We start from the raw sequence: 57,671 nt of genomic DNA, 5'->3' as shown, positions 1-57,671 counted from the left end.
GGAAACTCTGCGCCAACTTAGCGTCCTTCGCGCACTCTGCGTTTGCAGTTTGATGGCACACCTGGGAATGTTTCTCCAACCCTTACTTAATTGATGGCGCTGGAATAAACCGGGCCTAATATAGTTATGGAAGAAGTGTGGTTCCTACGGAAAAAATCTTCGCCCACTTCACCCCCATCCACGGCTCTACGTCGCCTTGAGGATCTTTGCACAATGCCCGCCTCTAACGGTAGCGCGCGCTTCGAACAACTCGTGCTGCCTCTGCTGCCATCGCTCTACAGCCACGCATTCTGGCTGAGCCGCAGTCATGAAGAGGCGGAGGATGTAGTGCAGGAGACGATCTCCAAAGCGCTTCGGGCCTTCGATTCATTTCAGTCCGGCACCAACTTCAAAGCATGGATCTTCCGTATCCTGCGCAACACCTTCCTTACGTCACGGACCGCCATCGCCGCCTCACGCACAGTCTTTCTGGAGGACCAGGTCGATCTGCTCGACGTCAGCGACCCAAGTCCGACTCCGGAAGATCACCTGCTCCGTCTCGACAACCATGCGGCACTAACAGAAGCCCTGGAGAGTCTGCACCCGCAGCTTCGCGAAGTCCTGCTGCTTTGCGAGGTGGAGGAGCTTAAATACAAAGAGATCGCGATGGTTCTCGACATTCCGATCGGTACCGTGATGTCGCGCATCTCGCGTGCCCGCCGGACCCTTCACGAGCAGTTGCGACAGCAAGTCGGGGGATCGCTATGATTCAAGAGTCTCAACATCTACGTTCCGACCAAGTGAGCGCTTATATCGACGGCGAGCTGTCTTCGAACGAAGCACAAGACCTCAGGCAACACCTGGCCACGTGCCATTCCTGCGCTTTGCGCATCGTGTCCGCGATGCAGCTCAAGGCTGCCACCACACGTGTCTCTGAACGCGTCGTCGTTCCGCCAGAGGCGCTCAGCCGCCTCACAGCGCAGCTTCGCCCGGAGGCACCGAAGAGGCCCGCACGCGTCTATCCGATACGTTCATGGGCGTGGGGCGCACTGGCTGCGAGCCTTATCGTTGTGGTCTCGCTCATAGGGTGGCGAGAGACTCGCCAATCCAATAGCCTTTCCGCGGAACTGCTCGATCAGCACCTGGCTGTGTTATCCAGCGGTTCCTCGCCTGAGGTCGTCTCGAGCGATCGCCACACGGTAAAACCCTGGTTCCAGGGCAAGCTGCCGTTCAGCTTCAACCTTCCCAATGCTTTGCCTGCCGGGACTACCCTCGATGGCGGCGATCTCACCTTTGTTCATGGACGGCCTGCGGCGCTTCTCCTCTTCACCATCGGCAAGCATCGGGCCTCGGTCTTTCTTACCCAGAGATCCGCAAATGAAAGCGCACCGGTATCGCTCGAAACTCAATCCGGATTCACCATCCATTACGCCTACACGCATGACCTGCGTATGATCGCTGTCAGCGACGTCAATCCCGCCGACCTTGATCTGCTCATGACAGCCTTGGTGGAGGCGCAATCGCCTCGCTAGGCCAGGGTGGATATCCTATTGGGGCGAGACAGTCGTACTCTACGCGTTAGGGTTTGAGGACGATTTTCATCGAATCCGGCTGCGGGTTCGACGCCAGGTGAACCGCCGCAGCCGCATCGTCCAGCGAGAACCGGTGCGAGATCAACTGCGTGAGATCGAGCTTGCCTGAGCGGTAGCCCTCAAAGACCAGGTCGATTCCCTCCTGCTGAATCGCCACTGAAGCCGAGTACGACCCCATCAGCGTCTTCTCGTCCATGCAGACCGCCGCCGGATCGAAGGGAGCCGTGCCATGCTGCGTGCTCGCGAAGAGCATCACCCGGCCGCCGGGACGAATCGCCTGCATCGCCGTTGCGATCAGGGCATCCGCGCCTACGGCTACCAAGGCCACATCAGCGCCACGGCCTTCGGTCGCCGTCTTCGCCGCTGCCACAACATCGCCGCGCGCATCCAGCGGATGGTCCAGCCCAAACTTCGCCGCTATGACATGACGCTCCGCATACATATCCGAGGTCAGCACTGTGGCGCCGGTCTGCCTCGCAAGCGCGGCCAGCAGGATGCCGATGCTTCCCTGCCCGATCACCAGCACCGTGTCATCAGGCTCAAGATTCAAAAGCTGAATCGCCTTGAAGCACGTATTGACCGGCTCGATAAACGCGGCCTGCTCAAACGGAATATCGTCGGGGATCCTGATTAGTCCCGCAGGGGTCACACCATCGCCGACGATCCAGTCCATCACGCGAATGTACTGTGCAAAACCGCCGCCCGCCGCCGCCCCCAGGCCTGCTGTCGTTCCCACCAGCTTGTAGCGCTCGCACTGCGCGAAGGTCTGCTTGCGGCAGTAGAAGCACTGTCCGCACGGAATATGATGAAACGCCATCACGCGGTCGCCTACCGCAAACCCATGCACGCCTTCGCCCACAGCCGCAATCGTCCCCGCCATCTCATGACCGAAGACACGCGGTGCGGAGTGAGAGCCTGTATGGATCTTCTTCAGGTCCGTTCCGCAGATACCGCAGGTATCAATGCGAACAAGCACCTCTCCCGAACTTATCTCGGGAATAGCAATAGTTTCTGTACGAACATCATCGGGAGCACGATAAACAGCGGCTTGCATGGTACGAGACATGATCTATCCAGAATACAAGGCCCAACCCCTCATAGCTCAATCCCTCATACCTCTTAGCTGAACAAAACCCAGAACAGGGTTCCGAGACTCACAGGAATACAAAAGCAACGAGCGACGAGCCATCCAGCTACGAAGCCACATTCACGAGCGCTGTTGATATTCACGAGCGCTGTTGATCGCGGACGACGACCATTTATTTAACAAGGCAATCTTCTCATCGATCTCTGTCTTAACGTTCCCGAAAGCCACTCAATCCATTTCTAAGATGTGCTAATAGAAGGTATGGCAGATTTAGTCGACAAAGAGACCCCAAGGCAGAGAAGTCCGAAGTACCTGGAGTGGCTCCGATACATCAGTGCTTATCTCATTCTGACCTACGGAACACGGAAGCTAATCGGGGGAGGACAGTTTGCGTCAGGACAAGCTCTTGGTTCCAGGCCAATCGGATCCCTGAGCGGCTTCGAACTGACCTGGTTTTACTATGCGTACTCGCACGCCTACGGGTCGATTCTTGGGCTCACGCAGATTCTTGGCGGAGTGTTGTTGCTGTTCCGGAAGAGCGCCTTGTTGGGCGCGGCGCTGTTGACGCCGGTGATGGCCAACATCCTATTGATCAATATCTTCTTTCATATTGCTTTGGGAGCGGAGATTGCGGCTTTCTTTCTGCTCATTTCGATGATGATGCTGCTCTGGCAGGAACGGGAAGCACTCATCCTACTGTTTTGGCGGAGCCAGCCTATCGAGACTCAAATGCAAAGTAGAGTCCAGAAGATTGCTGCCGCCATTGTCGTCTTATTGGTGTTGGTTAATGTGGTTGTGTTCGCAAAGTATGCGGTACGTTAGTATTCCCGGACAGATCAATAACGGTTCTTCCCAGCGGGGACGGCTACGCGACATGGGAACTGCTTTAGCGAAACTGAATCCCGAGTAGGGTTGAAGCCACAGGAATACAAAAACAACGAGCTACGAAGCACTTATACCGCCGCTACCACCTCACGTAGCGCCGCGTGCAAACTTGCCAAGGCAAGCGTACTCACCCTTCCAAGCTGCATCGCCTTCGACCAGTGATGCGGCCGCAACGCCGTATGAATCGCAAACGCCCCCGTGCGGAAGTACCCATTCTTCCCGGCGAATCGTGCCAGCGAGGCAAGCTCGAAGTCATGCGCATCGGAGATCGCTTTGATCGCACGAAACGGCAGTTCATGCGCTGCCGCGAGTCTTGCGACCGTCGCGGCTTCCATATCGACCATTGCCGCGGCATACGTCTCGGCTAGACGAGCCTTTTCGCGAACACTCGCAATCGTCTCCGTTGTCGCCAGCACATAAGCTGACGGCGGCGACACCGTGACAAACCGCTCTCCGGTACGCGCCTCGATCACCGCTGACGCTTCGCCCACATTGCCTGCAGCAAGACCTGAGGTGCAGGAACCCGCCAGGCCAGTCGAGATCACCGTTGAAATCGACGCAGCGGCAACGGCCTCCGCAAAGGCCAGCGTCACACGCTGCGAGCCCATGCCCGCGGCAACAACAATGGCATGCGGCAGCCGATGCAGATGAATACCACGATGCAGCAATCCAACATCGGGCTTCGTGCCACGCACGAGACCGGCGATCTCGCGAGGCAATGCAGCAATGATGGCGACGCAGCCGCTCATACGAGTCCTGCCTGTCCGGAGGCCTGCTTGGGAGCATAGCCGTTGGCGATAAACCAGCGGCAGGCTTCACGCAGCGCATCCTCGACCGGACGCACCTGGAATCCAAGCTCGCGTTCCGCCTTCACGGAGCTTGCAAACATCATCTTCCTGCCCATGCGCACCGCTTCCACGGTCGCGCGCGGCTCCTTGCCGCGCAGCTTGCCGGTGAGGTTCTCCTCGAAGAACGCGAACGCCATCGCCACGGCATGCGGCACCTTATGCTTCGGCGAAGGCAGTCCCGTAATCGCAGCCAGCCGGTCCAGGATCTGCTTCAGCGTTAGATTCTCGCCGCCCAGAATATAGCGCTCTCCCGGAGTACCGCGTTCCAGCGCCGCAAGATGCGTGCGCGCAATCTCAGACACATCCACCAGGTTCAACCCCGTATCGACATACGCCGGAAAGTTACGATTGAGGAAGTCGACCACGATGCGTCCCGTAGGCGTGGGTTTGGTGTCGAGCGCACCGATGGGCGTCGTCGGATTGAGAATCATGACGTGCTGCCCGGCCCGGGCGGCTTCTATCGCGACCTGTTCGGCAAGCCACTTCGAACGCTTGTAATGGCCGATCATATCGGCCTCACTCACCGGCGTCTTCTCGTCGACGATCGTCCCGTCGCGCTTGAAGCCCATGGTCGCCACGCTGCTCGTATAGACCACGCGTGGCACGCCGGCCTCGCGCGCGAGGCGGAGCAACTCACGCGTGCCCTCGACGTTGGCCTTATACATATCGGCAGGATCAGGGACCCACAGCCTGTAATCAGCGGCGACATGCAGCACGGCATCGCAACCCCGCAAGGCCGAGGCAAACCCCGCAGGCTCGCGCAGATCGCCGTTTACAAGTTCAGCGGCTTTAGGAAGATGAGTGAGATTCGAAGTCTTGCGTGTCAGGAGGCGAAGCTTTGCGCCCTGCCTTGCAGCGAGCGTCGCGATATGAGAGCCAACGAAACCCGTGGCTCCCGTGATGAAGAGATTCATGCGCTAGAGACTTCCTGCCATTTGCTAACCTACGATCTTCAACACGGAAACAGGCGCTTTGCTTCTATCATTCTCAAAGAAAATCTGCTTCTGGGATTAGACACCAGATCCAGCACTAAAGGCGCGGTTTTATACCAACCGGCCCGCTGGCCTGGAATCAGATCTATAAAGAGGTAAAGGCTGAAAGCCCGACTCATGGGTAACTGCAATGAGTCGGCCTCTCAGCCCCTGTATCTAAACTGCCAATGCACCCAAGCTGCGTCCTGAGCTGAAAGCAAGAAAACTAGTCCAGCTTCTCCGGCTCGATCTGAATATTCTTCTCGCCAGCAGCTTTCTTCTCCCAGTACTTCTTCACCCAGGCCTCGAACGTCTTGCCAGCAGCCGTATCGCGGCCGGTAAACTGCAGTGCGGCTACATCGACATAGCGGACGTTCACCCGCTCCGTCGGATTGCCCGGCTTGGGAGTCGGAATGATACGAATCACCGAGGCTTCCAGCGTCGGCGCATTGAAGCGGTCGTAGAGATACCCTTCGACCTTCGAGCCGTCCTTGCGCGTCACTGTGATGTCGCCGCGATAATCAAACGCCTTCTCCAGCGCGTCGCGAACTTCATCCTCCGACGCCAGCGCAGGAATCCAGCCTTCCAGATTCTCGCGTTCGCGGCCTGCAATCGTCTCGATCTCGTCCGCCGAGACCTGCTGGAGCTGTTCGATCTTCAGACGTTCCTGTTGTGGTGTCGCCATCGTTAGTCTCCCGCCACGCTGGTCATGTTTTCATTGACCGAGGTCGTCACAACCACCGGCGTCTGTCCGGCGATCTGCACCAGCGGACCGCGGCTCTCGGACTTCCACTCATTCAACAGCTTTTGAGCATCCGCATCCTCATATTGAGGACGGAAGATGTACTTCTTAGCCGTTGTCCAGAATCCCTTCAGCGAGCTGAAGTTGTAATCTACCGCGGAAGCCTCGTGCCCGGAGTGGACCATGCAGTTAGCGCACTGCGGGTTTCCACTCTTGGCGCCGTACTTCTCCCATCCGGTCGTCTCCATCAACTCCTGGAAGGTATCGGCGTAACCATCCTGCAGGAGGTAGCAGGGCTTCTGCCATCCGAAGATGGAGTACGTCGGCATACCCCACGGCGTGCACTCGAAGTCCTGCTTACCCATGAGGTACTCCGAGAACAGCGGGTGCGTATTGAACTCCCACGCCTTCTTGCGATTGGAGAGAATGGCACGGAAGAGCTTGCGCGACCTCGCCTTGCCCAGAAAGTGGTTCTGGTCCGGGGCCTTGTCGTAGGTGTAGCCGGGCGAGACCATCATGCTCTCCACGCCCGCTTCCATCATCTGGTCGAAGTGACGGCGCACCGAGTTCGGGTCTGCGCCATCGAAGAGCGTAGTGTTCGTCGTGACACGGAAACCCGCGTCCACAGCCGCGCGCACGCCTTCCATTGCGACGTCGTATCCGCCTTCGCGGCAGACACCGAAGTCGTGATGCTCGCGTTCTCCGTCCACATGCACGGAGAAGCTGAGGTACTTCGACGGCTTGAAGAGATGCAGCTTCTCTTTCAACAGCAGCGCGTTCGTGCACATGTAAACATACTTCTTGCGCGCCACCAGGCCGGCGACGATCTCCGGCATCTGGGGGTGCAGCAAAGGCTCGCCGCCAGGGATGGACACCATCGGCGTACCGCACTCTTCTACCGCCTTGAAGCACTGCTCCGGCGTCAGTTCAGCCTTCAGGATGTGCGCAGGGTACTGGATCTTGCCGCAGCCGGCGCAGGCCAGGTTGCAGCGGAAGAGTGGCTCGAGCATAAGCACCAGCGGATACCGCTTGCGTCCCGAAAGCTTCTGCTTGAGAACGTAGGTTGCTACGGTCCAGGCTTGTGAGATAGGTACGGCCATGCTGAGTACTCCTTCATACTTCGTGTGTAATGTATTCGATGTTGCTGTACGGTCTTAGGCTTCGGCTTGTTCACGCTCGAGCGCCTTGCGATACGTCGTCAGCGCCAAAAGCGGGAAGTACTGCTTGTACAGGTGATACCCCAGGTAGAAGACGCGGGGGAAACCTGTTCCGGTGTAATAGCTCTCGCCATCGCGGCCCGGCATCAGCTCGTCCCACGAACCGTCCTCATGCTGACGCTCGATCAGCCAGCGAATTCCCTTGGCCACCGAGTCCGAACGGGTATCGTTCGCCGCCAGCAACCCGAGGATCGCCCAGGCAGTCTGCGAAGGCGTCGAAGGCCCAACGCCGCGCTGGTTCGGATCGTCATACGTGCCGCAGGTCTCGCCCCATCCGCCGTCGGTATTCTGCACCATGCGGATCCACTCCGCCGCCTGCTGCACTGCCGGCTCCAGGTACGAGTACCCGATCGCCTCCAGCCCGCGCAGGACCAGGAACGTTCCATAGAGATAGTTGACGCCCCAGCGGCCAAACCATGAGCCATCCGGCTCCTGCCCCTTGAGGATAAACTGAACCGCCTTCTCCACCCGCTTGTCGCTGCGCGTGAAGCCGTAGCCGGAGAGCATCTCCAGGATGCGCCCGGTGATGTCGACCGTCGGCGGATCGATCATCGCGTTATGGTCGGCAAACGGGATCGACTCGAAGATCTGCTTCGTATTGTCCTTGTCGAACGAGGCCCAGCCGCCGTTCTTGCACTGCATCGCGAAGATCCAGTTCAATGCCCGCTGCGAGACCTCGTACTGGTAGCGCTCGCGAGGGTTTTGCACGCAGTTCAGGGCCAGCAGCACCTGCGCCGAGTCGTCGACATCGGGATAAAACTCGTTATTGAACTCGAAGTACCAGCCGCCGGGCTCGACGTTCTTGACCTTGACCGCCCAATCGCCCTTGTGACGAACCTCTTTGGACAGCATCCAGTCGGCGGCCTTGAGCAGCCGGGGATCGTCCTTGGGAACACCCGCCTCGCCCAGCGCGAAGACCGCATACGCCGTGTCCCACACCGGCGACATGCAGGGCTGCATGCGGAAACGAGCTGGATGCACACCCGGAACCTCTGGCTCTTCAATACCCAGCTTCTCGAACTCGTCCATCGCGCGGATGAACTGCGGATCGTCTTCCGAGTAACCCAGGTAGCGCAGCGCAATAATGGAGTTCATCATCGCGGGATAGATGGCGCCCAGGCCGTCCGACATCTCAAATCTATCCAGCATCCACTTCTCGGCCTTCTTCAGCGCGATCTTGCGCAGCGGGCGAATGTGGATACGCTCAGCCCAGTGCATCATGCGATCGAGCATCAGGAAGAAGTTGCGCCAGGAGAAGAACTGCTTCTTATTCCAGCGCAGATGCAGATCCGCGTTAGCGCGGCCACCGACGAACAGCTCATCGATGCCCTGCTCAGGCGGCAGCTTCTTGAACGGCTTGGTCGAGTAGATGACCGACAACGGCACCAGAATGCCGCGTGACCACGAGCTGATCTCGTAGATGTTGAAGTAGAACCAGTTCGGAAACAGCAGCATCTCCGGCGGAACCGCCGGAACCGCGTCATAGTCGTACTGACCCAGCGCGCAGAGATAGATCTTGGTGAAGGTGTTGCACTCGACTACACCGCCCAGCGAGAGCACGTTCTCACGCGCCCGCACCAGCACCGGATCGTCCGCGCTCCAGCCCATCAGCTTCAGCGCAAGATAGCACTTCACGCCGTAGTGCACATTCGACGGGCCGCCGGGATACAGGCTCCATCCGCCATCGGCGTTCTGATGGCGCAGAATCTCGTTGATGCACCGCTCCATCTTGCCGCGGTCGCCAGACCCCAGCAGCGTATGCATGAAGATATAGTCCGCCTCGAGCATCGAGTCGGCTTCAAGCTCTCCGCACCAGTAGCCTGGCTCTTCCTGCTCGCCCATCAGCCATTCAACCGACCGGTTGATGCCGCCAATGACAAGGTCCATGGCCATGTCGAGCCGGCCGAACCGTGGCTGCTTTGGAGCCGTACCCCCCGGATTACTCGGATTGATCGGTGTTGTACTCATCCTGAAAATGGTTATCCCTCAACGGCTGCCGTAACAGTCAGCCGCTGGTTATGCCGTGACGTCTCTCGCTATCGGAGGCGCGGAGGCGATCGCCTGCACAATCTCCGGCGGCAGGCCGAAACGTACATTCTCCGGCATCACTTCGACTTCTTCTACCGATCCGTATCCCTTACCCTGCAAATACTGAACGACATCCTGCACCAGAATCTCAGGCGCGGAGGCGCCTGCCGTAATCGCAACAGTCGAAACGTTTTCGATCCACTCCGGCTGGATATCCTCCGCCTTATCGATCAGGTAGGAGTTCGTTCCCAGATTCTGGGAGACTTCCACGAGACGATTGGAGTTCGAACTGTTCCGCGATCCGACTACCAGAACCACGTCCGCTCCGTGAGCGACATTCTTCACCGCTGTCTGGCGGTTCTCTGTCGCGTAGCAGATGTCCTGCGCATGCGGCCCAACGATGTTGGGGAACTTCTTCTTCAAAGCCTCGATCATGTAGCGGGCTTCATCGAGCGACAGCGTCGTCTGCGTCAGGTAGGCCACCTTGTTCGGATCGGGCACCACCAGCACTGCAACCTCTTCGACCGTTGAAACGACCTGAGTTACGGTCGGGGCCTCACCCTGGGTACCCTCGACCTCTTCGTGGTCGCGATGACCGACGAGAACGAGCGAATAGCCCTGTTTGGCGAACTTGATGGCTTCCACGTGAACCTTGGTGACCAGCGGGCAGGTCGCGTCGATGACCTTCAGGCCGCGCTCCTTGGCATGCTCCCGAACCGCCGGGGAGACACCGTGCGCCGAGTAAATGACGCGTGCACCGGCCGGAACCTCGTCCAACTCGTTGACGAAGATAGCGCCTTTGCCGGCGAGATCGTTCACCACATAGCTGTTATGCACGATCTCCTTGCGGACATAGATCGGCGCGCCAAAGGTATCCAGGGCGATTTTTACGATATCCACGGCGCGAACCACTCCCGCGCAGAAGCCGCGGGGCTTCAGCAGGAGGACGCGTTTCGCCGGGGAACCGGTTACGTTCTGGTTAATATCTTCGGGAGCAAGGGTGGCTGCATTCACACCCCCAAGTATACGCGTTTCCCTGGGGCAACGCACTCAATTTGAACCACGTCCGGTGCATCCCAGGGTCCGGTCCACAACCAGCGGGAGCCCCTTATTCTTCAGATGGGTCCTGCTGAAAAAGCGGAAGGAGCTGGGCCACAGACGCCCCCACCCCGCCAAGGCTGGCCGCCGCCAACACCCCAGGCAAAGCCATCGCCAGGGGCGAGGTCATGATCGGACGTACGGTTGCAAGCAACAGGCGTTTCGCGGAATTTGGCGATTCGATCATGTTCGGCCCCCTCGACAAAGAAAGAAGAAAAAGAAGAAAACGTCTCTACCTAGACACGAAAAAAGTGCCTCGGTTGTGCTTCCCCTTTATTTTTCTTCACATCGTTCCAGCAAACTCTATCCGCAGCACGAATGCTTGCAGTCGCACCTCAAATCAGTAACGTTTTTGCTGTCTTCGCACATCTGGCAGCAGAACTTCTTGCCATCCGTGCAGATGCAGGAACAACTCGCGTGTCCGCATTTCCTGGGTTCTGGCATGGCAGTCTCCTTACGGCGTAACAGTTGCTCAATAAGAGCTGTCCGCATGGTGCCGAGTTGCTTGCACAGGAGGGGATTTAATGCTATTGCCCGCGCTGCCGTCACAGCCGTTTTTCGCTGCTGACGTCGCGTTGAAAGGGCGGGGCTGCTTTGAAGGGGTGGATCGCATTGAAGGGGCAGGGCTGCTTTGAAGGGGCGGGGCTTCAGCCCCGCCGTCCCCGCGCCTTTGCTTCTGTGGCTTTAGCCACGGAGGGAATCTCCCCAGCGCCTATACGCTCGACGCCAGCATCTGCTCCGCATGGCGCAACGAAGTCTCCGTCAGGCTCGCACCCGAAAGCATGCGCGCAATCTCCTCCACGCGTTCCGGGCGCTCCATCTGGCGAACTCCCGTCTGCGTTCTTCCCCGCCGCTCCGACTTCTCGATCAGGAAGTGCTGGTCTGCAAAGGCCGCAATCTGCGGCAGATGCGTAATACACAACACCTGTTGAGCCCGCGACAACGTTTTCAGCTTCTGCCCGACGGCCTCTGCCGCCCTGCCGCCAATGCCGATGTCGATCTCATCGAACACCAGCGTTCGCGGCAATGCCGTGCGCTTGCGCTTCGCCGCCGCGGCAGCGCCCTCTTCCACCGACACCTTCAGCGCCAGCATCACGCGGGACATCTCGCCACCCGACGCGATCTCCGTCAACGGCTTCACCGGCTCGCCGGGATTGGTCGCAATCCGGCACTCGACGCTATCCCAGCCATGCGCCGCCCAGGCCGTTGCAGTCTCGTCAGACACCACATCCACCGCGAACCGGGCCTGCATCGCGAGCTCGTTGATCTGCCGCTCCGCCACCTTGCCCAGCTTCCGCGCAGCCGCCACCCGCTCTTCGCTCAGGCGGTGCGCGGCGGCCTCATAGGTCTTCGCCGCAGTCGCAAGCTGGACTTCCAGCTCCCGCAGCCTTGCATCTCGATTCTCCAGCTCCGCCAGCCTGCCCGCAACTTCAGCGCCAAAGCTCATCACCTCGCCCAGCGTCGCACCGTACTTGCGCTTCAATCGGTCCAGTGCCGCCAGACGGTCTTCAATCTCACCCAGCCGTTCCGGAGAGGCCGAGATCTCCCCGGCAAACTTGCGCAGCGTCGAAGTCACATCCTCAACGCCCGCCTTGGCCGACGCCAGCTGCTGCGCCGTCTCGCGGAACTGCTCATCAAACCGCGCCAGGTCTTCGACGTGCCGCAGCGCAGCTCCCAGCAGCGACTCCGCCGAGGTCTCGCCTTCGTACAGCAACTCCTGCGCGGCGTTCGCTCCGGTCAGAAGCCGCTCGGCATTGGCCAGCACACGCTTCTCCGCCTCCAACTGTGTATCTTCCTCCGCATCGGTAAGGCCGGCAGCCTCAATCTCGCGTGACTGGAAGCTCCATAGGTCCACAAGACGCATGCGGTCCTGCTCGGCGTTACGCAGCTCTTCGATCTGCGTGCGGAGTCCCCTCCAAACGTCGAAGGCGTTCGCAACCTCCTCGGAGCTGAGGTCGCCAAACCGGTCCAGCAGCAGCCGCTGCTGTTCGGCGTCGAAAGCGATTAAGGTCTCGGACTGCGCGTGGACAAGCGCCAGCTCCGGCGCAAGCTGCCGCAGCACGCCCACGGTCGCCGGCTGGTTATTAATAAACACACGGCCCTTGCCGTTCGCGCCAATCTCGCGCCGCAGGAGGATCTCTCCCGACTCCGGGTCGATGCCGTTGCGTTCGAGGATCGCATCCGCGCCGATCGTCGACTCGAAGACGCAGCCCAGCACCGCCTTCTCCGCGCCAAAGCGCACGAGATCGCTGGAGGCTTTGCCTCCCAGCAGCAGCACCAGGGCGTCGATCAGGATCGATTTGCCAGCACCGGTTTCACCCGTCAGCAGGTTCAGGCCGGGGCCAAAGACCGCGACCGCGTGGTCGATAACGGCATAGTTTTCTGCGCGCAGTTCCAGCAGCATGGGAGTCTCTCGTCACCGAGAGCATAACAGGAGGCGAAAGAAAAGCGCATCACAAAGAAGTTTTGGAGAGATCGAGACATATCTGTTTTTCGTCGTCATCAGCCATCGGCGAAGGATGACGACGAAAAACAAACAACAACTCACCCGTACCTGCCTGGGTACACCTGAACCGCATCCCGCAAGTACACTAAACCTGACGCTATGACTGTGCTCACACTCGCTCTACTCCTGCAGGACGCAACACCCGACCAACTCGGCCCGCCTCCCGTTGCGGCGCACTCCGGCGCGCTCACCGAAATGCTGCACAACAGCGGACCCACGGCCCTGACCGTGCTCGGGATTCTCCTGCTGGCCAGCATCTTTTCCTGGGCCATCATGCTCTCGAAGTGGAGAAGCTTCGGTGCCGCCAACAAGCAGAACCGCCGCTTCGTCCGGGCGTTTCGCAAGTCGGGGCGCTTGAGCGAGATCGCCGCTGTCGCGGACCAGTTCCGCCCCAGCCCGCTCGTCACCGTCTTCCACGAGATCCACGACGAGTACCAGCGCCAGAGCGGAGGCCGCGGCACGCCGCCTAATCCCCAGGCCATGGAACGCGCCGCGCAGACCGCCTCCAGCGAAGCGGTGACCATCATGGAACGCCGCATGACCTGGCTCGCGACCATCGCCCAGTCCGCCACCTTCGTCGGCCTGTTCGGAACAGTGATGGGTATCGTTGACGCCTTTCACGGTCTCGGAACCGCCGGCGCAGCCACCCTGCGGGCCGTCGCTCCAGGCATCAGTGAAGCGCTCATCACCACCGCCGCCGGCCTCGTCGTCGCCATCCCCGCACTCATCGGCTACAACCAGCTCACCGCACGGCTGCGTGAGTTTGCGGCGCGCTCCGACGACTTCGGCCGCGAGCTTCTGAACGCGATCGAAAACGCGGCTCTGCTTCCGCCCCCCGCCCCGCCGGTTCAGGAAGAGCCCCGCCGGAGGACGCTCTAACCATGGCCTTCTCCTCGCGAGGACAGACGCAGACAGCGCTCGCCGACATCAACATCACGCCGCTGGTAGACGTCGTGCTCGTACTGCTGCTCATCTTCATGCTGACCGCTCCGGTGCTGCAAAGCGGCGTCGAAGTCGCCGTGCCACATACCCGCACCGTGAACCAGCTCACCGAAGAGCACAGCGTCATCACCATCGACAAGGACCAGAACGTCTTCCTGCAGGACAAGCCGGTCAACATCCACGATCTGCCTGCGGCGCTGGGCCCGACGGCAAAGAACACCAAGCGCGTCGTCTACGTCCGCGCCGATCAGAAGGTGCCCTTCGGGGCGTTCGCGTCCGTCATGGATGCCGTCAAACAAGCAGGCATTACAAATATCAGCATCGTGACGCAGCCACTAGACAAGTAACGAAGCTTGTTTGACGAAGCTGGTGCAGAAGGTTGTTTTGAAGGGGAGGGGCTTCAGCCCCTCCGTCGCAGAGCGGGTAGAGAAGCGGCTTTAGCCGCGGAGGGAATGCGGGACGTGGATAGACACTTACAGGAACAAGCTATACATCTATGTGGTTCAGGCCGCAGCTTTGCGGGGAGCGAGCATCCCCTCCGCGGCTAAAGCCGACTTTACGATTGAATAAATCGGCGGGGCTGAAGCCCCGCCCCTTCAAAACTACAAACCAGGTACAAGAACGAAAGACAGATGAGTAATTACGCCACCACGAGCGAGGAACGGGACGACCGGTTCGGCAGCGGTCTTGCCGGAGCGATCGTGCTGCATCTCGCCCTGATCGGCGGGCTTGCCGCCGTGGCCATCTTCGAACACGTTCATACCCCGCACTGGGGTGAAAACACGGCCTCCATCGGAGCGATCCAGGCCTCCATGGTCTCGGCGATTCCCTTGCCCCCTAAAGCCGCTCCCGTCAAAGATTCGGTGCTTGCCTCGGAGGACGTCACCCCCACGCCCCAGCCTCCGCCCAAAGAAGCCACCCAGCCACCGCCTAAGCCAACCGATGTGTTGATCAAGGCAAAGACGCCGACAAAGGTCCCCAAGGTCGCTCCCATCGAGACGCCGGTGCCTCCCAAGCATCCCCAGCCCGCTCCGGTAACGCCGAAGGCAGCGAGCGGAGACGCTGCCACGCAGCTGCCGCAATCGGTATCCCAGCTAAAAAACGGTACCGCGGCCCTCACCGTTCAGAATCGCGTCTTCGGCAATCGCTATGCGTATTACCTGAGAATTGTGGCCAACGCGGTCAACCAGAGCTACGCCACCTACTCAGGGCAGGCCGATCCGAACGCTTCCATGAACAAGAGCGTGACGCTGCTCTTCGACATCCAGCGTGACGGGTCGATTGCGAATCTTCACGTCGAAAACCACAGCGGCTCCTCTACACTCGACACCGCTGCACTCCGGGCCATTCAGCATCTGGACAACTTTCCACAGCTTCCGGAAGGCGATCACATCACAATTGAGTACAAGTTTGATTATCGCCAGCAGTGATCAAACCACTCTTCACACGCAATCTGCGTCTACCATTACAGAAGAATGATTGGGACAATGAAATCCATCCGTGCAGGGAAGAACGTTAGCCTCTTTGCCGTCCTGTTTGCGTCGATCGCAGTACCCTCGATGCACGCACAGGACTGGTTTCACCTGGAGACCAGTGGCGGCGCCACCCGTATTCGTATCGCCGTTGCCAACTTCAAGCCTCAGGCCGGCGATCCTGCCGCCTACAAACACACCTTCGACACCACGCTCTTCGCCGACCTTACCGCCGCCGGCCTCTTCGACATCGTCTCCAAGGACATGATCCCGCAGAGCACCCCGGGCACCCAGGCCGAGATCAGCCTCGCGCAGTGGTCGGCCGCACCGGCCAGTGCGGCGATGGTCGCCTTCGGCAACGTCGGCGTGGCCAACGATCGCCTCGTCGTCAACGGCTTCCTCGACGACGCCAAGAACGCGCAGTATCCGCAGGTCTTCGCCAAGCAATACAACGAAGCAGCCAGCGACGACAGCGCGCGCCAGATCGCCCACCGCTTTGCCGACGAGATCATCGCCCGGCTCGGTGGCGGCGTCTCCGGCATCGCCGAGACGAAGATCTACTACTCCAAGCGCACCGGCACCGGCAAAGAGATCTGGGAGATGGACTACGACGGCGCCAACCAGCATGAGATCACTCATCTGGGCGCTATATCGATCTCTCCGCGCGTCTCGCCGGACAACTCCCGCGTGGCCTTCAGCTCCCTGGGCAAAGACGGCTTCCAGATCAAGATGTACTCCCTGCTGCTCGGTCGCCTCGTGAACTTCACCTCCGCGGGCGGAACGAACGTCTCTCCGGCCTGGGCGCCGAGCGGCCAGCAACTCGCCTTCTCCTCTTCGCGTACCGGCGATCCTGAGATCTGGATCTCCGACCCCGAAGGCCGCGTCGCGCACAAGATCACCAGCTTCATCGGCCCGGACGTCTCGCCCACCTGGAACCCCAAGACCGGCGGCCAGATCGCCTGGATCAGCGGACGCACTCACCTGCCGCAGCTCTACATCATGGACGCGGACGGCTCCGGCGTGCAGCGCCTCACCGATGGCGGCTATGCTACCTCGCCTTCGTGGTCTCCCAACGGACAGTTCCTCACCTTCGCCTGGGACCGCAAGTACGGCCCCGGCGCTCCCGGCGGACAGGACATCTACGTGATGGAGATTGCCTCCAAGAAGTGGATCCAGCTCACGCATGACATCGGCCCCTGCGACTTCCCTTCCTGGTCACCGGATGGCCGCCACATCGTCTTCGCGAATGGCAATGGTGCTCATACGCGCATCATGTCCATGCTGGCCGATGGCACACAAAAGCAGGCTCTGACAGGCGCCGGCTCGGACATGCCGAACTGGAGCTGGAAGTAAGCACCGCAACAACGTCGTGATACGATATTAACTGCGATACCAGTAGTTTTCGACTAGTGAAGCATAAGATTACAGAAGGTTTACCAAAGAAAGAGGACGACCATGATCTCAAGCCAATCAAACATCTGGAAAGCGACGCTGCTAGGTGCCACGTTCGCGCTCCTCACCATCACAGGCTGCCACCACGATCACGCGTCCGCCATTCCCGCGAACGCAGGTGCTCCTGACAACTCGGGAGGCCCCGCGCCGACCGCCTCGCTCACCGCAGATCCGCCGTCCATCGATCTCGGCCAGTCCGTCGTCTTGAACTGGCGCACCACCAACGCCACCAGCGTCACCATCGACGGCATTGGACAGTTGCCCATCAACGGCACCCAGACCGTCTCGCCTTCGAACTCGACCAACTTCCACCTGATCGCCAAGGGTGACGGCGGCGTGACCGAAGCCAATGTCCGCGTCACCGTGCGCGTTCCTGTCGTCCCCAGCATGGGAGCCGATAACAACACCGATGGCGACATGGGTTCTGAAGCCGCCTTCCACCAGAACGTGCAGGATCTGTTCTACGACTATGACAGCTTCGATCTGCGCCCCGACGCCCAGTCCTCGGTGATGCACGCTGCCAGCTACCTCAACGCACATCCCGCGATCAAGGTTCTGATCGGTGGCTACTGCGATGACCGCGGCTCAGCCGAGTACAACATCACGCTCGGCGAAAACCGCGCCAATGCCGCAAAGACAGCACTGGTCAGCGCGGGTGTCTCAGCTAACCGCCTGCGTGTCGTAAGCTACGGTAAAGAGAAGCAGTTCTGCACCGAAGAGAACGAGAGCTGCTGGCAGCAGAATCGCCGCGCCCAGTTCACGCTCGACAAGTAACGATCGGGACAGACGCCGCGCAGGATCTTGCCTTATCCTCCTGCGCGGCGTTTGCCGTTCCCCGACCATCTCAGCCTGAGGAGATTGCACCCCATGTTCCATTCACGTCCTGTACGCTTCGCTGCTGTGGCCCTGCTCTTTGCAGGGCTTTCGAGTCTGCCCGCCCACGCTGTGAGCAAGGACATGATCCAGTTGCAGACGCAGATTCAACAGTTGCAGGACGCCGTCGCGCGGCTGCAGCAATCCAATGACGAGCGCATGGGCGTCATGAAAGACCTCGTCCAGCAGACTGCCGATGCTGTGAACAAAATGTCTGTGGCCGTCAATGGGATGGAGCTGCGACTGCAAAACCAGCAGGAGGCAGCGGGCGCGAAGTCCGATCAGCTCTCCGGCCAGGTTCAATCTCTCAATGACACGCTCGACGAGCTGAAGGCCCGCATGGCGCGCATGGAAAAGACGCTGAGCGACATCCAGAACCAGCAGCAGTCGGCGAACGCCATCCTCGGCAATCTGCCCCAGGGAACCGGCGCACCGGCAGCAGCCCAGCCCCAGCCTTCCACCGTCATCCCCCCCACAGCACCGAGCGACAACGGCGGCCCCGCCGATCAGCCCGCCGCACCGATCACGAGGCCCGACGCCAAGCCCTCAGCCTCCGATGCTCCTCCGGTAGCCGATATGTATCGCACCGCCTACAGCGACTACATGGGAGCCAAGTACGATCTCGCCTCGTCGGAGTTCAACGATCTCATCAAGGCCTACCCGGACGATAACCTCGCCGGCAACGCCTACTTCTACATCGGCGAGATCAACAGCAAGACCCAGAAGCCGACAGCGGCGGTCAAGAGCTACGACCACCTGCTCGAACGCTACCCGGACAACGCCAAGATCCCGGCCGCCCACCTGCACAAGGGTGAGGCCCTGCTCGCCATGAAGCAGAACGATGCCGGTATCCGCGAACTGCGTTCGCTGATCCAGCGCTTCCCTCAATCTCCGGAAGCCTCCCAGGCCCGCAGCAAACTCAACGGCATGGGCGTACCAATTACACCGCGCCGGTAAAAGCGGGGCAATAGAAGAGGGCTGAAGGCTCGACCTATCGTGGCATTCACGAATAGATCCGGTCTTCAGCCCTTTTCTATTGCCTCTGCTCTTGCTCATATTGCTACCTTTGCTTTGGCCTAGGGCTGTTCCTCTGATCATTGCTCTTGTTATGACTCTGACTCTGCCTTTGCTCTTGTCGTTGCTTTTGTTGTTGCTCTTGGGCGGAGCAGCGGGCTTTAGCCCGCGGTAACTGCCCACCCACAAAAAGGGCTTTAGCCCTGGGCTCTTCGTGTATGCTGCCTAAGATGAAACGCGCCCCACAAGAGATGCGGACCTACTCTCTGACGGCTATCACCGCAGGCAGGCGCAGCCTATTCCAGGTCACGGCAACCGCCGAACTTTTTATTGACACCATCCAAACCTACCGTCTGAAACAAAAATTCGAACTTTATTGTTTCGTCGTAATGCCGGATCACGTTTATCTCCTGCCAACTCCCGCGCCGGACACTCCATTGGAAAAAACGGTACAGCTCATCAAGGGCGGTTTCTCCTTCCGGTTAAAGCACAAGCTGGAGGTCTGGGAGCGCGGCTATTATGACAGGCGCATCCTTGATGGAATGTCCTTCGATACATGCCGGCAATACATTGAACAAAATCCTGTGCGTGCCCACCTTGCAACCCACGCCCACGAATATGCCTATACCTCGGCCACAAGGCCAGAGATGGTCGATCCCAAACCTGCATGGTTCCAAGGTGAGAACCAGGGCTAAAGCCCGCTGCTCCGCCCAAAAAGATCAATGACCACGCAGCGGAATAGCAAATATCCAGAGAAACTCTAGCTAGATATTAGCGACCCGATCCCACCCGGGATTTTGCGTGATCCACTCGCTCGACCGGCACCAGCTCGTCTCCATCTCTGGAATGCTGAGCATGCCATGACCTTGCCGGCAGACCAGCTCGTTGCCGTTCCACTCAAGAAGATTATGCGAGGGACGGCCTACACGCGCAGGTGTGGAAAGCACGCGGAGACATTGATTGCAACGCTGCCCCTGATCGTGGAAGGCCCAGCGCAGGCCAACCAGGGAGATGCAGACGGAAATAAGCACTTGAACCAGGTCTGCCGTAACAGGCAGAGACGCATGAAGAGGCTGGCAAACATCGGTGCTCAACAGAAAGGAGAGCACCAGAACGAGCGTTGCCTTTGCGGCGAAGAAGAGCTGCCGCTTGATCCAGTACATTGTTTTACCCGTTGCACTGGGCTTGACATGTCTGCGTGAGGCCGTAGCAAACGTGACAAAGGCCACGAGGGGCGTTTCGATGAGGAAACGCTTGAAGGGGCCGCCAAGATTGAGACTGAGCGCATGCCAACCTCCGTTAAGCGCCAGGGAGGCCAGCGCGGAAAGCAGGCAAAGAGCAAAGAGCGAGGAGAGGCAAAGAATGGCTGTACCGCTTAGGGCGCGTCTCCAGCTATCGGTGCGGAGCCAGAGAGCATCACGCATGAGACCAATCGAAAGATCGACCGTGATACCCAAGGCCTGGGAACGAGGGTTCCGAGTCCGATGGTGAATATGCCAAAGCTCAGCTTGCCAGGTGTGGAACCACTCTTCGCGTTCGGCAGCGGGAACGGCCTTCCCCAGGATGCGCAGGAGGATTCGATCGAAGAGCGGCAGAGGCGAAGGGAGTGCATGGCTCATGAGTGCTTCTCCGAAACAAGGCGGGCAAGAAGTGGATATCTCTCAGTAGCAGCGAGCGCGGCGGCTTTGCCTTCGCGCGTGACCTCATAGTAACGGCGGGCCGGACGCTGGTTGGTCGCGGCTTCTTCTTCTGCTTCCCACTTGGAGGTAACAAGCTCGTCGCGCTCGAGACGGCGGAGTGCCGGATACACCGTGCCGCTGGGCAGACCGGTGACCTCCATGACATCGAAGCCGAAGCAGTAGCCGAGGCTGAGTGTCTTGAGGATGAGAGCCGCGCTATGGGAGAGACGAGGGGTACTCATAAACTATGTAGTATGCTATCACGATGTAGTACACTACATAGGGGTGGCGGTCATGCTGGAACTCAAAAATGTGTCGAAGAGCTATCGCAGTATTCCTGCCGTGGAAGATGTGAGCTTCGTCCTGAGAGAGGGTGAAGTTCTCGGATACCTGGGACCCAATGGATCAGGCAAATCCACAACCGTAAAGATGGTAATCGGGATGATCCAGCCGACGAAGGGGAGGGTTCTCTTCGCCGGAAAGAATATCCACGACGATCTGGCGTCGTATCGAGCACAGCTCGGGTATGTTCCTGAGGAAGCACAGGTGTACACCCATCTTTCAGGGCTGGAGTACCTGCAGTTGATCGGACGATTGCGCGGGATGCAGGAGAATCTGATCGAGCGCAAGGCGCGGGAGCTGCTGCAACTTCTGTCTCTGGAAGCAGCGCAATACTCAGCGCTGTCGGACTATTCGAAGGGAATGAAGCAGCGAGTGCTGATTGCAGCGGCACTGTTGCATGACCCGAAGCTGATTGTCTTTGACGAGCCGCTATCGGGACTGGACGCGGTTTCGGCACGGCTGTTCAAGGACTTGTTAGTGCTACTGGCACGCGAGGGCAAGGCCATCCTTTATATCTCGCATGTACTGGAAGTGGTGGAGCGAGTATGTGATCGCGTCATCGTGCTGTCAAAGGGCAACGTAGTTGCCGATGCTGCGCCTCGCGATCTGACCCGGTTGCTGGAGTTGCCGACGCTGGAGAGCGTGTTTGCGCAACTGGTGCAGCAGACGGACACCGGGCAAGTAGCGCAAGAGATGGTGAACACCATGAAGGTGAGCCATGGATAAGAGATACGGTGTGTCCCGTGTGCTGATCGAACATTTCTTCCGGCGCTTCTTCGACAATGACACCCTCCAGGTAGATGGAGATACGCAAACCACCGTGGTGCGTGCCCTTGCGATTGTGGCTATCCCGGGGCTGATGTTTGCATTCTTTCTGCAGAACCAATATCCGCGGCCCCTATGGGGTGCGATTGGGGACCAGTACTTCTTCGTGATGTTTTCGTTTGTGGTGATGGGAGCGGTGTCGATCTTTGAGTGGGAGATGCTGTTTCCCGACCGGCTGGACTTTCTGGTCCTTTCACCCCTGTCTCTGAAGCCGATGCAGATGTTAGCGGCGAAGGCGGCTGCGTTGATTGCTTTTTTGACGCTGTTTCTGATCGGCGGCAACCTCTTTGGAGCGGTGATGTTGCCCGGGATAAGCAAAGGTGATTTCTTCCGGCACCTGTACGCGCATAGCGCTGCGGTGTTGCTGGCAGGAGTCTTTGCAGCGTTGCTGTTTCTGGCGCTGGGCGGGGTGCTGCTTTGCGTGCTGGATGCCGCACGGTTTCGCGTGGCTTCGCCGATCATGCAGATGCTGTCCGTAATGGCGTTGGTGCTGCTGATACTGCACTATGCGCGCTATGGCGATTCCATGCAGATACTGCTATCGGAGCCGCTGAGGATAGCTCGGTGGCTGCCGCCGCTTTGGTTCCTCGGCTTGTACGAGCAACTGCTTCACGGAGACGCCGCACCGGCGTTCGCGCACGAGATGACACGGTATGCGCTTCGCGGAACATTGACAGTGGCGTTGGTGGTCCTGCTGACCTATCCACTGGCATGGGCTCGGATGCGTAGGATGGCCGTAGAGGGAGGTTCAGGCAGACGGAGGTCTCCATCGCGTTGGTGGACTCGTCTGGTGCATGGGGTGATTCGGCGGCCGGGAGAACGTGCGGCGTTTCACTTTATCGGGCAGACGATGGCGCGAAACAATCGTTACCAGGTCTACCTGGCGATGTACGGTGGAACAGGTCTCGCACTGGCTGTAGCCTCCGCAGTGAGGTTTCCTGCGAATGGCGGGACGATTCAGCCAGCCCTCTCCGATGAGGGTCTGCATGCCATCATGCCTCTTTTGTTGTTCTGGGTGATTGCCGGCCTGCGCACGGCTTTTGCGTTTCCTCTGAATCTGCCGGCAAGGTGGGTCTTTCGGATTACGGGTGTGGCTATCAGCGAGTGCACAGCCGCAGGACGCAAGTGGGTGTTTTTGTACGCTACCGGTGTGATGTGCTGCATCGTAGCTGCCTTGCGTGTAGCGGGTTGGGATCTGCCGCATCTGCTGGTGCAGATCGTGTGCGGTCTATGCCTTTGTCTCCTGCTGACAGATGGGTTCTTCTTCTTTCAGCAGAGCGTTCCGTTCAACCAGCCGAGGATGCCAGGAAGAACTAGTTTTCCATTGATGCTTACGCTCTATATCGGAGTGTTTCCACCGTTCATCTTCGGCATGATTCACCTGGAAATACTGCTGGAAAAGAACCTGCCAAAGCTTCTGCTACTCGGACTCACGACGATAGTGATTCACGCAACACTGAATGTGCTGCGCACCGGATCCGAGGAAGTCGAGGAAGAGATGGAGGGATACGAGGGGGAGTTTCAAGTGCTGGGTCTTAGCTGAGAGATAGCCTGTATCTCCCTACGGAGATACAGGCGAGGCTAAGGGCGCGTCAGTTCGCGGAAGGCTTTTCGATGTGATCGACCACCATCACGTCAACCTTCGCCTTCGTCACATCCATCTTCAAACCCACCTGTTCCTGCAATGCGGTAAAGAGGCTAGGCAAGGCATTCGGATCATCAGGATTCGGCAGAGGGATATGCGCGCCGAACGACGCAAACTGAGATTGGTCAGGCGTCCAGTTCAGGTTGAAGTCATACCGCTCGGTCAATCCAGTCTGATCCACCACCGGCTTGTCCATTACCGCCTCCTGCATGCCGTGGGAGAAGTCTTTCATGGTGGCATTGGTCACTCTTAGTTTGCCCAGACCGCCGAAGATGAAATCTCCCGGCGAGTTTGGCCGATCGGAAGTCAGAGTGAGCTTCGGCCCGCCCTTGGCCACGGTTAAAACATAGGCCGTCATCTCCCGCTGCTCGGTATGGAACTTCAGTCCAAACCGCGCCACCAGGGCATCCTGTATCAGCAATCGCATCTGCTGAATATTCGGCTGGCCTTCTACGTCCGGCACGCCGTCGACGTCGTACTTTTCGTCCATCCATGAGGGCGCGTTCAAGATCTCTTTTGTCTGCAGAGAATAACCGAAAGTAATGAGATCGTTGACCGTGGTATTGATCGTTAAGATCTGCCGCCCACGAATCGTAAATAACTTCCCGGGCTTGTTTGGGTCGCTCGGCTTCACGGTCACCACATCAAACTTTGGCTTTGCGTCCGTCGGCATAGACTTCGGTGGCTCGGGAATGGCCCATGTATTTTCCGCAGTGACGTGGGTGAAGTTGAGCACATGCGCCGTACCGTTTTGCGTCGAGTTACCCTCGATCGAGGTTCCATCGGGATTAAGCGTTCCGGCGTAAGTCAGATCCAGAAGCTTGACGGTGAAACCAAAGTTCAGCTTGTCCACCGTTACGGAGGTGACATTGATAGGGGTGCCACCCTGGTCGATGCTGTACATCACACCCTTCCATCCAGCAGTGTCCGCCTTGGATATCTTCAGGAGGATCCGCAGACCTTTACCCGCCTGCAGAGTGCCCTGCCAGTTTCCTGAGATATCTTGCGCCTGTGCCTGAAGCACCCCAATTGCGAACAGCAGAACCGCGACAAGTCGAAGCGCAATCACTTTCATGCTGGAATCCCTCTTTTGAATCGTGGTCTGTACTTGCACAAGTTACACTGCGCTTCAGCAAGATGGCAAAAGAAAACCGTTTCAACTCGTAGCTCGCAACCTCGCAGCTCGTAGCTGAACGCAAACCAGCCCCACCACAAAATTCCGGATGTCCTTATCGGCACTTCACCAGCAAGACTGACTGCAAAACACAGTACACCCGCGGTAAAGCTAAATCTTTTCGACAAGCGCCTTCATCGCCAGGCTCTCAGGAGTGTTGAGCGCATCGAGACCTTCAACCACGGCGCTGCGGTCGCGCTCATTGCGGTTCTGGCTCACCTTCCACTTGCCCTCAAGCCGCCGGATTGGTAGTTCAAATCCTACGATTCCATTCAGCAAGGTCTGAATAAACGCCTCAGGAGCATCGCTGACCTTCCATGGAACGGGCGATGCTGCCTCATGAATATCGGTTAACCCCTCCAGGTGCTTCAACAGCCAATCGGCTTCATGAATCACCCTCAGCGGCCCGTAGGCATGAACAACGGCGTAGTTCCAGGTAGGCACTTCCTTACCATGCTCGTGCTTGCCCGGATACCAGGAAGCCGAGATGTAGTGTTGCGGCCCTGCAAAGATAGCTAGTGCATCGACGTCCGGCGTCAGGTCGCGCCACTGCGTGTTGGCGCGTGAGATATGCCCTTTCAATACACCAAACTCCGAACCATCTGCCTCAAGCACCATCGGAATGTGCGAAGCAAAAAGACCGGAGGAACTCATCGTTACCAGGGACGCGAGCGGATGAGCCTGAATCAACGCCTGGATAACCGGAACCCGTTTCTCTTCATTCACCTTCGGAATGTACACGGCCCCTCCCACGCGCAGCACGAGAACCGTTTCAACTCGTAGCTCGCAACCTCGCAGCTCGTAGCTGAACGCAAACCAGCCCACCACAGAACTCCGGGTCATCTCCACCGCTACAACAAGGTCGAGTAGCTCCAGCCTACGCCAACCTATCGGTGAACTCGCCCTAGTTCCGCAGCTCGCGCAACGCCACTTCCACCAACTCACGCTGCTCAATATTCAACGGCAGACGCGGCAACCGGGGCGATCCGCCAAAATAACCATTCAGATCGCAGCCATACTTGATCCCCGCAACGCCAAGCTGCCGCATCACCTCATCCGCCATGCGAAGCCGCTTCGCCTTCTCGGCGGACAACGTGGGATCGCCATCCTTGAAGGCCGCAAAGACCTCATGGCAAGCCTGCGGAGAACATGCAGCCAGCCGCGGCAACGCTCCCGGAACACCTGCCTCCAGCAGAGGCAACAGTTCACTGGCATCTCCGGCAGCCATCACCTGGAATCCAACGGTCTTCGTGCGTGTCTTGATCGTCGCCTTCGGCGTGGCAACGGCCAGAGCTGAGCCACCGCCCAGAGATTCGGCTGAGACAAACGTCGCAGGCCCTTCACCGCTCTCAGGCACAACCATCCGGCGTGTCACCGGGGCAAAAGTCGTTGTCACGGTGACATCCCGGCGCACTGAAGCCGTGGCCGTGGCAATCAAACCATAGCGTTCAACGGAGAGGTCCGCGTCATACAGCCCAATAATGTTGGTATGCTCTGCCAACTCAGCGACCAACGTAATCGGCAGTTGCCGGGACGGCGCCGTCGCATGGCTCCAGAGCAGCACCGGAAGCGGCGAAGCATCCGCAACCGCGCGGAAGAAAAGTGCCAATTCAGCGTCAGGCAGCAAGGTGTGCGGAGCGGCGAGCAGCACCGAATCGAAGCTCGCACGTTCCGCGCTCTCCGCCATCGCCACCGCACGGCGCACACTGTCCTTCGCAATCCCCGCGATCAACACCTTCTCGCGCGACGCCGATTGGCCGACAGCCTGCAGCACCTCATCCGTCTCAGCATCAGAGAGCGTACTAGCCTCGCTGCCCGGTCCAAGCACTACCAGACCAGCAGCAGGTGTCAGCGAGTAGCGGCCAACGTTGTGCTCCAGCTTGCGCAGATAGCTGTTGCCATCGCGATAGAACGGCACCGTCAGAGGGATATGAATTCCGTCGATCAACATAGCTTCACCAGACATTCCGCAACCTACGCCAGAACCGCTTCACTCTTGCGTGCTGCATGCAATGCCTGCAACGACTCAACACGATACTCGCCCTTTTGCAGCGCTTCGATTCCATCCGCCGCAGCCCGTGCAGCAGCCAGCGTCGTAATGGTCGGCACACGGCCGGTCACCGCAGCACGGCGAACCGCCTGCTCATCGAAGACGCTCTCCTGTCCGCGCGGTGTATTCACCACAAGCTGAATGCGATCGCTCTTGAGGAGATCGACGGCGTTCGGTCGACCTTCATTCACGTTGTACACGCGCTCGACCTGCAGGCCCGAAGCCTCAAGCACCTCGGCGGTGCCATGCGTCGCTACCAGATGGAAGCCCATCTCGACGAAGCGACGCGCCAGGCTCGCAACGGACTCCTTGTCGTGCTCGTTCACACTGAAGAAGACCGTGCCCTCACGCGGAAGATGCAGACCAGCCGCGGTCTGGGCCTTCGCAAAGGCTTCACCGAAGGTTGCAGCGACGCCCATGACCTCACCGGTGGAGCGCATCTCCGGCCCAAGCACCGGATCGACGCCCTGGAACTTGCCCCACGGGAACACCGGCGACTTCACGAAGAAGTGATTGCCCGTGCCGAGATCGCGTCCGCTCGCAAGCTGCTCTGGGAGCAGCTCACGCAGTGTGCGGCCTGTCATCAGGCGCGAAGCTACCTTCGCAAGCTGAATGCCCGTCGCCTTTGAGACATACGGCACCGTGCGCGAGGCGCGCGGGTTTACTTCGATCACAAAGACTTTGCCACGCTGAATCGCAAACTGCAGATTCACGAGACCGATCACATTCAACGCCAGCGCAAGCTGCCGCGTGTAGCTGCGAATGGTCTCGAGCACCTCCGTCGAGAGATCGACCGCCGGCAATACGCATGAGGAGTCACCCGAATGCACGCCAGCCTCTTCGATGTGCTGCATGATCCCGGCGATGATCACATCCTTGCCGTCACACAGAGCATCGACATCGACTTCCTGCGCATCTTCGAGGAAGTGGTCGATCAGAACCGGCCGCTCCTGCGAGTACTCGATCGCCGTCGACATATAGCGGACGACCGCTTCGTCGTCATACGCAATCACCATCGCGCGTCCGCCCAGCACGTACGAAGGCCGCACCAGCACTGGGTACTCCACGCGCCGCGCACCGGCAAGCGCCTCTTCCACGCTGGTCGCCATCGCGCCTTCAGGCTGCGGAATACCAAGCTCCGTAATCAGCTTGCCGAAGCGCTTGCGGTCCTCGGCAAGATCGATCGACTCAGGCGACGTGCCGATGATGGGCACACCGGCGGCCTTCAGCGGCAGCGACAGGTTCAGCGGCGTCTGTCCACCGAACTGCACGATCATACCGATCTCCGCGCCCGCCGAAGCCTCGTGCTCATACACCGCGAGCACATCTTCAAACGTCAGCGGCTCAAAGTACAAACGGTCGCTGGTATCGTAGTCGGTCGAAACCGTCTCCGGATTGCAGTTGACCATGATGGTCTCGTAGCCGTCTTCACGCAGCGCGAAGGCCGCATGGCAGCAGCAGTAATCGAACTCAATACCCTGCCCGATACGATTCGGCCCGGAGCCGAGAATGATGACCTTCTTCTTCGCCGTGGGTGCAGCCTCATCCTCTTCGTCAAAGCAGGAGTAGAGATAAGGCGTAAGGCTTTCGAACTCCGCCGCGCAGGTATCGACGAGCTTGTACACCGGACGCACACCGAGCTTCTCGCGCAGCGAACGCACCTGCGCCGTTGCGTCTTTGCCGTTGAGCCCAAACGCCGCAGCCAGTCTCTCATCCGACAAGCCCATGCGCTTGGCCGAGTGCAGCTCATGCGCATCCAGCGCAATGCCCTTCTCCGCAACCGTCTTCAGCTCTTCCGCAATGGTCTTCATCTGGTGCAGGAACCAGGGGTCCATGCCAGTAAAGTGTGCAACCTCACGCACACTCATGCCCTGATCGAAGGCATAACGCAGATACGCCAGACGCTCAGGATGTGGCGTTACGAGACGCTGCCGCAGTCTGCGCGGATCGATCGTGTCTCCACTGCCCTTCTTGCCCGTCTCGAGCGAGCGCACAGCCTTCATCAGCGCTTCTTTGAAAGTGCGGCCAATGGCCATCACTTCGCCGACGGACTTCATCTGCGGCCCGAGAATCTCATCGGCGCCGGGGAACTTCTCGAACTGCCACTTCGGAATCTTCACGACGACGTAGTCGATCGTCGGCTCGAAGCATGCAGGTGTGGCCTTTGTGATGTCGTTCTGCAACTCGTCGAGCGTGTAGCCGACGGCCAGGCGCGCGGCGATCTTGGCGATGGGGAATCCCGTCGCCTTCGACGCCAGCGCCGACGAACGCGAGACGCGTGGATTCATCTCGATGACCGTCATGCGGCCGTTCTGCGGGTTCACCGCGAACTGCACGTTGCTTCCGCCGGTCTCGACACCAATCTCGCGGATAACAGCAATCGCCGCATCGCGCATTACCTGGTATTCGCGGTCGGTCAGTGTCTGCGCGGGAGCAACCGTGATCGAGTCGCCGGTGTGCACGCCCATCGGATCGAAGTTCTCAATCGAGCAGATGATGATGACGTTGTCGTTGAGGTCGCGCACCACCTCGAGCTCATACTCTTTCCAGCCCAGCACCGACTCTTCGAGCAGGCACTCATGCACCGGGGAAAGGTCGAGACCGCGCGACAGAATCTCCATCAGCTCTTCGCGGTTGTAGGCGATGCCGCCACCCGATCCGCCCAGCGTAAAGCTGGGGCGAATGACCACCGGAAAGCCCAGCTTCGCGGCGTACTCAATCCCATCGCGAAGGTTATTGATGAGCATCGACTTCGGCATGTCGAGACCGATCTTGTTCATCGCATCTTTGAAGAGCAGACGATCTTCGGCCTTCTTGATGGCCTCGAGCTTCGCGCCGATAAGCTCGACACCATACTTCTCGAGCACGCCCGCATCAGCGAGATCGACCGCAAGGTTGAGCGCAGTCTGTCCGCCAACGGTCGGCAGCACAGCGAACACGCCTTCCTTGCCCGCCATCATCTCGACTTCGACGCGCAGGATCTCTTCAACATACTTAAGAGTCAACGGTTCAATGTAGGTGCGGTCGGCAAGTTCGGGATCGGTCATGATGGAGGCCGGGTTCGAATTCACCAGCACCACCTCATAGCCCTCAGCCTTGAGAGCCTTGCAGGCCTGCGTGCCGGAGTAATCGAACTCAGCGGACTGGCCAATGACGATCGGCCCGGAGCCGATGACTAGAATCTTCGCGATGTCGTTTCTACGTGGCATTTATCTCATCAATTCCGCAAGAATATAGTGCTGCTTTGAAGGGACGGAGCTTCAACTCCGCCACCGATCTGCTTTGACTGCTTTGAAAAAACACCCGCTGCTGCGCTTTGAGCCGCTGTGCTTTGCCCTACTGCGCTTTGAAAGGGCGCGGCTTTAGCCGCGCCGCCTACCGCACCAACGACCTGGGGCTTTAGCCCCTGAGGGAATGCATCCAGCTCAAATCGGCGATTGGCGGAACAGTACGCATGATCCTCCGCACGCTCCAAGGTCTCCTGCGGAGTCATCAAAAAATGAAAATGATCGGGCATTACGACAAAACCATGGATAAGAAACCGTTCCGGCCTATATCCATAAAACGTCTCAATCAACAACTCGGCCCATCGAGCATGTCTGAAAAATGGTTTTCTCTGAGCTGTGTTCGAGGTAACGAAGTAGGTTTGCCCATTGTTTGTCGCAACCTCTCGCTTTGGCCTCATACACTCCCTCAGGGGCTAAAGCCCCATCTTCCCTACACTGTACGGCGCGGCTAAAGCCGCGCCCTTTCAAAGCCCGAAGTGCTCCCTTTCGACCCTACTTCTTCCACTCTTCCATCATCTTACGGAAGTCCCGGAACAAATAGTGCGAATCATGCGGCCCGGGGCTTGCCTCGGGGTGGTACTGCACGCTGAACATCGGGTCGGTCTTGTGCTTCAGACCGGCAAGCGTGTCGTCGTTCAGGTTGATGTGCGTCACCGCCACGTCATCGGGCAGCGACTTCGGATCGACGTTGAAGTTGTGGTTCTGCGCCGTAATCTCGACCTTGCCGGTTTCGAGGTTCTTGATCGGATGGTTCCCGCCATGATGCCCGAACTTCAGCTTGTAGGTCTTGCCGCCCAGCGCCAGGCCGAACAACTGGTGCCCCAGGCAGATGCCAAACAGAGGCTTCTTGCCCTGCAGGTCGCGGATGTTCTGCTGCGCGTACTCCAGTGGCTCAGGGTCTCCAGGGCCGTTGGAGAAGAAGATGCCATCCGGCTCCAGCGCCAGCACCTCGGCTGCGGAGGTCTTTGCCGGCACCACCGTCACGCGGCAGTTCTCGCGCGAGAGCATCCGCAGAATGTTCTGCTTGATGCCGAAGTCATAAGCGACCACGTGCATCTGCCCCACCGCTCCCGAGTCCGAGGGCAACAGGAAATCGCCCGTCTCATTGCGCGGTTCTGTCGAGTCCCAGGTGTAGGAGCTCTTCGTCGAAACGACGCTGGCCAGGTCGGTGCCGTCCATCTTCTTATGGGCACGAGCCTTGGCGACGAGCGCGTCCGTATCCTCGACGGCCGTTGAGATCACTCCACGCATGACACCATTGGCGCGCAGATGGCGCACCACGGCTCGCGTGTCGATCTCTGCGATCACCGGAACGCCATTGCGCTCCAGATACTCGTCGGCGACCTCGGTGGAACGCCAGTTCGAGCTCACCGGAGAGAACTCGCGCACGACCAATCCCTCGATATAGGGGCGAGAAGCCTCTGCATCTGAAGGAGAAGTGCCATAGTTCCCAATGTGAGGATTCGTCAAAATAACGATCTGGCCTGCATAGGAAGGATCGGTGAAGATCTCCTGGTAACCGGTCAGTGATGTGTTGAAGACTACCTCGCCAACGCGTTCAACCTGCGAACCGAAGGCCTTACCGCGAAAGAGGCGCCCGTCTTCAAGGGCGAGAATTGCTTGCATTGCCTCTCCCCGGAGAGTGGATTTAAACGATTTTATCAGTCTCCGGGGTGCATAAACGAAAAGGCCCGGCTTTTGACCGGGCCTTCACAGTTAGAGACGCGAAACTACGCCCAGTGGCAAACACGGTGATGGTGGCTATAGTGGCAAACACGGTGACGATGATGCTGCGCTTCAGCGGCGCTGAAAGAACCAGCAAAAAGGGCGAGAGCGAAGAGAGAGAGCAATGTACGCTTCATCTAAAAAATTCTCCAATCAGGGCGATCGATGTGAATTCGTCGCTGCCCATCATCCTATGAGAAGCAAAGCTGAGTAAAAGAGTTTTCTGAATTAAAAATCTATTGGGGACCAGACTAGAGTCGCGGCACGTCAGAATCGCCCAAATTCACTAGCCCAAATTCACCAGGAGATCATCGTTCTCAATTTTTACAGGCATGACGTCCACCCGGGCCCTCTCTGGCGGCTCCGCAATCCCGGTAACAGTATTGAAAGCCCACGAGTGCCAGGGACACACCACCGCCTCGCCCTCAATCCAGCCCGCCCCCAGCGGCCCGCGACGATGCGGACACCAGTTATCCAGCGCCGCCAGACGGCCATTAACGTTGGCCAGGCAGATCGCCACTCCCTCCGCCTCGACCTCCATGACACTTCCCGGCTCAGGAATCTCCTTCACTCCGCACAACCGAACCCAGTGGGACACACGTCTCTCCTTCGGCTACTTCAGCCTTCACTCATTTTCTTTTACCCATGAGATGCTGGACAAGATCAGGAGAACCATGCCGAACCGTCCGCCCAAGCCGCAGGCCCGACCGAATTTCACCAACAGCGCTCCCCCTGAAGTCGTCGATCCGCGATGGATACTGCAGGCACTTGGCGTAGTGATCGCCTTCGCCGTAGTCTGCGCCTATCTCACCGTATGCGGTCTCTTTTCCTATGGCCAGTGGCAACTCGTGCTCCAGCCCTCACGAACCATCAAACAAACCCCAAAGGACCTCAACCTCGCCTTCACGGAAGTCCACTTCGGCGTGGACGCCAGCGGCCAGCCCCAGCTCGACGGCTGGTGGATTCCCGGCGACGTGCCCTCCTACCCGACTGTGATCATGCTCCACAGCGGCCAGGGCTCCATGAGCGATGCCCTGACGGATGCTCGCACTCTCCACGATGCCCAGCTCAACGTCCTCCTCTTCGACTACCGCGGCTTTGGCCGGAGCGGCGGCAAACACCCTACGGAAGTCTTGATGGAGGGCGACGCTGAATCGGCACTCAGCTATGTGACAGGCCTGCGCGGCATCCCCGGCAACTCCGTCATCGCCTATGGCAGCGGCGCTGGAGCCTCACTGGCAGCCAAGCTCTGCACAGACCACAAAGAGCTTGCCGCCCTGATTCTCCAAAACCCCGACGGCGACTTCGAAGCGCGCGTCCGGCAAGACTCCCGTTCGAGGATGGTACCCATCAGCCTGCTCTTCCGCGAGCGCTTCCCCCTGGCCGATCGTCTGCGCAGCCTCGCTACCCCCAAACTATTAATCTCCTCCACAACCGGCCCGATCCCAGCCAACCTAGCGAATGCCGCCAACCCAAAGCTGACCGTCGAGCTCGCCCCCGGCCAGAACCAGGCAGCCCTTCACGATTCTCTCCGGCGTTTTCTGGACACCTACGTACCCCAGATGTCCTCGACTCTTCCAGTCAAACCCTAAGAGCCCTGACACAAAGGGCGCAAAGAGAGCCAAGTTTCGCCACAGCAGCCGTAGCGAAACTTGGCTCTTTTCTCTGCGTCCTTTGCGTCAAAGGTTTTGCGGCCGCTTGTTCTGCCTTAAAGGCGTGAAGGCCGCCGATGTTCTGGCGACCTTACAGAGGGGTGGGGAGGGTTGTGCGGATAGGGGATGCCGGTGACCGTGGGGACTGCTGGGCCGGCTGCTGCATTGTGTTTCGTGTTACATCCAATAAGACGTAAGTTTTGGGAAAAAGTTTTCCACTTTCCATATATTTTCTCAAAGTACCTCAAGAAAAGTAAAAGAGCAGACCGAAGACATCCGGCCTGCTCTTCTTTTTACAACTTAATCCCTTTATTACAAGGAGCTTACGCAAAGTTAAGAAATGCTGCGGGGTTGACCTTTGCCCCGGGGAAGACCGCTTCCATATTCCGCGATCCCAGGGTTTTGTAGGCAGCCTCACCCAGAACATTCCGAAAATCAGTTGTCACAGCGAGATCGCGGCCTTCATTAAGCTGTTCATTGGAGAGCCCCGGCCACCTGCCGTAGACCTTGCCGCCCTTCACCGTGCCGCCCAGAACGAACATCACGTTCGCGTGGCCATGGTCGGTTCCGCCGGTGCCGTTCTGCCGGGCCGTACGGCCAAACTCGGACATCGTAACCAGCGTGACGTTCTCGGAGTCGGCCCCCATGTCCTTCCAGAAGGCCGCAATGGTCTCGGAGAACTCCTTCAGCCGGTTGGAGAGCTGACCGGTCGCCCCACCCTGGTTCTGGTGCGTGTCCCAGCCACCGATGTCGGAGAACGCCGCTTCCACCCCGAGGTTCGCCTTGAGCAACTGGGCGACCTGCTTCAGGCTGTTGCCGAACGCCGTATTGGGATAGGTAACTCCCGCCGCCGGCTGATAGTGTGCCGGATCGGCCGACTTGAGCATCTTGACGGCCTCGAACGTCTCCTCACCCGTGCCGTGCAGCACAGCATCCGAGCTCTCGTCGTACATGGCCTGAAAGGCGTTCGAGATCGGCGAGGTCTGCGGCCCACGGCCGGCCACCGAAAAATCCGCCAGATTGGCGACTGCAATGGCCGGAATCTTGCCCTGCAGAGTACGCGGAACCTGGGTTCCCAACGCGACGGCGCGGAAGGCCGAAGGCTTGCCCGCCAGCTTCTCGTCCTGGAGCGCGCGGTTCAGCCAGCCATCCTGCGTCACCTTGACGCCCGGAGTGCCCGACTCCATATAGTCCTGCGCATCGAAGTGCGACCGCGTGGTGTCCGGCGATCCCGCAGCGTGGACGATCGCCAGGTGCCCCTGATCGTAGAGCGGCTTGAACGCCGCCATCGAAGGATGCAGGCCGAAGAACCCGTTGAGGTCGATCACCTCGTTCTGCTTGATCGCGATCGTGGGACGCATTGCGTAGTAGTTCTTCTCCGCATGGGGCACCACAACATTCAGGCCGTCACAGGCGCCGCGCTGGAAGATCACAACCAGCTTCTTCTTATTAGCGGCAGCCGTGGTCATCTCCGCATAGATCGACCGCGTAAGAAAGCTCGGAATGACCGAGGTACCCACCAGAGCCAGGGCTCCTCCGCGCATGAATCCACGCCGCGTGACGGTGTTGCGCCGCGGAAGATCGCGCCCGTGCATATCGCAGCCCCAATCGCTCGAATCGGTATAGATCGTCCTGGTCGACATGATTGAACTCCTTGATTCCTGGAAGCGCCGTCCCTGACGCAACTTCCCTTGCTGGTAGTAACTCTACTCCCGGACGAAAGTTGTCTGGAAGTGTCGAGCCCTACGTGAATTTCAGGCACAGCTCTATCTCGATGCACCCATGCATCTTCTGCACCAACGCGACGTTATCTCCGCTGAAAGTCAGGAGAGCCCAACAACAATCCCGCCATGGTCGCGAGCGGCGTCGCCGGCTGACCCGACTGCAGCCCTGGTCCCTGGCCCTGCTGCTTCTTTCCGCCAATCCGCACCAGGGAAGCTCCCATGTCATCCGCCGCATTCGCCTTCATCGCAAAGTTCTGCTGGGCCGTTTGCTGCGTATCCGGATTCGTAAACTGCTCCATCACCGTCCCACGAGTGCGTGGAGTTGCCGGCTGTCCGAGCAACAATGACTCCAGCTTCAACTCCGTAGCCGAATTGGGTGCCGTGACCACTGGAGACTCTTCCGCGTCTCCCAGCAGGTGCGGCCAATCCGGATGAGCCCCCGGAACACGGCCACCGCTCAGCACCAGAGCAAAGTTCATGCGCGAAACCAGAGCATTACTGCTGACCCAGTGGTCGGACTTCCACGAGTAGCCGTTCGGCGTCTGCATCCCGTAGATCGGCATCCCCAGCTGATTCATCGCCTGCACCACCACCGCCGGATTGACCAGGTTTGCATCGCTCGCCCGCAGCGCCGAAGCCATGAACTCGATCGGCGTCTTCACCTTTGCCCGATACACTGACGGAGCCCAGAACTCAGGCGAGTGGAACATCGTACTCAGCACCGCCTTGATGTCGCCGTCTGTCTTGAGGAAGGTCGCAGCCATGCGATTGACCAGCGCCGGAGAGGGTGTATCGCTAACGAAGCGCACTGCCAGCTGGGTAGAAACAAATCGCGCCGTCGCCGGGCTCGTAGCCAGGATGTGCAACACCTGAAGTCCCTCGTTCACGCCCCCCTCGGGAATCGTCTGGCCGAGAACGGTCTTCGTTCCGGGCTCATGGCGCCTGTCGTCAAAGACAAAGCCGCCGCTGCCGCCCTGATAGGGACGGTCGATCGTCCAGCCGGTAAAGCACTTGGCGACCTCGATCACATCCTGCTGGGTATAGCCGCCGTTCACGCCAAGAGTGTGGAGCTCCATCAGCTCGCGGCCATAGTTCTCGTTCAACCCCTTCGCAGCAGCCTTGGCGATCTTCGAGTCAGGAGCAACCTCACTGATCCTCTTGCTTCGCTCCGCCGCCTTCGAATCCGGCCCGACACTCTGGGCATTGTCCAGGTACAGCAGCATCGCCGGGCTCTTGGCATTGGCCACGAGCAGGTCTTCGAACTTGCCCAACGCATTCGGCAGAACAGAATCGCGCTCATAAGAAGCCAGAAGGTACGGCTCGATCTGGTTCTTCCCGACATAGACGCTGAAGTGGTTCAACCAGAAGTCCACCATCACAGCCTGCAGCTGCCGCTCCGAGTACACATCGCGCAGCAGCCGCTCCTGCAGGGCTTCGGCGATCACCATGTGCTCCGGCCTCTGCATGGCAGCCACATCCTCCCGTTGTTCCGGTGAGAAATCCTTCAACAAGGCGCCTTGTTGGCGCGGCTTAAGGCCCCTGCGGAAACTGATCATCTCCTCAGGAGACATCGCAACGAGCCTGGCAAAACGCTGCTCCGGCTGGAGCGCCAGCACAGCCTCTACCTCGTCGTCGGACATCGGTGTGCCGCTGAACTTGCGCTTGCCGTTAGCCTTGGTCTTCGGCGCTGTACCGTCCGCCGTCATGGCGTTGTCGGTCGAAGCATCATCCATCTTTGCGGGAGCGTTTTTCTGCACCTGCATCGCGTCGCCCATGCCATCGCCTGCTGCCGCACCATTAGCCTTCGCTTCGCCGGTCTTGGCAGCAGTCTTATCGTCGGCTTTCGCCGCGACGGTAGCGTAGTACGCGATGGCGTCCGCATAGATCGCGTGCTCCACCGGATCGGCAGGCAGAGGATCATGGTTGCGGGCCATCTGGCGCACGGTCTGCGGCATCGGATAGCGGCTCATCAGCTCTTCCTGCGAAAGCTTCAATGCGGGAAACTGGTTCAGCCTCGCCTCAAAGGCCGAATCGTCGATGTTCTCAGGATGCAGCTGACGCTGAAACCAGGCCTCCATACCCATCCTGCTGACGGCCTGCTCATCCCCGAGCCGCGGACCGAAGGTCAGGCGATTGAGCGCATGAAGCGTCTTCTGCTGGTGCGTGAGCGGTGTCTTCTGAACAGACGCAGGCAGAGCGACCTTCCCCGAAGTCGTCGTCGGCACCGCGGCGACCGCCGGTGGCACAGTCATCAAAACGCAAAGTACAGCAACGGTAGCGGCCTTACCCGCTTCAAATACAGGGCCCAAAGACTTCAATGACGTCGTCATGACGAAGTTCTCCTGAGATGTGTCTTATGCCACCTTCATAGACCCGCCCTCAAATCAGCAGTTGTGGAATTCGAATGTTAAAAATAGACCAACGCTTTGATCTTAGCTTTTGTCTTGGCGTTTGCTGTTCTGGTTGTCATTCCGAGCGCAGCCAGCGAACCTGCTGTTTGCTTGTATCACTACAGATATGCAGGTAGACAGTAACTGGAAGGACTATAGCGACCGGGTGCCCCATCCTCGACGCGCGATCTTGCGCGGCAGGGTGGGGTATCGTGCAAAGCACGACCGCCTTTTGCTCGTAGTGGAAACTATGCCTAGGTGGAGGAGTGCGGTCGTTTGCTACCGCAAACGATACCCCCGACGCAAAGCGCGCTTCGAAGATTTGTGGGATTCGCTTAGCGTCTATACCCCACCCTGCCGCACGATAAAACCGTGCGTCGAGGATGGGGCACCCTGCCGCTATAGTCCTTCCAGTTCCTGTCTGCGCACACACTTTAGCCTGCTCGGGCGGGAAGCAGGTTCACTCCCCTTCGGCTTCGCTCAGGGTCGGAATGACCACCAGAAAGGCAAAGGCAAAAGACCGCCACGCTCTACCCCACTACCCTAAAACGCCGCCAGATCGCTCATCGCCTGGAACAGATGCTCTGGCTGCGGCAGGATCACATCTTCCAGCAGCGGCTGATACGCCACAAACGTATCCATCGATCCAACACGCCGTACCGGCGCATCCAGATCGTGGAACAGCTCATCGCCAATCCGCGCGGCGATCTCCGCCCCGTAGCCCCAGCTCAGCATGTCCTCATGCGCCACAATCACCTTGCTGGTCTTGCGCACCGAGGTCGCAATCGCCTCCCAGTCATAGGGGCTGAGACTGCGCAGATCGATTACTTCAACGTCGACGCCCTTCTCGCGCTGCATCCGCTGGGCAGCCTGCAACGCCCTCGGCACCACCGCGCCATAGGTAATCACGGTAAGGTCCTTGCCTTCCTTCACGGTCTTCGCCTTGCCGAACGGAATCGTATAGTTCGGCCCCGGATACGCCGACCGCCCAAAGGTCTCGCGATACAGCCGCTTGTGCTCGAGAAACAGCACAGGGTCGTCGCAGCGAATCGCCGTGCGCAGCAACCCGATTGCGTCGAGCGCATTCGACGGCATAATCACCCGTACCCCCGGCGTATGCGTAAAGATGCTCTCACCCGACTGCGAATGATAGATCGATCCACCCGTAAGATAGCCACCAATGGGTACACGCATCACCAGCGGGCAGGAGAACTGCCCGTTCGAGCGCCAGCGCATCACGGAGAGTTCATTGCGCATCTGGTGCATCGCCGGCCAGATGTAGTCGAAGAACTGAATCTCGACCACCGGCTTCATCCCGCGCACCGCCATGCCGATGGCACGACCGGTAATGTTCGCCTCGGCCAGCGGAGAGTTCCACGCGCGGTCGTTGCCGAACTCTTTCTGCAGTCCCGCCGTGACCTTGAAGACGCCGCCCTTGCCCTTCAGGTTCCCGGCACGCAATTCCTTGTCGCGCGTCGCATCGGCAACGTCCTCGCCGAAGATGACGATGCGCTCATCGCGCCGCATCTCGTCGTGCAGGCAGGCGTTGATGAGGTCAAGCATCGTGCGCTCGTTGGAGTCGGCCGTTGGCTCTATTTCACGCACAAGGCTCGCAACCGTCGGATCGAAATCTTCCGAGTACACATGCCGCAGGATCGTATCTGGCTGCGGAAGCACCGCCGCCAGCGCACGGTCGGAGGCATGCTGCACCTCTTCATCCACCTTGCGCTCCAGCTCATTGATTCCCTGCGCATCGAGGATGCCCTCGCGCAGCAGCCACATCTGCATCCGCGAGATGGGATCGCGCAGCGCATCGGCCTGCAACTCTTCCTCGCTGCGATAATGCCGCTCGTCATCGCTCAGAGAGTGCGAGTACGGCCGCACAACATGCCCGTGGACCAGCGCCGGGCCCTTGCCCGAGCGGCAGTACGCCACCGCTTCGACCATCGCCTCGTAGCTCGCAACGGCATCGGTGCCGTCGACTTCAGCAAAATGAAAGTTCGGAAAATTTGCGATCAACCGCGAGATATTGCCACCGGGAGTGTTCGCCTCGACCGGGGTAGAGATCGCGTATCCATTGTCCTCGACGACATACAACACGGGCAGCTTGCTGTTGGAGGCCGTATTCAACGACTCCCAGAACTCGCCCTGGCTCGTCGAGCCTTCGCCGATCGACACATAAACAACCTCGTCGGCGTGGAACTTCACATCCTTGAACTCACGATAATCCCCATCTGCCTTCTTCGCAGCCTCGGGATGTTGCGTGAAGTAGCGCCCAGCCTCGGCACAACCCACGGCGTGCAGGCACTGCGTCGCGGTCGACGAGGAGGGCGAGACGATATTCAACCGCCGGCTCGTCCAGTGAGAAGGCATCTGGCGTCCGCCGCTGGCGGGATCGTCCGCCGCGCCTACGGCCTGCAGCAGTTGCTCCTCAACCGTATTGCCCAGCGCAAGGCAGAGGGCGCGGTCACGATAGTACGGAAAGAACCAGTCATAGCCCGGCTTCATAGCCAGGCCGGCGGCGACCAGCAGGGCCTCATGCCCGGCGCAGGAGATCTGAAAAAAGATCTTCTGCTGCCGTTTGAGCAGGATCTCGCGGTCGTCGCTGCGACGCGAGAGGTACATGAGCCGGTAGAACTCGATCAACTGCGCGGCGGAAAGACCTGCGGCGACAGGCTCACCTGCCGACGATACTGTGGTCTTACTGTTGGACATATTCTTCTGTATCAAGCCAGTGTCTCCCCCGCTCCAATCCTTGCAAGATTCTACTCGTATCACGCCGTGGAAAGCGTTGGCTAGTGCGTTCTTCGACTGGGCCGCTTCAAATATCCGGCCTCTGGTTCTCCCTCGAAACCCGTTCCCGGGTGGCACAAACGAAAAGCACTGCATTCAAGGCGTTGTGCAACTGTTTTGCATCTAACGATCCCGATGTTCCCGTATCCTCTTCACGAGACCCTTGAGCGAGATTGAACATGCCCTTTTCTAAATTTTTACCGTTTCGGACATTGGAAGACGGCTGGCACACCGACCTCCTGAGCTTTCTCCAGCGCGGCGTGCCCAAGATCCTGCTTGCCCTGATCATCGCATTATTTTTCCAGCAGGTCGTCTCCTTCTTCGTGAAGCGCATGCGCAAACACGCGGACCGCCTGGTAGGAAACTCGCAAAGGGCCGCGCAACTGCGCACCGCCGCCGGGATTATTCGCGCGACCGCCTACAGCCTGCTGGGCTTCTATATCTTTATTCAGACCCTGGACGCGATCGGTTTCTCGCTCGCCCCCTTCATCGCCTCGGCCGGCGTCATAGGCCTGGGCATCAGCTTTGGCGCACAGTCCATCTTCAAGGACATGCTCACCGGCGTCTTCATCCTGATCGAAGATCAGTACAACATCGGCGACGTCGTAAAGGTTGCAGGCCTGCAGGGTACGGTCGAAAGCCTGACCCTGCGCTGCACCACGCTGCGCGACGGCGACGGCACCCTGTACATCGTTCCGAACAGCCAGATCGCAACCGTCTCCAACCTGTCACGCGACTTCTCCGTCGCAACGCTGACGGTCAGCGTCGATACACAGGTAAACCCCGATCGAGTGATGGCGCTGCTGACAAGACTGGCTACCGATCTCAAGGCCGATGAGGCGTTCCACGACGTCATCATCGCCGATCCGCAGATCCTGGGCGTAGATAAGATCAACGGCCACGAAGTGCTCTACCCCATCAACCTGCGCGTCCGCGCCAACCAGCGCGATGGTGTGCTGCGCGAACTACGCCGCAGGGTGCTCATCGCCTTCAACAAAGAGAACATTCCCTTCGGCACATCCAGCAGCACACTGGTGTTTCAGAAAGCCGATCCAACAGCACCGCCCGCAGCAACGAGCGGATTGCCAGGCTAAGGTATGCCATCAAACTTCGAAATCGAGCTGTATGAATCGCTTGCCGTGGCACTGTTTCGTTAAGGGCATGGCTTCAGCCATGCCATAAGAGTAAGGCTCGGCCAGCCTTCCTTTCTGCCGAAGGCTGGAGCGAAGGCGCAGCCGGAGCGACTGAATTGCCTTCCACGCACCTCTACTTCGCAGCTGTTCCACACGTTGACTGCGGAGGAGCCTTCGCACCAATTTTCTTAAGGGCAAGCCGGATAGCTCCCGCCGACGTCAGATCTCCCTGCACGCAATCCGCCTCAGGCAATAACTTTAAAAGCGTAGGAGCGGCAGAGATCGCCCGTGGTCCAAGAAATCCGATGGCCCCCGCCACCCAGGCCCGCACGGAGTCTTCAGGGCTGTCCAGAAGAGACACCATCGAAGCCAGGGTCTTATCGTCCACCCTATCGGGGTGTACCTTTTTCGTCAGATCGGCGAGGTGTTCGGCGGCATCCGTCCGGGCGGTGAGAGAGTCGCCTGTTTGGACCTTCGTGATCGTTTCCGTGAGCTGTTTCATAAGAGTAGGTCTTCCGGTTGCTCCCGCCGCTCCAGACAAAAACATCCATGCGACGCAAAAAGCTATAGAGAAAATCTTGAACGGCCTCTTCGGCATAGGTCTCCTCCAGCTCTGCCTTAAGGCGACGTCCAGTTTCGATTATCCGCCGCCGTTGCATGTTTTAGCGGCAAGTGCGGATCTACAGTGGTGGCGCGCAAGACTCCTGCCGGGAAACCCGCCGGATGGACCGTGAAGGAACCAGGCAATTGCAGGCCGTCATAAAAGCGAGCGCTCGAATGAATATGGCTGCCGGTGAGGCCGCGGAACATATCGTCATACCCGAAAACGATCAGTGTCTTCGTTGACCGTGAATGCGCAGGCACTTGCCAGGCTTCCCAATAGTCAAAATTGCCGGCCCCCGTGAAGTTGGCTTGAATGTGTTGAACAATCCATCCACCGCTCTTGGACTCATGGTTCAGCTTCCATTGAATCAACCATGGACTAGTCTTCGAATTGCCGATAAGTGTTCCATGCTGCAGCTTCAGCGGGCTAGTCTTGGCCCGTTGAGGTGGGGCTTTAGGAACGACAGGATGGTGGCCCTGCACATGATTGATGCGGCGAATGTCGTTTGGCCGCAAAAAAGAGATCTCCCGGCGTTTTGGCGTCTGCGGAAAGTTATGGACCGGTTCGGGACTTTCCAGCCAGGACTCGACGAGCGAGCCCGCGACAATGGGATGGTAGCGCTGCAGGTGTTCGCGGCGCCGAATGTCGTTCGGCCGTGGAAAGGGGCCGTAACCATGGTTCGGCAGCAACGAGGAGGGGTGTGCGAGCTCGCTGCCGCCACTATTCTGCTGAGGGGATACTGGCATTCGATATTCCAACCTGCCGCGGGATAGAGGGTGCTACTAATTGGACAAGGCTATTTTGGCGAACTGCTTGTCATTAAGTTCCGGCTGCAGCGTCAGGCTGATCATATGATTCGAATGTTCGCCGCTGATGGTAAAGAAACTGGAGATCCAGCCGCTGAAGCTATAGACACAAAGCGCATCCACCCTTTGTTCGTCCTGCCAATATTCAATCTTGATGTCCTTGATCTTGTCGTGGGTAACACCGTTCGCCAGGTTGAAGAGATTATTAATCGTGGTGAACTTCATGTTCTCCGTATCGTGCATGTCCACGGTAACGCTGATAGAGAAAGCCATACTTCCCATCTGCGGCATGCCATGGTGATCGTGCAGCGTCGTGATCCCCATCTGCACTGCGAGAGTATTAAACTTGTCATCGCCTATTGTGACGGTTGTTCGTGTAGACGGATCTGCCATTGTTCTTCTTCGCGCCCCCTGTCCTGTCTTTACCTGAAAAGATAAAACATCCAGTTCGTGGAGATTTACAAAAAGAGAACCAGATTCTTGTCGAATGCAGTTTTCGTGACGATTTCAGGTCTTCACCGAATAGAGTGAGCTACACGTACATTGGGTTGCCTTGCCTCTACGGAAACTGCTCTAAGTCCTGTCATCAAACTACTCTTGGAGCAAAATCGAACTGTGCAAACAGTTTGTTGAGACACGGAGCGGAAGGGCACGGTTTTAACTGTTCAGTTGCATGACATCCTTTACAGATTGTCTCTGGACATCCTTTACACTTTTGGCCTTCTTTGGAGGGGAAGAGGTGGCAGGATGAAGCTCTCCACGGGAGGTGGAGGGCGGGATGGCGTGGCGGACGATGGAAGTAGCAGATCAGCGTATACGGTTTGTGGTGGCGGCCAGCCGAGGCGAGTCGAGTCTTACGGAGTTATGTAAAGAGTTCGAGATTTCGCGCCCGACGGGATATCTGTGGCTGAAGCGCTATCGAGCAGGTGGTGTATCGGGGGTGGCGGAGTTGAGCCGTCGTCCACACCGAAGCCCGGAGCGGACAGCGGAGTCGATCGAGCGGCGGATTGCGGAACTGCGGAGAGAGCGTCCGGACTGGGGAGCGCGCAAGCTGGCCGTGCTGTTGGGGCAGGAAGGGATTGCGATACCGGCCGCGACGGTACATCGGGTGTTGTTGCGACAGGGGCTGGTGCGGCTGGAAGACCGGCATCGGCCAGCGTTGAGACGGTTCGAGCGCGAGCATCCCAACCAGCTCTGGCAGATGGATCACAAGAGCCCCAAGGGCTGGAACCAGAGTGTCGGCCCGCTGTCGATCGTGGACGACGCCAGCCGCTACGTGATCGCCCTGGACGGATTGGGGACAACACGCGGTGAGGCTGTGCAACAGCGGCTGGAAGCGGCTTTTATCACCTGCGGTATGCCCGAGGCGATGCTGATGGATCATGGCATCCCGTGGTGGAACGGTCAGTCCGCAGGTGGCTGGACCCAACTCTCGATATGGCTGATGCAGCTGGGCATCCGGCTCTACTTCTCCGGCATCCGCCACCCTCAGACCCAGGGCAAGGTGGAACGCTTCCATGGAGCGCTGGAGATGGCCCGGCGTCGCCGCGGTCTGCCTGAACCAGAACTGCGCCAGGCCTGGCTGGATGCCTTCCGACACGAGTACAACCACCTCCGGCCTCACGAAGCCCTCGGCATGAAGACCCCCGCCAGCAGATGGCATAAAAGCAACAAGCCGTACGATCCCAACCCGCCCGCCTGGCAGTATCCCACCGATGCCGTGGTCCAGTGCCTGGAGCCCTCAGGTCAACTCAAGCTCGACGGCAGACGCTGGCAGGTCTGTGGCCCACTCGCAGGACAGCCTGTCCAACTGGTCCGCATCGAGCAACGCGTCCTGGTCTTCTACCGCTCTACTCTCCTCCGCGAACTCGACCTTGCGAGTCAGGGTTCGGCCATGGCCGAACCCTGACTCGCAAACCCCTAAACAAAAACAAAACTGTAAAGGATGTCCAGAGACACTTTGTAAAGCATGTCCCGGAACTTGACAGTTTTAACCGTGCCGTAAAACATCGAGCCGAAGGCTCGTACCGCTCTGCCGAAGGCCGGAGTGAAGCCCGCAGGGCGCAACGACTGAATTGCCTTCTTTGGTCGTGGCGAAACCGCCCACCCTCGCCATGAATACATCCCTGGCGAGCCCTGCACATAACAATCACAGCCTGCTCCGTCATCGACGGCCTTATTAATTAATCAAAAATCAAGATCCCATCATTGCCTTCACCAGTGCATCGACATGGTTTACCGGTGGCAGGCAGCTATTCCCCTTGCAGACGACCGCAAAGCTACCCTCCACCTGCGGCAGATTCGGCAGAGTCTCGGCCAGCGCTGCAGGAAGCTCATGGAACCGCGAGCGATCCAGGTGAATCACGCTCTTATTCACCGCAAACCCAGTGACTGCCGCAGCCTCAAGCTCACGCGCTTTGGTATCGTCCCCCACAACACAAATCTGCACCGAAGACTCAATAGCCCGGCGCAGCGCAAGCCCATAGCTGGCGGCATACAAGCCGAAGTGCTCAACGACTCCGGCAAAGGCCTCCAGAGTCTCCTGCGCCCGATCGCCGTAGTCGCTGCGATTCGTCAATGCAGCCAGCCTCAGTAGCAATGTCACGGCCACAGAGTTCCCTGCCGGTGTCGGCGCATCCTGCAGCGGCTTGCGCCGAGTGCTCAAAGCTCCGATAGGTTGTGGCGCACCCTCCATCCGTTCGGTATCGAAGAAGCCTCCGCCGGCCGCATCGTAAAACCGCGCCAGCATCACATCGGCTATCGCCTGTGCAACCGTCAAGTAGCGCAGCTCCCCCGTAGACTCCCAGGCATCGAGCGCGGCATTCGCGAGAAAACCATAGTCCTCAAGCACCCCAGCAACCCGTGCCGCCGACCCGCCTTCACCATAGGCAACCACATGCGCCAGGCCCTCGACAGGGTCCCACGCAGCATTCAGCACTCGGTCCAGTGAGCGTAATGCAAACGCGCGCACCTCGGGCAGATCGAGCACCCGCGCAGCTTCAAAGTAAGCCGTAAGACACATGCCGTTCCAACCCGTATAGATCGTCTTGTCGACGTACGGCGTCTTGCGCTGAAGCCGTGCGGCGTAGAGCTTTCCTGTCGCCGCGGCAAGCGTCTCGTTCACCTCATCCAGCGCGCGATTCAACTTGCGCGCGATCGCTTCAACAGGCTCCCCGAGATGCAAAACGTTCTTCTGGGGATTGTGGTGCATATCGCCAACATCGCGCAGATTGAAGTACAGCTCCGCGACCGCGAACTCCTCCGCCGTCAGCACGGCCTTCGCCTCGGCACGCGTCCAGGTGAAGTAGTCCCCGTCATCGTCCAATGAATCGTCGGCATCCTGAGAGGCGTAGAAGCCTCCCTGCTCGCGGTCGCTCAACCACTCATCCATCCAACGCAGAATGTCTTTGGCAACCCGCGCAAACTCCGGCTTGCCAAAGCTCTGGAAGGCATGAACGTAGTTCTTCAGCAGCTCGCTGTTGTCGTACGCCATCTTCTCGAAGTGCGGCACGACCCAGCGCTCATCCACCGAGTAGCGATGGAATCCACCCGCAAGCTGATCGTGAATCCCGCCCGCAGCCATCTTCTGCAGCGTCACCGTCGCCACGTGGCCGGCCTGGTCCGCGAACTCTCCACCACGCGAAGCCGCATCGATCAAAAGATCGATCGCACCCGAGTTCGGAAACTTCGGCTGCGATCCAAAACCACCATTCTTCTGATCGAACTGCGAGACCGTCGAAGCGACGAGCTTGTCCAACAGCGGCGCTCCGGGATTCCCCGCAGGTACGGAGAAGCTCTCATTCTCCTCGATGGCCAACATCACACCACCGGCCGACTCCTCGACCTCATCGCGGCGATTCTGAAACACATCCGCCATCGTGAGCAGCACGCGCTGAAAACTCGGACGGCCATACCGGTCGTCGGGTGGAAAATACGTCCCCCCAAAGTACGGCTTGCCCTCGGGGGTGAGAAAAGCAGTCAGCGGCCAGCCTCCTTGCCCACTGATGGTGGAGATCGCCGCCTGATAACGCGTGTCCACGTCAGGACGTTCGTCGCGATCCACCTTCACCGCGATGAAGTGCTCATTAATGACCTCGGCAGTCGCGGCGTTTTCATAGCTCTCGCGGTCCATCACGTGGCACCAGTGACACCACACCGCGCCGATATCCAGCAGCACCGGCTTGTTCTCGCGCTCTGCTTTGGCAAAGGCCTCTGTGCCCCACTCATGCCAGTCGATCGGTTGATGACGCGCCGAGCGCAAATAAGCCGAGGCAGCGCGACCCAGCGAGTTCTCATGTTCAGTGCTCATTGCAAAACTCCAGTTCTCTTTCGACGATACCGCAGACCCTGGAGCAAATCCCCTGTAGGTGTACGACGAAACCACGAAACTTATGGCCGTTTTTCCCCAGGAAAAACGGCACCGCACGCCCGATTCAACTTCCCCGCAACAGGGGATTTGCTCTGCATCCATCAGATGCGCGAACGAGAAAAGGGCCGCAAGCAATATTCGCTTGCGGCCCTTTCCAGTGTGCTGAGTCTTTAGTTCGCGATGGCCTTTGCTTTGAAGGGGCGGGACTTCAGTCCCGCCGTCCCTGCACTGCTGCTGGTGTGGCTTTAGCCACAGAGGGAATGCTCGCTCGGCAAGAACCTCTCCACGCTAACAGGCTGCGGAAAGCCACGATAACAAGAGAGCCCTAATCTTTAGGGCCAAGGGCCCGTTTCATCCCAGCCTGGGGTGGAGCGCTGCAGCGAGCGGTTTTTAGCTCGCTGCAAGCGTAGCCCCAGGTATCGGATCAACAGGAAAGCAGAGGGCTGTAAGCCCGATTCATCGTATCTACACACGAGATAAGTCGGGCTTACAGCCCTCTGCTTCTTCCCTGCAATTGAATGGGGCTACCTGGAGCTATTTTCCTGCCCTACCTACTGCACGGGCGGAGGCGTAGAGTTGAGCGGCTTCGGAGCCTCCGGAGTCTTCGGCGCCGTGAGCCCTGGAATGATCGGAGCCATGGCAATCGTGCCGGAGGCCGCGGCCTCGATGCTGATGCCGTAACGATCCAGCGTGCTCGAAAGCAACTGCAGCAACGCTGCGCGGTCCTTCGCATACGCCCCCGTCGAAGAGATCAGAGTGTTCTCTGCGGTCGCCAGGCTTCTTCCCTGCTGCAACACATTGGCGGTCGTTGAAGCGCCAAGCTTGTACTTCTTCTGCTCGGCCTCGTAGCTCTGCGCCGCATAGTCGCGCGACGCCTGCGCCGCGGTAACCTGCGCCCGATCGTTGGTCAGCGCATACTGACCATTGATGATCTGGATTCTGATCTGCGTATAGAGCTGCTGCAGACGCATCTGCGACTGGCGATACTCCATCTGCGACCGCGCCTGGTCCGCCTGCGCCGTACGGTTGCGGATCGGGATCGTGATGTTCACGCCAACACCCCGGTCAGGAGAGCTGTTGTTGAACGTGTGCCCTAAGACCGTGCCGTAGTCGATGGAGGTAAGACCTTCCGACGCGCATGTTCCACCGTTCTGGAAATTACAGATCGCGGTCGGGCTCACAGTTCCGCCGAGTCCACTGCCGCCATAGAACGCATACGCATCAACCACAGGCAGCAGGCCGTTCTTCTCCGCCTTGATGGTGATCGCGTTGTTCTTCATGTTCAACACCGCCTGCTCGATCTGCGGATTGTTCACATAAGCCTGGCGGACCAGGTCCTCTACAGGCATATCTTCTTCCGGCAGGCGATCCAGCCCTACGCGATCGGTGGGGATCACCGGCGCGGTCGACAGTTGCGGGTCGTTCAGGTTGCGGGCAATCGCCTGCTTCATAATGAGTTGCTGGTATTCGAGATTCGTCTGGGCGGCAATCAGCGCCTGCTTATCGCTGGCTACCGAGCTATCGGAGTTCACAACATCCAGCGGAGCCAGCGTACCGATCTGAAGCTGCTTCCGGTTGTCCGACGCCAACTGCGTCGACTGCGTCAGCGCACGTTCCTTAGCCTGCTCGTCCTCGTAAGCGCTCACCAGGCCCCAGTAGATGTTCTCCACCTGGTTGACCGTGTAGAGCAGTTGCTGCCGGAACGCGGAATCGGTGATCCGCCGGTCGTTCTTGGCCTGCAGGATAAAGCGGCCGTTGATGCCGGTTCCAAAGCCTTGCAACAGATGCTGAGTCGCCTTTACCTGAAATACTGTCTGGAGCTGCGGAACGTAGCTGTTGTAGACATTGTTTGAGCTGACCCGGTTGTTATTGAAGGTCGCCTGCACCTGGGTACCGGTCAGAAATCCCTGCGTGTAGCCAAAGTTGTAGGTCGAAGTATTTTGATTCAGCGAGGTGGCTCCAGCGAACAGCGGGCTTGCCTGCGCTGTGTCCGCCGACTCGTACTCGAGACTGCCCGTAAGCGAAGGGTCCAGCGCCTCGGGCGTGGGTCCACTGCCGTTGGTGCTGAGCACGATGCCGTTCGCGCCCGCGCCGCCACCGCCCGAACCACTCGACGTGCCGCCCGGTCCACCGCCGCCGGTGATGGTCGTAGTCGTTCCGCCCAGCGTGTTAGCTACCAGACCGGTCGAAACACCGCGCAGAGAGGAGCCGGCCCTGGCGCGCAGCAGGTCCGTGTCCGCGATGTCCAGGTTGATACGCGCGATAGCAATATCGAAGTTGTTCTCCAGCGCCAGGGTCACGGCATCGCTCAGGCTCAGGTAGATCTTGCCGTCGTGCAGCAGGTCATCCAGCTTCGACGTATTGCCGAGCCGGGGCGCCATGTAGGTCGTCGACGTGTAATCCTTGAAAGGATTGGGGAAGAACGGCTTGCCCTTGCTGTAATTCGTAAAGGTGGGGCGCAGGTAGAGAGGCTCCGTCGCCCTTGGAGCAGGGGCTTGCGGCAGTCCAGGAACGCCCGTGGTGTCATTCTGCACCCCTCGCGTAGGGGCAGGAACCGTCGGACTGACTTGGGTCTGGTTGGATACTGTCGACGTGGCCTGCTGCGCTACACCCTGTGGCAGTACGCTAACCAAAGTCATCGCGACACACGCTGTCGCCTGCAAATGCCTTAATTTCACGGTCCGATTCTCCAACACTTGGTTCTCTAGTGACTCAATGACCCAGACGATGCCGTAGATGTAGATACGGTAGCGGGAACCGCCTGGTTCCAGCCCCACAAGGTCTGTAATGGATTGCCGCTTCAGTATATCGGAGCTAAGTTGAATGAGCCCTTCTAAGATGCTTGGAACCAACAAGGGACACACTTATTTACAGGAATGATAGCTTTCGGTCAGGACGACATGAACCACTGGAAACTCACACTCAGCTATGACGGCACGCTCTTTCACGGCTGGCAGGTACAGCCGGAGCTGCCAACCGTCCAGGGTGCGCTGGCCCTGGCGCTCAAATACGTCACCGGGGAGAGCATCCTGCCGCAGGGCTCCGGCCGCACCGACTCCGGCGTCCACGCCCTGGCCCAGGTAACCTCGTTCGCCCTCGAAACTTCGATTCCCCCAGCGAACCTGCAGCGCGCCCTGAACCGCGCTCTACCGCCGAGTATCCGCATCCTGGCCGCCGAGCTGGTAGACGAGAGCTTTCATGCCCGGCACAGCGCCCGGCGCAAGACCTACGAGTACCGCATCTTCGAACGCCGGACAGCGGCGTCCCCCAGCGAACGCATCTGCTCCCCGTTCCTCGCACCCTACGCCTGGGACTGCCGCTGGCAACTGGCGATCGAACCGATGCAGGAGGCCTCGAAATATCTCTGCGGCACGCACGACTTCACCTCCTTCGCCGCCTCCGATCCCGAGCGCGGACTGCGCGAAGAAGAGAGTGATGACACCAACGGGAAAGCCCAGGGACCGAATCCGGTAAAGACCCTCCTGCAGGCCGGATGGGCCCACGAGCACGGCCTGCTCGTCTACCGCGTCACCGGCAGCGGATTCCTGCACCACATGGTGCGCAACATCGTGGGAACCCTCGCCGATGTTGGCCGCGGCAGCCTCGCCGTGGACGAGATCCCCCGTATCCTTGCAGCCCGAGACCGAACCGACGCCGGTCCCACGGCGCCCGCATGTGGACTTTTTCTTCACTCCGTCGAATATGATTCCGGTATAACGCAAAGCTATTGATGCACCAGCAAGAAGCAGCACAAGGTCCGCAGTGGCAAGAATGGAAGGGCACGGTTTCAACTGTGCCGATCGAGCGGTTCCTGCCCAATCCTGAATGGATGGAGAGCGCGAAGAATTGAGCTGCACCCCATTACGAATAAAGGAACCCTCATGAGTGCGGCTGACAATCTCCGCATCGCCAGCCTGGCGAGCAACCGCGCCGTACACGCCGCCTTTGCGTGGCTGCACCTCCATGAGCCGCAACTGCGGCGCTGGCAGATGGAGTCCATGGCCATCCCCGCCCCACCCTTTGGCGAGGCCAAACGCGCCGAGTGGTACAGCCATCAGTTCACAACGCTCGGCCTCTCCGGCACGCATATCGACAACGAAGGCAACGTCCTCGCCGAGTTGCACAACGGCGCGCCCGGCGGCCCCGTCGTCCTGCTCTCCGCCCATCTCGACACCGTCTTTCCCGCCGGAACGGACTGCACACCGCACGAAGACGAGTCACGCATTCTCGGCCCCGGCTCCTGCGACAACGGAGCCGGACTGACCGCTCTTCTGGGCCTGATTGCGGCCATCCAGTCGGCACAGATCAAACCCGCCTGCACCCTCCTCTTCGCGGCCAACGTCGGCGAAGAGGGCGAGGGCGACCTGCGCGGCATGCGCTACCTCTTCGGCCCATCGCCCTATGCAAAGCGCATTCGCACAGCTATCGCGCTCGAAGGCGGAGGCAATGGAACGGTCGTAGACCGCGCCCTGGGCAGCCGCCGTCTTCGCGTGACCATCACCGGCCCCGGCGGCCACTCCTGGGCCGACGCCGGCCGGCCCAATCCGATCCTCACCCTCAGCGCTGCCCTGCTCGCCATCGCGCGTCTTCCGCTGCCGCGCCAGCCGCGCACCACCATCAACTGCGGCACCATCAGCGGAGGCACCTCGGTCAACTCGATCCCACCCTCCGCCACCGCCGACCTCGACCTGCGCTCGATCTCCGCACTGCAGCTCGATCACACAGAGATGGCAGTCCTCAAAACCCTGGAGGCCACCCTCAAGTCCGAGGGCTCCGATCAACTCCACCTCCACGTGGAGCGCATCGGCAACCGCGCCGCCGGCGAGCTGCCCGAGAACGCCCCGCTATCGCGCAGCCTGCGCGCGGTCGACCGCCATCTGCGCCTGCCGACCGAATCCCGCATCGGCTCGACCGACGCCAACCTGCCGTTATCGCTCGGCATCCCCGCGCTGGCCATCGGGGCCGGCGGCACCGGCGGCGGCATCCACACCCTCGACGAGTGGTACGACCCGACAGGCCGCGACCTCGCCCTGCGCCGCGTGCTGCTGCTATTGCTCGATGCCAGCACGCTCGTAGCCTCTGAATCCATCTAAACCCAAAAGCCCTAGCCTTTGTCTTTTCTTTTCTGGCTTGTCATTCCGAGCGTAGCGAGCGAACCTGCTTCCTCCCGCTCTTCGCCTGTATCACCACAAACGTTATGCGGCTACAGAAGCCGGTCTGATTGCTGAATTACATCTTTTGGGTAATACGACCAAGGAACGGGAGAAAGCAGGTTCGCTCGCTACGCTCGGAATGACAAACCAGAAAAGCAAGAACAAAAACAACTCGCACGCCCTCACGGCCCACCTCCTGCTCATCGCCGTAACGCTCGTCTGGGGCGCGACCTTCCCTCTCGTCAAATCAGCTCTGCTCGACATCTCCCCGCTGCTCTTCAACCTGCTGCGCATGACGCTCGCCTTCCTCATCCTGGCCGCGCTGAACGGACGCAGCCTGCGCGGCCTGAGCCGAAGTGATCTCCGCTTCGGAGCCGTCGCCGGACTCTTCCTCGGCCTGGGATATCAGTTTCAAACCGCCGGCCTCGCACGCACCTCGGCCTCGAAGTCCGCCTTCATCACCGGCCTCGTCGTGGTCTTCGTTCCGCTGTTGGGCATGATCCCGCACGTGCGGGTCGCAGGCGCAGTAAAGCCCGGCCTCTACACCTTCATCGGAGCCTTCGCGGCCTTTGCCGGTCTCGTCCTGCTCACCACACCGCCCGGTTCAGGCACCGCGCTGCTCGCCGGGCTCGGCCTGGGAGAGTGGCTTACCCTGGCCTGCGCCGTGGCATTCGCAGCGCATCTGCTCACGCTGTCCCACGCCGCCACGAACGTCTCCGCCCGCCGTCTCGGAACGCTGCAGATCGGTTTCGCCGCCTTCGTCCTGCTGATCACACTCCCCCTCGGAGGCCATCCGGCGTTCCACCTGACCTCACGCGCGATCCTCGCCCTGGCCGTTACGGCGATCCTCGCCACAGCAGCGGCCTTCACCATCCAGAGCTGGGCGCAGCAGCACCTCCCCGCCTCGCACACCGCCCTGATCTTCACCCTGGAGCCTGTCTTCGCCTGGCTGACATCGCTGATTTTCCTGCACGAACACCTCGGCGCACGAGCGCTCTGCGGAGCCGCACTGATCCTCGCGGGGATTTTGGCCGCAGAGTTTGGGCCAACTCTTCGTCAAAGCCGAGTATCCTAAGGGAAGCCGCTCCGTGTAAGGTCGCCCCGGCTTTGCAGCATCAGGACGACTTTTCAAGGGTAGGCACGTCTATAACAGCGGCGAACTGAAAGCCTCTCCACGGAGGTCATCGGCCGGGTCTGTAAGACTCGCGGTTCGATCTCAAATGAGAACGAGGAAATAAACAGATGGAATCATCGAAGAATATTGGGCGCGGCCTGTGGGCAAATCTCCGCAGTGGCCGCTTGACCGCCACCTTCACCATCCTGGCTGCACTGTCTGTCGGCATTCTCGCGGGCTCGGTGCTGACCAGCAGCGTTAGCGGCAAAGAGCAGCAGCGCATAGACTCCAGCGACGCACGCCCCCTGGTCATCCCTTCACCCGCTACTCTCTCCAATGGCTTCTCCGCCATCGTGAAGCAGGTGGGTCCGGCCGTCGTGAACATCAACACGGAATCGCTCCCCAAACAGTCGGTCAAGCGCAACAACCGCCGCGGTCTGCAGCGCGGTCCCGTACCCCAGGCGCCGGATGGCGATGACAACGGGGATCAGGGCGACCAAGGCGATCAGGGCAACATGCAGGACTTCTTCAACCACTTCTTCGGTGGTAACGGAGGCGAGTCCCCGGATGCAGGTCCCCGCCGCGCTCTCGGTTCCGGTTTCATCGTCGACCCGCGCGGTTACATCATCACCAACAATCACGTCGTCGACAAGGCCGACCACATCTACGTAAGGCTCTCCACCGACCCCGAAGCCACCCCCGGCGACCCGGGCCGTCCGGCAACCGTGATCGGCGTCGATAAGGAAACCGACATCGCCGTCATCAAGATCGACTCGAAGACTCCGTTGCCGACCATCAAGCTCGGCAACTCCGAGGGAGCCCAGGTAGGCGACTGGGTGCTGGCCATCGGCAGCCCGTTCGGTCTCTCGCAGACCGTCTCGGCGGGCATTGTCTCGGCCAAGAACCGCAGCATCGAAGAGGGCCCTGGCCCCGGCGGTGTGGCCACCAACCAGTTCCAGCGCTTCATCCAGACCGATGCTGCGATCAACCCCGGCAACTCCGGCGGTCCGCTCGTCGATATGGCGGGTGAGGTCATCGGCATGAACACCGCCATCTACACCCAGTCGGCCGGTTCGGAGGGCGTCGGATTCGCAATGCCGTCGAACACGCTGGCCAGTGTCTACAACATGCTCATCGGGCCTGACCACAAGGTCACGCGTGGCTCCATCGGCATCACGTTCCAGGCAGCGCAGTCTTCGGCCGTGAGCCGCGTATACGGCTTCGCCAGCGGCGGCGTCATCGTCGGAGCTGTTACCCCCAATGGCCCGGCAGCCAAAGCTGGCCTGCAGCCCCAGGATGCCATCGTCACCATCGACGGCAAGCCGATCAAGGATGGTGACGAACTGGTCTCCATCATCTCGGTCAAGCACCCCGGCGAGACCGTGAAGCTCGGCTACATCCGCAACGGCAAACCGCAAACCATCAGTGTGGGCATCACCGACCGCGCCAAGACCTTCGCCGATCTCGGCGGAAGCCAGGATGACTCGAACACACCGGACGAATCCGACATTGGTCAGAACAAGCTCGGCATTACAGTCCAGCCCGCCCCACAGGCAGCGATCACCAAGCTCGGTATCAAGGGCGGCGTCATCGTCACCTCGGTTCGTCCCGGCTCCTTTGCGGATGAGATCGGCCTGCCGCAGGGCTCCGTGATCACCGAGATCAACCGTCAACCCGTCACCGACGAAGCGAGCTATCGCGCTATCGTCTCCAGCCTGAAGACCGGTTCCGACGTAGTATTTGTTATTCGGAACACCCAGATCCAGGGCGGCGGCAACACCTACGTCGGTGGGACTCTTCCGTAAACAGTGAGCACGAAACGAGATAGGGCGCAGGCATCACTCCTGCGCCCTTCTTTTTTGCCTCAATTGCCCAAAACGGTATCTCGATCGTCACTCCACACCCCTTGATTGCTGGAGCATGAATACGCTACCCTGAACCTCATGCCGGGCGTTTAGCGCTCGACGCACCTCCCGATTCAAGGGGATGAACTGGATGCGCATAAACTTCAACAATCTCGTCTCGGCTGGCCTTCTGCTGATCGCAGTTCCCTGCTTCGGCACCACGCGCCCGAGACACAGCTCGACCACGCATGCAACGCTGCGAAACGCTCGCTACTCGCACAGCACGCGGTCAGCCCACCACGAATCGGCACCCGGCATGGCCCCGGAACGCGCCACCGAGATTCAGTCGGCCCTCATCAAGTCCGGTTACATGTCTGGTGAACCCACCGGCTCCTGGGACTCCCAGAGCGTAGCCGCCATGCAGAAGCTGCAAGGCGATAACGGCTGGCAGACCAAGATCACCCCCGACTCTCGCGCACTGATCAAGCTCGGGCTCGGACCGCAACAGCCGAACTAGTACGACTAAGCTGTGGGCTTTTGCCTTTCTGGTTGTCATTCCCGCAGGGAATCTGCTTCCCGGCACCACCACCACATTTCATTGAGGCATCGCTTTTGCCTTGAAAGGGCGGGGCTTCAGCCCCGCCGCCACGCACTCCCCTTTTTGCGGCTTTAGCCACTGCGGGAATGCTAAACCCGCCACCAAAACCGCGCTTCAACAAAGCACCTCTTCGCTTATCCTCAAAACATGAAGCTCGCTCCGCTCCGAATCCTCTTGGCGCTCGCCTCTGCCGCCTTCATCGCCACCCAGGCACACGCGATCGAGCTCAGGATCTCGTCGAAGGCACTAGAGCAAACCCTCACCCGGCAGCTCTTCACCGGCGAAGGCGGACGCTACTACATTCGCGGCAAAGCAGGCTCAGCGTGCTACGTCTACGCCGAAGCCCCCAAGGTCAGCTTCGTAAACGACCGCGTCGTCGTCCACGTCAAGACTCACTCCAAGCTAGGGACAGGCCTACGCGGCGCGTGTATCGGCATCGGTCTCAACACCGACGCGGACGTCTCCATCATCCCCGACGCGCAGGGCGAGATCATCGGCTTTCGCGATGCGCGCATCGAACGCCTGAGCGATTCGAAGGAACTTAACTTCCTCCTCGTTCCCTTCCTCAGCCGCCAGCTCCCCCAGCAGATGAAGGTCAACGCCGCCGACCTGATGCGACAACTGCTCAGCAACTCCGCGCAGACCACAGGCTACGATCTCAAACTCGACAACCTGAAGATTCACTCGATGCAGGTCGACGGAGACGCGCTCGCAGTCGACCTCGACGGCACGCTCTCCGTCCACTAATCGAGCCTCGGTATCAACACGAAAACCCTTGTCATTACAGGCGATTTCTCCCCTTACAAAAGTCTTACACGCGGCTTCGAGAATCTCCTCTATCGTCGTAGTTGTACCTGCAACATCCATGGGTACAGAGGACGCATTGATGAACTCTCTCCTGACTCAAGCCGAAATCGACGACATTGAAACCGCGCCGGCGCCTGCCTCGAATCCCCTCGAAGCCGTTAAGCAGACGACGCAAAAGATCAAGCAGGACCTGCGCATGGGCCGTGAGCACCAGCAGGGACGCGTCAACTGGATCACGACCATCGCGATGAGCGCGTTCCATATCGGCGCCATCGCCGCGCTCTTCTTCTTCTCCTGGAAGAACCTCGCTGTAGGCGTCATCATGTACTTCTTCGCGATCAACGTCGGCATCGGCATGGCCTACCATCGCCTGCTCACGCACCGCGGCTATCGTGTTCCGCGCTGGCTCGAGTACTTCCTCACCGCCTGCGGCACCCTGGCCCTCGAAGGCGGACCGATCTTCTGGGTAGCCACGCATCGCGTGCACCATCAGAACTCTGACGACGAAGGCGATCCGCACACCCCGCATGACGGTACCTGGTGGGCCCACGCCGGTTGGATCATCTCCGGCCGCGCTCTTCACTCGGAGACTGCCCTGCTGGGCCGCTACGCTCCCGACCTCTCACGCGACCGCGTTCACGTCTGGCTGTCGAAGTACCACTGGCTCCCGCTGACCATCGCCGGCTTCCTGCAACTGGCTCTCGGCGCGGCTCTCGCTCCCACCGGTCACCGCATCGTCGGCGCTGTCGGCATGATGCTCTGGGGAACCTTCCTCCGCGTCACTCTGGGCCTGCACGCAACCTGGCTGGTCAACTCGGCAACGCACCTCTGGGGCGCACGCCGCTTCGAGACCAAGGACGACTCCCGCAACAACTGGTGGGTCGCGCTCCTCACCGGCGGCGAAGGCTGGCACAACAACCACCACGCCCACCCGGTCAGCGCCCGTCACGGCCTCACCTGGTACGAGTTCGACATCAACTACTACGGCATCTGGGTGATGGAGAAGCTCGGACTCGCGAAGAAGGTCCAGGTCGCACAGTTCGACCCCGCCAACCCCAAGCCGGCAGGCGTCAGCTAAACCCCTTCGACCTGAAGCACCCCAAAGCGCAGAGCCTATGCTCTGCGCTTTGGCTTTGGTTTTGGCAGTTGTCGTTGCCGTTGTTTGTTTTTCGTCGTCATCCTTCTATGAAGAGAGGCGTAGTTGTCCAGGGGTATTTTGCGAACAGATTGCGTACAGACTTCTATTCGTGC

At 59.5% G+C, this 57,671-nt stretch carries 47 protein-coding genes; 22 read left to right on the top strand and 25 right to left on the bottom strand.

Features of this window, described 5'->3' with window-relative positions; translation table 11 throughout:
- Positions 1 to 213: 213 nt before the first annotated feature.
- Both HDF15_RS19740 and HDF15_RS19735 read left to right on the top strand, forming a co-directional pair.
- Entirely contained in the window at positions 214 to 747 is a 534-nt protein-coding gene (locus tag HDF15_RS19740) for a sigma-70 family RNA polymerase sigma factor (RefSeq protein ID WP_184258676.1), read from the top strand.
- Entirely contained in the window at positions 744 to 1,511 is a 768-nt protein-coding gene (locus HDF15_RS19735) for an anti-sigma factor (protein ID WP_184258674.1), read from the top strand. Before HDF15_RS19740 ends, HDF15_RS19735 begins: the two co-directional genes overlap by 4 nt.
- Before the next feature lie 46 nt (positions 1,512 to 1,557).
- On the opposite strand, the gene HDF15_RS19730 is transcribed toward HDF15_RS19735, so the two are convergent.
- Positions 1,558 to 2,637: an alcohol dehydrogenase catalytic domain-containing protein gene (locus HDF15_RS19730; protein ID WP_184258671.1), complete on the bottom strand. Its 1,080-nt coding sequence runs from the start codon at positions 2,635 to 2,637 to the stop codon at positions 1,558 to 1,560.
- Positions 2,638 to 2,919: 282 nt separating this feature from the next.
- Here HDF15_RS19730 and HDF15_RS19725 point away from each other — a divergent pair, with 282 nt between their 5' ends.
- Complete coding sequence (locus HDF15_RS19725; protein ID WP_184258670.1) at positions 2,920 to 3,480, top strand: hypothetical protein; 561 nt, start codon at positions 2,920 to 2,922, stop codon at positions 3,478 to 3,480.
- A gap of 131 nt (positions 3,481 to 3,611) precedes the next feature.
- On the opposite strand, the gene HDF15_RS19720 is transcribed toward HDF15_RS19725, so the two are convergent.
- The 8 genes from HDF15_RS19720 to recN form a co-directional block, all read right to left on the bottom strand.
- Positions 3,612 to 4,292 (bottom strand): phosphorylase, encoded by a 681-nt coding sequence (locus HDF15_RS19720; protein WP_184258668.1) that lies wholly within the window; start codon positions 4,290 to 4,292, stop codon positions 3,612 to 3,614.
- A complete protein-coding gene (gene hpnA / locus HDF15_RS19715) occupies positions 4,289 to 5,305 on the bottom strand; it encodes a hopanoid-associated sugar epimerase (protein ID WP_184258665.1) in 1,017 nt (338 codons plus the stop codon). Before hpnA ends, HDF15_RS19720 begins: the two co-directional genes overlap by 4 nt.
- A 283-nt stretch (positions 5,306 to 5,588) precedes the next feature.
- The gene (locus HDF15_RS19710; protein ID WP_014264571.1) at positions 5,589 to 6,047 is read right to left on the bottom strand and encodes a hypothetical protein; all 459 of its coding nucleotides are present in this window, start codon (positions 6,045 to 6,047) and stop codon (positions 5,589 to 5,591) included.
- Positions 6,048 to 6,049: 2 nt separating this feature from the next.
- Positions 6,050 to 7,204, bottom strand: coding sequence for an adenosyl-hopene transferase HpnH (gene hpnH / locus HDF15_RS19705; RefSeq protein ID WP_184258659.1), 1,155 nt, complete (start codon positions 7,202 to 7,204; stop codon positions 6,050 to 6,052).
- 54 nt (positions 7,205 to 7,258) lie between these two features.
- Positions 7,259 to 9,289, bottom strand: a complete 2,031-nt coding sequence (gene shc / locus HDF15_RS19700; RefSeq protein WP_184258657.1) for a squalene--hopene cyclase — start codon at positions 9,287 to 9,289, stop codon at positions 7,259 to 7,261.
- A gap of 48 nt (positions 9,290 to 9,337) precedes the next feature.
- The gene (locus tag HDF15_RS19695; protein ID WP_184258655.1) at positions 9,338 to 10,363 is read right to left on the bottom strand and encodes a 4-hydroxy-3-methylbut-2-enyl diphosphate reductase; all 1,026 of its coding nucleotides are present in this window, start codon (positions 10,361 to 10,363) and stop codon (positions 9,338 to 9,340) included.
- Between the two features lie 94 nt (positions 10,364 to 10,457).
- Positions 10,458 to 10,634: a hypothetical protein gene (locus HDF15_RS19690; RefSeq protein ID WP_184258653.1), complete on the bottom strand. Its 177-nt coding sequence runs from the start codon at positions 10,632 to 10,634 to the stop codon at positions 10,458 to 10,460.
- 525 nt (positions 10,635 to 11,159) lie between these two features.
- Positions 11,160 to 12,851, bottom strand: a complete 1,692-nt coding sequence (recN, locus tag HDF15_RS19685) for a DNA repair protein RecN (RefSeq protein ID WP_184258651.1) — start codon at positions 12,849 to 12,851, stop codon at positions 11,160 to 11,162.
- A 201-nt stretch (positions 12,852 to 13,052) separates the two neighbouring features.
- On the opposite strand from recN, the gene HDF15_RS19680 reads away from it, so the two are divergent.
- The 7 genes from HDF15_RS19680 to HDF15_RS19650 all read left to right on the top strand — a co-directional run bounded on the left by HDF15_RS19680 (position 13,053) and on the right by HDF15_RS19650 (position 19,401).
- On the top strand, positions 13,053 to 13,832 hold the full coding sequence (locus tag HDF15_RS19680; protein WP_184258649.1) for a MotA/TolQ/ExbB proton channel family protein: 780 nt from the start codon (positions 13,053 to 13,055) through the stop codon (positions 13,830 to 13,832).
- 2 nt (positions 13,833 to 13,834) lie between these two features.
- Positions 13,835 to 14,242: a biopolymer transporter ExbD gene (locus HDF15_RS19675; RefSeq protein ID WP_184258647.1), complete on the top strand. Its 408-nt coding sequence runs from the start codon at positions 13,835 to 13,837 to the stop codon at positions 14,240 to 14,242.
- 285 nt (positions 14,243 to 14,527) lie between these two features.
- Positions 14,528 to 15,325: a TonB family protein gene (locus HDF15_RS19670; protein ID WP_184258645.1), complete on the top strand. Its 798-nt coding sequence runs from the start codon at positions 14,528 to 14,530 to the stop codon at positions 15,323 to 15,325.
- Positions 15,326 to 15,382: 57 nt separating this feature from the next.
- The gene (locus HDF15_RS19665; protein ID WP_184258643.1) at positions 15,383 to 16,720 is read left to right on the top strand and encodes a PD40 domain-containing protein; all 1,338 of its coding nucleotides are present in this window, start codon (positions 15,383 to 15,385) and stop codon (positions 16,718 to 16,720) included.
- Positions 16,721 to 16,822: 102 nt separating this feature from the next.
- Complete coding sequence (locus tag HDF15_RS19660) at positions 16,823 to 17,593, top strand: OmpA family protein (RefSeq protein ID WP_184258641.1); 771 nt, start codon at positions 16,823 to 16,825, stop codon at positions 17,591 to 17,593.
- Between the two features lie 93 nt (positions 17,594 to 17,686).
- A complete protein-coding gene (locus HDF15_RS19655) occupies positions 17,687 to 18,649 on the top strand; it encodes a tetratricopeptide repeat protein (RefSeq protein WP_184258639.1) in 963 nt (320 codons plus the stop codon).
- A gap of 287 nt (positions 18,650 to 18,936) precedes the next feature.
- Entirely contained in the window at positions 18,937 to 19,401 is a 465-nt protein-coding gene (locus tag HDF15_RS19650; protein ID WP_184258637.1) for an REP-associated tyrosine transposase, read from the top strand.
- A 69-nt stretch (positions 19,402 to 19,470) separates the two neighbouring features.
- Here HDF15_RS19650 and HDF15_RS19645 read toward each other — a convergent pair whose 3' ends face one another.
- Positions 19,471 to 20,325 (bottom strand): hypothetical protein, encoded by an 855-nt coding sequence (locus tag HDF15_RS19645; RefSeq protein WP_184258635.1) that lies wholly within the window; start codon positions 20,323 to 20,325, stop codon positions 19,471 to 19,473.
- Positions 20,322 to 20,627 (bottom strand): PadR family transcriptional regulator, encoded by a 306-nt coding sequence (locus HDF15_RS19640; protein ID WP_014264557.1) that lies wholly within the window; start codon positions 20,625 to 20,627, stop codon positions 20,322 to 20,324. The genes HDF15_RS19645 and HDF15_RS19640 overlap by 4 nt, the downstream gene beginning before the upstream one ends.
- A gap of 52 nt (positions 20,628 to 20,679) precedes the next feature.
- On the opposite strand from HDF15_RS19640, the gene HDF15_RS19635 reads away from it, so the two are divergent.
- Together HDF15_RS19635 and HDF15_RS19630 are read left to right on the top strand one after the other, a co-directional pair.
- A complete protein-coding gene (locus HDF15_RS19635) occupies positions 20,680 to 21,453 on the top strand; it encodes an ABC transporter ATP-binding protein (RefSeq protein WP_184258633.1) in 774 nt (257 codons plus the stop codon).
- The gene (locus HDF15_RS19630) at positions 21,446 to 23,095 is read left to right on the top strand and encodes a hypothetical protein (RefSeq protein ID WP_184258631.1); all 1,650 of its coding nucleotides are present in this window, start codon (positions 21,446 to 21,448) and stop codon (positions 23,093 to 23,095) included. Before HDF15_RS19635 ends, HDF15_RS19630 begins: the two co-directional genes overlap by 8 nt.
- A gap of 49 nt (positions 23,096 to 23,144) precedes the next feature.
- Here HDF15_RS19630 and HDF15_RS19625 read toward each other — a convergent pair whose 3' ends face one another.
- The 6 genes from HDF15_RS19625 to HDF15_RS19600 all read right to left on the bottom strand — a co-directional run bounded on the left by HDF15_RS19625 (position 23,145) and on the right by HDF15_RS19600 (position 32,031).
- Complete coding sequence (locus tag HDF15_RS19625; RefSeq protein WP_184258629.1) at positions 23,145 to 24,272, bottom strand: TIGR03435 family protein; 1,128 nt, start codon at positions 24,270 to 24,272, stop codon at positions 23,145 to 23,147.
- A 210-nt stretch (positions 24,273 to 24,482) separates the two neighbouring features.
- Positions 24,483 to 25,214 (bottom strand): FMN-binding negative transcriptional regulator, encoded by a 732-nt coding sequence (locus HDF15_RS19620; RefSeq protein ID WP_260331195.1) that lies wholly within the window; start codon positions 25,212 to 25,214, stop codon positions 24,483 to 24,485.
- 61 nt (positions 25,215 to 25,275) lie between these two features.
- Complete coding sequence (locus HDF15_RS19615; RefSeq protein WP_184258627.1) at positions 25,276 to 26,337, bottom strand: dihydrodipicolinate synthase family protein; 1,062 nt, start codon at positions 26,335 to 26,337, stop codon at positions 25,276 to 25,278.
- 8 nt (positions 26,338 to 26,345) lie between these two features.
- Entirely contained in the window at positions 26,346 to 29,630 is a 3,285-nt protein-coding gene (carB, locus tag HDF15_RS19610; protein ID WP_184258626.1) for a carbamoyl-phosphate synthase large subunit, read from the bottom strand.
- A gap of 570 nt (positions 29,631 to 30,200) precedes the next feature.
- On the bottom strand, positions 30,201 to 31,334 hold the full coding sequence (gene carA, locus HDF15_RS19605; protein ID WP_184258624.1) for a glutamine-hydrolyzing carbamoyl-phosphate synthase small subunit: 1,134 nt from the start codon (positions 31,332 to 31,334) through the stop codon (positions 30,201 to 30,203).
- A gap of 385 nt (positions 31,335 to 31,719) precedes the next feature.
- Entirely contained in the window at positions 31,720 to 32,031 is a 312-nt protein-coding gene (locus tag HDF15_RS19600) for a Rieske (2Fe-2S) protein (RefSeq protein WP_184258622.1), read from the bottom strand.
- 76 nt (positions 32,032 to 32,107) lie between these two features.
- On the opposite strand from HDF15_RS19600, the gene HDF15_RS19595 reads away from it, so the two are divergent.
- The gene (locus tag HDF15_RS19595) at positions 32,108 to 33,025 is read left to right on the top strand and encodes an alpha/beta hydrolase (protein ID WP_184258619.1); all 918 of its coding nucleotides are present in this window, start codon (positions 32,108 to 32,110) and stop codon (positions 33,023 to 33,025) included.
- A 383-nt stretch (positions 33,026 to 33,408) separates the two neighbouring features.
- Here the strand turns inward: HDF15_RS19595 and HDF15_RS19590 are convergent, their stop codons facing one another.
- The 3 genes from HDF15_RS19590 to HDF15_RS19580 form a co-directional block, all read right to left on the bottom strand.
- Positions 33,409 to 34,728 (bottom strand): DUF1501 domain-containing protein, encoded by a 1,320-nt coding sequence (locus tag HDF15_RS19590; protein WP_260331194.1) that lies wholly within the window; start codon positions 34,726 to 34,728, stop codon positions 33,409 to 33,411.
- A 164-nt stretch (positions 34,729 to 34,892) separates the two neighbouring features.
- Entirely contained in the window at positions 34,893 to 37,139 is a 2,247-nt protein-coding gene (locus HDF15_RS19585; protein WP_184258617.1) for a DUF1800 domain-containing protein, read from the bottom strand.
- A 603-nt stretch (positions 37,140 to 37,742) separates the two neighbouring features.
- Complete coding sequence (locus HDF15_RS19580; protein WP_184258615.1) at positions 37,743 to 39,914, bottom strand: thiamine pyrophosphate-dependent enzyme; 2,172 nt, start codon at positions 39,912 to 39,914, stop codon at positions 37,743 to 37,745.
- Positions 39,915 to 40,171: 257 nt separating this feature from the next.
- Here HDF15_RS19580 and HDF15_RS19575 point away from each other — a divergent pair, with 257 nt between their 5' ends.
- On the top strand, positions 40,172 to 41,086 hold the full coding sequence (locus tag HDF15_RS19575) for a mechanosensitive ion channel family protein (RefSeq protein WP_184258613.1): 915 nt from the start codon (positions 40,172 to 40,174) through the stop codon (positions 41,084 to 41,086).
- 172 nt (positions 41,087 to 41,258) lie between these two features.
- On the opposite strand, the gene HDF15_RS19570 is transcribed toward HDF15_RS19575, so the two are convergent.
- The 3 genes from HDF15_RS19570 to HDF15_RS19560 form a co-directional block, all read right to left on the bottom strand.
- A complete protein-coding gene (locus HDF15_RS19570; RefSeq protein ID WP_184258611.1) occupies positions 41,259 to 41,627 on the bottom strand; it encodes a hypothetical protein in 369 nt (122 codons plus the stop codon).
- A 116-nt stretch (positions 41,628 to 41,743) separates the two neighbouring features.
- On the bottom strand, positions 41,744 to 42,475 hold the full coding sequence (locus tag HDF15_RS19565; RefSeq protein WP_184258609.1) for a hypothetical protein: 732 nt from the start codon (positions 42,473 to 42,475) through the stop codon (positions 41,744 to 41,746).
- Positions 42,476 to 42,511: 36 nt separating this feature from the next.
- Positions 42,512 to 42,928, bottom strand: a complete 417-nt coding sequence (locus HDF15_RS19560) for a hypothetical protein (protein WP_184258607.1) — start codon at positions 42,926 to 42,928, stop codon at positions 42,512 to 42,514.
- 385 nt (positions 42,929 to 43,313) lie between these two features.
- Here HDF15_RS19560 and HDF15_RS19555 point away from each other — a divergent pair, with 385 nt between their 5' ends.
- Positions 43,314 to 44,444 carry an IS481 family transposase gene (locus HDF15_RS19555; RefSeq protein ID WP_184258605.1) on the top strand — a complete coding sequence of 377 codons (1,131 nt, stop codon included), beginning with the start codon at positions 43,314 to 43,316 and terminating at the stop codon, positions 44,442 to 44,444.
- 285 nt (positions 44,445 to 44,729) lie between these two features.
- Here the strand turns inward: HDF15_RS19555 and HDF15_RS19550 are convergent, their stop codons facing one another.
- Positions 44,730 to 46,844, bottom strand: a complete 2,115-nt coding sequence (locus tag HDF15_RS19550; RefSeq protein WP_184258603.1) for a thioredoxin domain-containing protein — start codon at positions 46,842 to 46,844, stop codon at positions 44,730 to 44,732.
- A gap of 611 nt (positions 46,845 to 47,455) precedes the next feature.
- Positions 47,456 to 49,582 (bottom strand): TolC family protein, encoded by a 2,127-nt coding sequence (locus tag HDF15_RS19545; protein WP_311733158.1) that lies wholly within the window; start codon positions 49,580 to 49,582, stop codon positions 47,456 to 47,458.
- Between the two features lie 222 nt (positions 49,583 to 49,804).
- On the opposite strand from HDF15_RS19545, the gene truA reads away from it, so the two are divergent.
- The 7 genes from truA (at position 49,805) to HDF15_RS19510 (ending at position 57,498) form a co-directional block, all read left to right on the top strand.
- Positions 49,805 to 50,635 (top strand): tRNA pseudouridine(38-40) synthase TruA, encoded by an 831-nt coding sequence (truA, locus tag HDF15_RS19540; protein ID WP_184258599.1) that lies wholly within the window; start codon positions 49,805 to 49,807, stop codon positions 50,633 to 50,635.
- 150 nt (positions 50,636 to 50,785) lie between these two features.
- A complete protein-coding gene (locus HDF15_RS19535; RefSeq protein ID WP_184258598.1) occupies positions 50,786 to 51,997 on the top strand; it encodes a M20/M25/M40 family metallo-hydrolase in 1,212 nt (403 codons plus the stop codon).
- A 199-nt stretch (positions 51,998 to 52,196) separates the two neighbouring features.
- Positions 52,197 to 53,132 (top strand): DMT family transporter, encoded by a 936-nt coding sequence (locus HDF15_RS19530; protein WP_184258596.1) that lies wholly within the window; start codon positions 52,197 to 52,199, stop codon positions 53,130 to 53,132.
- 167 nt (positions 53,133 to 53,299) lie between these two features.
- Entirely contained in the window at positions 53,300 to 54,976 is a 1,677-nt protein-coding gene (locus HDF15_RS19525) for a trypsin-like peptidase domain-containing protein (RefSeq protein WP_184258594.1), read from the top strand.
- 190 nt (positions 54,977 to 55,166) lie between these two features.
- Positions 55,167 to 55,532 (top strand): peptidoglycan-binding domain-containing protein, encoded by a 366-nt coding sequence (locus tag HDF15_RS19520; RefSeq protein WP_184258592.1) that lies wholly within the window; start codon positions 55,167 to 55,169, stop codon positions 55,530 to 55,532.
- Positions 55,533 to 55,760: 228 nt separating this feature from the next.
- Positions 55,761 to 56,360 carry a hypothetical protein gene (locus tag HDF15_RS19515; protein ID WP_184258590.1) on the top strand — a complete coding sequence of 200 codons (600 nt, stop codon included), beginning with the start codon at positions 55,761 to 55,763 and terminating at the stop codon, positions 56,358 to 56,360.
- A gap of 139 nt (positions 56,361 to 56,499) precedes the next feature.
- Positions 56,500 to 57,498 (top strand): fatty acid desaturase, encoded by a 999-nt coding sequence (locus HDF15_RS19510; RefSeq protein WP_184258588.1) that lies wholly within the window; start codon positions 56,500 to 56,502, stop codon positions 57,496 to 57,498.
- Positions 57,499 to 57,671 lie beyond the last annotated feature (173 nt).

This window comes from Granulicella mallensis, assembly GCF_014203225.1.
GTDB lineage: Bacteria > Acidobacteriota > Terriglobia > Terriglobales > Acidobacteriaceae > Granulicella > Granulicella mallensis_A.
This window is presented reverse-complemented; position numbering and strand designations above follow the sequence as displayed.

Coding starts and splice junctions, on each gene's coding strand:
- HDF15_RS19740 (WP_184258676.1), top strand. CDS start 214: ATGCCCGCCTCTAACGGTAGCGCGCGCTTCGAACAACTCGTGCTGCCT.
- HDF15_RS19735 (WP_184258674.1), top strand. CDS start 744: ATGATTCAAGAGTCTCAACATCTACGTTCCGACCAAGTGAGCGCTTAT.
- HDF15_RS19730 (WP_184258671.1), bottom strand. CDS start 2,637: ATGTCTCGTACCATGCAAGCCGCTGTTTATCGTGCTCCCGATGATGTT.
- HDF15_RS19725 (WP_184258670.1), top strand. CDS start 2,920: ATGGCAGATTTAGTCGACAAAGAGACCCCAAGGCAGAGAAGTCCGAAG.
- HDF15_RS19720 (WP_184258668.1), bottom strand. CDS start 4,292: ATGAGCGGCTGCGTCGCCATCATTGCTGCATTGCCTCGCGAGATCGCC.
- hpnA (WP_184258665.1), bottom strand. CDS start 5,305: ATGAATCTCTTCATCACGGGAGCCACGGGTTTCGTTGGCTCTCATATC.
- HDF15_RS19710 (WP_014264571.1), bottom strand. CDS start 6,047: ATGGCGACACCACAACAGGAACGTCTGAAGATCGAACAGCTCCAGCAG.
- hpnH (WP_184258659.1), bottom strand. CDS start 7,204: ATGGCCGTACCTATCTCACAAGCCTGGACCGTAGCAACCTACGTTCTC.
- shc (WP_184258657.1), bottom strand. CDS start 9,289: ATGAGTACAACACCGATCAATCCGAGTAATCCGGGGGGTACGGCTCCA.
- HDF15_RS19690 (WP_184258653.1), bottom strand. CDS start 10,634: ATGATCGAATCGCCAAATTCCGCGAAACGCCTGTTGCTTGCAACCGTA.
- recN (WP_184258651.1), bottom strand. CDS start 12,851: ATGCTGCTGGAACTGCGCGCAGAAAACTATGCCGTTATCGACCACGCG.
- HDF15_RS19680 (WP_184258649.1), top strand. CDS start 13,053: ATGACTGTGCTCACACTCGCTCTACTCCTGCAGGACGCAACACCCGAC.
- HDF15_RS19675 (WP_184258647.1), top strand. CDS start 13,835: ATGGCCTTCTCCTCGCGAGGACAGACGCAGACAGCGCTCGCCGACATC.
- HDF15_RS19670 (WP_184258645.1), top strand. CDS start 14,528: ATGAGTAATTACGCCACCACGAGCGAGGAACGGGACGACCGGTTCGGC.
- HDF15_RS19665 (WP_184258643.1), top strand. CDS start 15,383: ATGAAATCCATCCGTGCAGGGAAGAACGTTAGCCTCTTTGCCGTCCTG.
- HDF15_RS19660 (WP_184258641.1), top strand. CDS start 16,823: ATGATCTCAAGCCAATCAAACATCTGGAAAGCGACGCTGCTAGGTGCC.
- HDF15_RS19655 (WP_184258639.1), top strand. CDS start 17,687: ATGTTCCATTCACGTCCTGTACGCTTCGCTGCTGTGGCCCTGCTCTTT.
- HDF15_RS19650 (WP_184258637.1), top strand. CDS start 18,937: ATGAAACGCGCCCCACAAGAGATGCGGACCTACTCTCTGACGGCTATC.
- HDF15_RS19645 (WP_184258635.1), bottom strand. CDS start 20,325: ATGAGCCATGCACTCCCTTCGCCTCTGCCGCTCTTCGATCGAATCCTC.
- HDF15_RS19640 (WP_014264557.1), bottom strand. CDS start 20,627: ATGAGTACCCCTCGTCTCTCCCATAGCGCGGCTCTCATCCTCAAGACA.
- HDF15_RS19635 (WP_184258633.1), top strand. CDS start 20,680: ATGCTGGAACTCAAAAATGTGTCGAAGAGCTATCGCAGTATTCCTGCC.
- HDF15_RS19630 (WP_184258631.1), top strand. CDS start 21,446: ATGGATAAGAGATACGGTGTGTCCCGTGTGCTGATCGAACATTTCTTC.
- HDF15_RS19625 (WP_184258629.1), bottom strand. CDS start 24,272: ATGAAAGTGATTGCGCTTCGACTTGTCGCGGTTCTGCTGTTCGCAATT.
- HDF15_RS19620 (WP_260331195.1), bottom strand. CDS start 25,214: ATGACCCGGAGTTCTGTGGTGGGCTGGTTTGCGTTCAGCTACGAGCTG.
- HDF15_RS19615 (WP_184258627.1), bottom strand. CDS start 26,337: ATGTCTGGTGAAGCTATGTTGATCGACGGAATTCATATCCCTCTGACG.
- carB (WP_184258626.1), bottom strand. CDS start 29,630: ATGCCACGTAGAAACGACATCGCGAAGATTCTAGTCATCGGCTCCGGG.
- carA (WP_184258624.1), bottom strand. CDS start 31,334: ATGCAAGCAATTCTCGCCCTTGAAGACGGGCGCCTCTTTCGCGGTAAG.
- HDF15_RS19595 (WP_184258619.1), top strand. CDS start 32,108: ATGCCGAACCGTCCGCCCAAGCCGCAGGCCCGACCGAATTTCACCAAC.
- HDF15_RS19590 (WP_260331194.1), bottom strand. CDS start 34,728: ATGTCGACCAGGACGATCTATACCGATTCGAGCGATTGGGGCTGCGAT.
- HDF15_RS19585 (WP_184258617.1), bottom strand. CDS start 37,139: ATGACGACGTCATTGAAGTCTTTGGGCCCTGTATTTGAAGCGGGTAAG.
- HDF15_RS19580 (WP_184258615.1), bottom strand. CDS start 39,914: ATGTCCAACAGTAAGACCACAGTATCGTCGGCAGGTGAGCCTGTCGCC.
- HDF15_RS19575 (WP_184258613.1), top strand. CDS start 40,172: ATGCCCTTTTCTAAATTTTTACCGTTTCGGACATTGGAAGACGGCTGG.
- HDF15_RS19570 (WP_184258611.1), bottom strand. CDS start 41,627: ATGAAACAGCTCACGGAAACGATCACGAAGGTCCAAACAGGCGACTCT.
- HDF15_RS19565 (WP_184258609.1), bottom strand. CDS start 42,475: ATGCCAGTATCCCCTCAGCAGAATAGTGGCGGCAGCGAGCTCGCACAC.
- HDF15_RS19560 (WP_184258607.1), bottom strand. CDS start 42,928: ATGGCAGATCCGTCTACACGAACAACCGTCACAATAGGCGATGACAAG.
- HDF15_RS19555 (WP_184258605.1), top strand. CDS start 43,314: ATGGCGTGGCGGACGATGGAAGTAGCAGATCAGCGTATACGGTTTGTG.
- HDF15_RS19550 (WP_184258603.1), bottom strand. CDS start 46,844: ATGAGCACTGAACATGAGAACTCGCTGGGTCGCGCTGCCTCGGCTTAT.
- truA (WP_184258599.1), top strand. CDS start 49,805: ATGAACCACTGGAAACTCACACTCAGCTATGACGGCACGCTCTTTCAC.
- HDF15_RS19535 (WP_184258598.1), top strand. CDS start 50,786: ATGAGTGCGGCTGACAATCTCCGCATCGCCAGCCTGGCGAGCAACCGC.
- HDF15_RS19530 (WP_184258596.1), top strand. CDS start 52,197: ATGACAAACCAGAAAAGCAAGAACAAAAACAACTCGCACGCCCTCACG.
- HDF15_RS19525 (WP_184258594.1), top strand. CDS start 53,300: ATGGAATCATCGAAGAATATTGGGCGCGGCCTGTGGGCAAATCTCCGC.
- HDF15_RS19520 (WP_184258592.1), top strand. CDS start 55,167: ATGCGCATAAACTTCAACAATCTCGTCTCGGCTGGCCTTCTGCTGATC.
- HDF15_RS19515 (WP_184258590.1), top strand. CDS start 55,761: ATGAAGCTCGCTCCGCTCCGAATCCTCTTGGCGCTCGCCTCTGCCGCC.
- HDF15_RS19510 (WP_184258588.1), top strand. CDS start 56,500: ATGAACTCTCTCCTGACTCAAGCCGAAATCGACGACATTGAAACCGCG.